Source organism: Methylobacterium nigriterrae (assembly GCF_037106235.1).
Classification (GTDB): Bacteria; Pseudomonadota; Alphaproteobacteria; order Rhizobiales; family Beijerinckiaceae; genus Methylobacterium; species Methylobacterium nigriterrae.
This window is the reverse complement of sequence record NZ_JBAWTG010000019.1, coordinates 1-54,377: the sequence shown is the minus strand read 5'-3', so window position 1 is coordinate 54,377 and position 54,377 is coordinate 1. Positions and strand designations below refer to the sequence as shown.

Sequence of the window (54,377 nt, the reverse complement as noted above, 5' to 3'; positions counted from 1 at the left end):
GCGGCCTCGTCTCCCGCGTCACGCAGTACGCCGAGACCCTGAAGACGCCCTTCTTCGGCGCGCTCGTCGACTATGCCGAGAAGGGCAACCAGCTCTGGACCTGCCCGGGCCACAACGGCGGCATTTTCTACAATCGCTCGCCGATCGGGCGTATTTTCGTCGAGCATCTCGGGGAAGCCATCTTCCGCGATGATCTCGATAATTCCGTCCTCGACCTGGGAGATCTGCTGACCCACGAAGGGCCGGCGCTGAAGGCGCAGAAGGAGGCCGCGCAGATCTTCGGCGCCGAGAAGACCTACTTCGTCCTCAACGGCACCTCGGCCTCGAACAAGATCGTGCTCTCGGCGCTCGTGGCCGAGGGCGACCTCGTCCTGTTCGACCGCAACAACCACAAGGCGGCCCATCACGGCGCCCTCTTCCTCGGCGGCGGCATCCCGATCTTCCTCGAGACCGACCGCAATGCCTATGGGCTGATCGGCCCGATCTACGCGGAAGCCCTCGACGAGGCGGCGATCCGCGAGAAGATCCGGCTGAACCCGCTCGTTCGGGACAGGGAGGCGTGGCGCCGCGAGCGCCCGTTCCGGGTCGCCGTGATCGAGCAATGCACCTACGACGGCACGATCTACGACGCGCAAGGGATCCTGGAGCGGATCGGGCACCTGTGCGACTACATCCTGTTCGACGAGGCCTGGGCGGGCTTCATGAAGTTCCACCCGCTCTTCGCCGGCCGCTTCGCGATGGGGTTCAAGGGCCTCGACGAGACGGCGCCCGGCATCATCGCCACGCAATCGACCCATAAGCAGCTCGCGAGCTTCTCCCAGGCCTCGCAGATCCACACCAAGGACAGCCACATCCGCGGCCAGACCCGGCGCGTCGAGCACAGGCGGCTCAACGAGAGCTTCCTCGTCCACGCCTCGACCTCGCCCTTCTATCCCCTCTTCGCCTCCCTCGACGTCGGCGCCCAGATGATGAAGGGGCGCTCCGGCATGATCCTGTGGGACGACACGATCCGGCTCGGCATCGAGTGGCGCAAGAAGGTGCGGGCGATCCGCCGCGAGTTCGAGGAGAAGGAGGGCGGCGATCCGCGCGAGCGCTGGTTCTTCGACCCCTTCGTGCCGGACGTGGTGCGGGGCGCCGACGGGGCCGAGGTGCCCTGGGAGAGCCTCTCGACGGACGAGCTCGCGAGCGAGCCGCGCCACTGGGAACTGGCGCCGGGCGCCTCCTGGCACGGCTTCACGCATGTCGGCCCGGGCTACGCGATGACCGACCCGAACAAGCTCACGGTGCTGACGCCGGGCTTCGACCGGGCGACGGGCGCCTATGCCGAGCACGGCGTGCCGGCCCCCATCGTGGCGCAATACCTGCGCGAGAACCGGATCGTTCCCGAGAAGAACGACCTCAACTCGCTCCTCTTCCTGCTGACGCCGGGCGTGGAATCGTCGAAGGCCGGCACGCTGATCTCCGGCCTCGTCGCCTTCAAGCGGCTCCACGACGACAACGTGCCGCTCGAGGAGGCCATGCCCGATTTCGTCCGGCGGCGCCCGAGCCGCTATCGCGGCGTGCGGCTGCGCGACCTCTGCGCGGATTTCCACGCCTTCCACCGGGACGCCGGCACCAGCGCGCTCCAGCGCCGCCAGTTCGAGCCGGGGCACCTGCCCGAGATGGTGATGGCGCCGAAGGACGCCGCCCAGATGCTGACCCGCAACCGGGTCGATTACGTGCCGATCGCGGAAGCCGAGGGGCGGGTGGCGACGACCCTGCTTCTCGTCTACCCGCCCGGGATCGGCACGGTGCTGCCCGGCGAGCGTCTCGACGCGCGGGCCAAGCCCATGCTGGACTATTTCAAGATGTTCGAGCGGGCCGCGAATCTGTTCCCGGGCTTCGAGGCCGAGATCCAAGGCGTCTACCGCGAGGTCGATCCGGACGGGCGGATCCGCTTCCACACCTACGTGCTGCGCGAGGGCGCCTGATGGATGGCGGGCTGCCGGGGCGCCACGGCCCCGACATCGTGATCCCGCCCCTCCTCGGATGCCGATGTCCCCGCCATGATGGCGATCTACGCCCACCATATCGGGCGCGGCCTCGGCGATGTCGGCGACTACGAGGAGGATCGCCTCATGCCCGACGACCTGAAGCAGCGGCGCAAGAGCATGCGCAAGAAGCGCCTGCCCCACCTCGTCGCGGACCGTGCCGGGGTCGTGGCCGGCTACGCCTACGCGGTACCGTTCCGCAAGCGCCCGGCCTATCGCTACACCCTCAAGCACTCGATCTACGTGCACCGCGAGCATCTGCAGGCCGGGATCGGCCGCCGCCTGCTGCCGGCCCTGGTCGAGGCCTGCGCGGCCGGGGGCTATCGGCAGATGATCGGCTACATCGACGCCGAGAACGAGGCGTCGCTGCGCCTCCACGAGGCCTGCGGCTTCGCCCGCGTCGGCCGCCTGCCGGCCGTCGCCTACCGGTTCGGGCGCTGGTGCGACAGCGTCATGGTGCAATGCCCCCTCGGAACCGGCGCGGCCGACCAGCCCGCCACCTGGCGCCGCCCGGCCGAGGCGGTGATCGCGGGCCACGATTGGACGGGGGGCTGAGCGGAGCCGTACGGGCGGTCGAGGCTGCCGGATCTCCCCGATCGCATGACGCTCTCGAAAAAACGGATCCCACTGTCCGCAACACGCTCTACCGCACCCATTCCCAGCCGCGGGATCTCGGCGGCAGCGGGTTGAGGGATTGCTTGCCGACCGTCTCGAACGGGATGGCGGCGGCGATCGTCCGCACCTCCGCCTCGGGCGGCCGGGCCTCGGCCATGGCGGGCGCGGCGGCCTGCGGCGACGCGACCGGGGGAACCGGCGCGGGCGGCACGGCCGCCGCCGTCTGCGTCGCGGCGACCGGCGCCTTGACGGACTCGGCCGGTGCCTTGACGGGCCCGGCAGGCGCCTTGGCGGCCTCGGCCGGCGCAGGATGCGGCGCCTCGCGCTCGACGTAGACCGGCACCTTCCGCTCGACGTAGACCACCTTCACCCGCTCGTGCCGGCGGCCCGCATGCCGGGTCGCCCGGTGCCGATGGACACGCCCGACGTCGCGCCGGAACGCCGCCTCCGTGACGCAGATGCCGCGGGAGGGTCGATAGAGCTTGCCCGGCCGGCATTGCGCGGCCTCCGCGCTCGGCATCCCCATGAAACAGCCGAGTGCTGCCGCAGCGACCGCCATTCGCAGTGTCTTCATGGAGCGCTCCAATGCAATCGAGACGCAATGACCCAATCTTCACGGCTCAATGCCATGTTCGGACAGACAATTTTTGGGTGTTGATTTGTGTCAATATCAAGACGATGCAGGAATGTTTGCTCCGTACAGTAGCGTCCCTAACAAATGTTGATCGTCTTTTTTACCTCTCTTTCGTATGACTTCAAACGATCGGTTCGCACCGGCGGCGAGGCGGCCTTCAGCTGGGCTCGCGGCCGGGGCGGGGGGAGACCTGTTCCGCATCCTGCCAGTGGCGGCCGTTCCAGAGCCGCACCGTCACGGTGGCGAGCCCGTCCTCGATGCGGATGCGGTTGTAGGCGTTGGGCTCGTTCCCGCGCAGCCGCGTGGAGGTGGCCGAGCCCGCCTGCACGGCCAGCAGCCGCCCGCGCCCGCCCTGCATGCTGCCGCGATCGACCGCGACGCGCTCCGGCCCCGCGCCGTCGGCCTCGGCGAAGCGCGCGTAGTGCCGGTGCAGGTGGCCGGCGAGCGTGAGTCCGACGCCGGAGCGCCGGAAGGCGGCGAGCGCCTTGTCGGCGCGGCCGACGAGGCGGGCCTCCTCGTCCCAGGGCGGCGGCATGAACGGGTGGTGGCCGACCACGATCTTGAACAGGTGCGCGGGCATCGTCCTGAGCCGGGCCTCCGCGCCGGCGATCTGCCAGCGGTGGATCTTGCCCTGCGACCAGTCGCGCTCCGGCGCCCAGGTCCGCACCGTGTTGAGGCAGACCACGCCGATCTCGTCATCCTGGTAGGTCGGCTGCGTGTCGGCGGCGATGAAGCGGCGGTAGCGCGCGAAGGGCCTCACGAAGCGCTGCATCAGGTGGAAGGGCGAGATGTCGTGGTTGCCCGGCACGGCGATCCACGGCTTCGGCAGGCGGTTCAGGAAATGCTGGGCCTCCCGGTACTCGACGCGCCGCGCCGCCATGGTGAAGTCGCCCGAGGCGATGATCAGGTCCGGCCGATCCTCGTTGAGCTCGCGCACGAGCCCCTCGACGACGGCCGGGTCGGTGCGGCCGAAATGCAGGTCGGAGATCTGGGCGATGCGTCTCATGCGGTCTGGCCTCCTGCACCGGCCCTCGCGCGCCCGGCGGGAGCATAACAGCGCAATCGGCCCGCGGATGCGCGGGCGCGTGCCGGCCTCAGCCGGGAAAGCGGCGCGCGAACCAGTCCCGCAGCAGGGCGCGCTCGTAGTAGAGCGGGCCGGAGGAGAAGCGCGGGTTGGAATTGAGCAGGAAGTTGATGTCGGTGAGCGTCTCCTCGCCCCGGGCCAGGACGCGCCCGCCGCGCCGGAGCACGTAGGCGAGGCGGATGCGGGGCGGCGACGAGTCCCGGACCACGCGCAGCACGGTCGGGATCCGCGGGCCCGGCTCTTCGAACCCGGCGAGGTCGATGTCGAGGACCGTGATCTCCAGGCTCTCTCCCGAGCCGAGGCGGCGACGGCCGAGATCCTCGAGGATGCGGGTCATCTCGGCGAGCGTCGCCCGCAGCGGCTGGCCGGACGCGATCCTGTTCTCGGCATCGGTGAAGCGCTCGGGCGCGACGTACAGGACTCTGACCTGCGCGGCGGCCGGGCCCGCGAGGCCCGGCAGGAGCAGCCCGAGCCCGACGAGCCGGGCCGCCGCCCTCATTGCGTGGTGCGGTTGATCAGGGCGAGGAGCGCCCGCGCGACGGGCTCCGTGACGTTGCGGCGGTACTTGCGATGGACGAGCTGGCCGTTGTGGTAGACGTCGTGCTCCACGTAGAGCCGCTCGCCGTCCCAGCGGACGACGTTGTCCGTCTCGGTCGTTTCCTGAACGCCCAGGTCATCGCGCAGGATCGCGCTGCCGGTTTGGGTGAACATGCTACAATCCTCGGCCTGTGGACGGGTCGATCGTGCGGGCGAGCACCATAGGCATCCGGATCGGGCCGCGCCAGAGCGCCGGTGGCCGGGTCCGGCCGCCCGTCATTGGACCACCACCTGATCCTTGATTCGCTCGTAGGTGGCCCGGCTCAGCACGCGCTTGCTGAGGAGCTGGTCGACCGAGGTGTAGGGGCGGCGCTGGATGATGGCCCGGCCGATATTGCCGCCGCCCTTCAGGCGGTTCAGCTCCGCGAGCGTCCCGGTGTTGAGGTCGACGAGCGCCACCGCCCGCGGCGCGGGCGCGTCCGGCTCGCCGGGAGCGGTCTCGCCGGGCTCGATGCTCGCGGCCGGCGGCGGGGCAGGTGCCGGCGCGGCCGGGATGGGCGGGGCGGGAGCCGGCTCGGCCGGAGGCGGGCTGGCGGGAGGCGGGCTGACGGGAGGCGGGCTGACGGGAGGCGGGGCGGCCTGGGCGGACTTGGCCGGATCCCCCGGCCTCGCTTCCGGCGCCGGCACGGGAGGCGGAGCCGTCGCGGCGGGCGGCGGCTCGACCCGGCGCATCTCGGCCCGCGGCGGCTCGGCCGGCACGGGCCGCGCGGGCGGGGCGCTGCGCGGGGCCGGCGCGGTCTCGACGGCCGAATGCGGCCAGTAGAACTGGACGAGCGCCGCGAGGCAGCCGGCTGCAACGAGCAGCAAAGAGACCCGCAAGACTGCCGAGCCGCTGAGCATCGCGCCTCCCCCGATCACGGAATTTTCTGCGTTCCTTAACATAAGGATAATCGCATCGGCCGCAAACCGGCCTCGGCGATGAACCCCCAGGATGCTGGCGCGGGGCCGCCGCCCTCGCGGCGCCGCTCCGGCTTGAGGCCGCCGGACACCGCTGAACTGGCCCGAACATTGCCCGGTTTCCGGCGCAAACCTATCTCTCGGCACGGTGCCCACGCCGCGCCCCCGCCCCGTGGGGCCATCCAGGAGATTCCATGACGCTGCGCCTCGCCTCCGCCTGCCTCCTCGCGACGAGCCTCGGCGGCGCCGCCCTCGCGGCGCCCTCGGCCGCCCCACCCGCCGCACAGAGCCAGCCGGCCAAGGCCGCGCCCGTGACGCTCGCGAGCCACCGCGCCGTCTACGACCTCGCGCTCTCCTCGAGCGGCGGCGCCCGCGCCGTCGAGAGCGCGCGCGGGCGCATCGTGATCGACTTCAAGGGCGACGCCTGCCGCGGTTACACGATGCAGACCCGGCAGGTCACAATGCTGGAGAGCGGCGAGACCGGCAGCCGCACCTCGGACCTGCGCAACACCACCTTCGAGAGCGGCGACGGCCACGATTTCCGCTTCAAGACCACCACGGTCCTGAACGGCGTCGCGAGCCCCTCGATCGACGGCACCGCCGATGCTGGGGCCGGCGGGCTCAAGGTGAGGCTGAAGGAGCCCAAGCGCGACCAGATCGGCGACGCGGGCGCGGTCCTGTTCCCGAGCCTCCACATGCGTCGCCTGGTCGAGGCCGCGCGCGCGGGCGAGACCACGCTCTCGGCCAAGGTGTTCGACGGGTCCGACGACGGCCGCAAGATCTACGACACGCTGGCGGTCATCGGTCGCCAGGCCGCGACGTCGCAGGGCGCGGCGCCCACGAGCGCGGCGGGCAGCGAGCGCGACAGGCCCCTGCGGGACGGCCCCATGGCCGTCGTGCCGCACTGGCCCGTGACGCTGAGCTACTTCACGCAAGGGGAGGGGGAGCGCACGCCGATCTACACGCTCACCTTCGACCTCTACGAGAACGGCGTCAGCGGCAACCTCAAGCTCGATTACGGCGACTTCGCCATCCTGGGCGACATGACCCGCCTCGATATCGAGAAGGTCGAGGGCGCGCCCTGCACGCCGTGAGAGCGAAGCGCCGGAGATCCTGCGCCGGTCCCGGAGGCGCAGCTGCGCTCCCGGCGCCGCCCTCAGAAATCCTCCGGCTCCGGCGGCCCGAGGCGGCGCCAGGCGGTCGCAATCCTCTCCGGCGGAACGCCGAGCCCATCCGCGCAGGCCGTCAGCACCGCCTCGTCTCCCATCACGTGATCGAGCACGCCCGCGAGGAAACCCGGGTCGCGGGCGCTCGCCCGCAGATTGTCGGGCGTCAGGCCGCTCGCGTTGAGGAACGGGAACAGCCGCTCCTCGTCGGCGACGAGCCAGCCGAGGACCTCGACCGCGAGGGACAGAGCGGATTCATCGTCTTGAACGGATTTGCGTTTCATCAACATGTGTCACTTACAAAGCGATTGGACGGGCGAAGAGTCCGTTAAAGAATGAGCGCCGTGCGCACCGGGAACAATGGGCCATGAAGAAGACGGTGCTCATCGTTGAGGACAACGAGCTCAACATGAAGCTCTTCAACGACCTCCTGGAAGCGCACGGCTACGCCACCCTCAAGACGGCGAACGGCATCGAGGCGATCGAGCTCGCGCGCGCCCACCATCCCGACCTCATCCTGATGGACATCCAGCTTCCCGAGGTGTCCGGCCTTGAAGTCACGAAGTGGCTGAAGGAGGACGACGATCTCAAGGATATTCCCGTCATCGCCATCACGGCCTTCGCCATGAAGGGTGACGAGGAGCGCATTCGCGAGGGGGGCTGCGAGGCCTATCTGTCCAAGCCGATCTCGGTCGCGAAGTTTTTGGCAACCGTTCGTGCGTATCTTGACGAGAGCCGCTGAGTCTCGGCGGATAGTCTGTACTCGCAAAACGGGTCAGATTCGTCGTTACGCAACCTGAGCGCGAGAAACGATGTCGGCCCGCGTCCTGATCGTCGATGATCTGTTTCCCAACGTGAAGCTTCTCGAAACGAAGCTGTCGCTGGAATATTTCGATGTCGTCGCGGCGATGAACGGGCCGGATGCCATCGCGATCTGCGAGAAGGGCCTCTGCGACATCGTCCTGCTCGACGTGATGATGCCCGGCATGGACGGGTTCGAGGTCTGCCGCCAGCTCAAGAACAATCCCGTCACCGCCCACCTGCCGGTGGTGATGGTCACCGCCCTCGACCAGCCCTCCGACCGCCTGCGGGGGCTGGACGCGGGCGCCGACGATTTCCTGACGAAGCCGATCGACGACACCGCCCTGTTCACCCGCGTGCGCAGCCTCGTGCGCCTGAAGGCGGTGACCGACGAGCTGCGCAGCCGCGCCCTGCAGTCGCGCGACTTCGGCATGGGCGACCCGCTGGCGCTGGCCACGGCCGAGACGGGGCTCAACGCCAACCTCCTGCTGGTGGAGGATCGCCGCGGCGCCGCCGAGCGCATGGCGGCCTCGCTCGGTCAGCACCACGTCGTCACGATCGAGCCCGACCCGCACCGTGCTCTCCTCACGGCGACCGAGGGCGCCTTCGACGCGGTGCTGGTCAGCCTCGATCTCGAGGGCTTCGACGGCCTGCGCCTGTGCAGCCAGCTGCGCTCGCTCGACCGCACCCGCAACGTGCCCCTGATCATGATGGCCGAGCCGCATGACCGGGCCCGGATCGTGCGCGGCCTCGATTTCGGCGTGCACGATTACCTGCTGCGCCCCGTCGACCGGAACGAGCTCGTCGCGCGCGTGCGCACGCAGGTGCGCCGCCGGCGGTTCTCCGAGGTGCTGCGCGGCGCCGTCCAGGCCTCGATGGAACTCGCCGTGACGGACGGGCTCACGGGCCTCCACAACCGACGCTACCTGGACAGCCATCTCGGAATCCTGTTCGGCGAGGCGGTGGCTCGCCAGCGCCCCGTGGCGGCGCTGATCCTCGACATCGACCGTTTCAAGTCGATCAACGACACCTACGGGCACGAGGCTGGCGACGAGGTCCTGCGCACCTTCGCGGACCGCGTCCGCCTGCACACGCGGCTCATCGACATCGTCGCGCGCTACGGCGGCGAGGAGATCGTCATCATCCTGCCGGACGTGGCGCTGCCCGAGGCGCAGCTCATCGCCGAGCGCATCCGCGAGCGGGTCGAGGCGCTGCCCTTCTCGGTGCAGCGGGCGACCCGGAGCGTCAACGTCACGGTCTCGATCGGGGTCGCCGTGCGGGATTCCACCGACGCGTCGGCGAGCGACATGCTCAAGCGCGCCGACCTCGCCCTCTACCGGGCCAAGGATACGGGCCGGAACCGGGTGGAGGCCCAGGCCGCCTGAGCGCGGCTCGCGGAGGCATCGGCCGGCAACCGGCCGCCGTCACCGCCGGCGAGGCGGCGGCCCGTCGTCATCCTCGTCATCGTCGTCGAGATCGCGGTCGCGGCGCATCTCCTGCCGGTCGCGCCGGGCATCCTCGCGGTCGAGGTCGCGCTGCCGGCGCGAGCGCAGGTCGACGCCCGGCCCGTCCGGCCCCAGTTCGAGGCGCTGGGCCGATGCCGGGCCCGGCAGGGATATCCCCGTCGCGAGCAGCACGATGACGAGCACGGCTTTCATGGCTGCCTCCTGGTGCGCAGGGTCAACGGCACCGTTCGAGGACCGTTCCGCGCCGTCCGGTCGCTGACCCGAGGCGCCTCAGATTGTCTCGTAGGCGAACAGCAGCGAGATCGCCGAGAGCGTGATCAGCCCGGCCATGAAGCAGAGATCGGCCGCCCGCTCGAGCCGCGCGCCGAAGCGGTCGCCGGTGAAGGCGCGCATGGAGAGGTAGGAGGTCAGCGCGCTCGCGAGAAACAGGAGCGCGGCGAGGCCGAAATACTCGTCGACATGGCTCGGGCCGATATGCACCTCGGCGATCTTCACGAGCCCGATCAGCGTGGTGCAGATGCCGATCATCGTGCCGGCGGTGGGCAGGATGTGGAGGGAGAGTCCTCCGAGGTTGCGTTCGCGCTCGCCCGCTCTGCCCGCCATGCCCGACCTCGTCGGGCGAGGGTAGAATCGGGGGAGGGCCCCGGCAACGCGCGCGCGCGTACCGAGCGACGGGGAGGCCGCGGGCCGGTTCAGGGCAGCAGCGGGTTGAGGAGCGGAGCCGTCGCGAGGCCCATGGCGAAGACGACGAAGACGATCCGGCGGAATTGCAGTTCGGTGACCATGGAAGCCTCCCCGGCGGCTGCTCACAGCCGACCCCGGCGACGTGCTAAAGCTGCGCCGTTGCGCCGGGATTGCGTGCCACGTTGCGAGATGTTTCGTGGTGACACCGCGCACATCGCCGGCACTCATCACCGGAAAAGCGCCTCAATGCGCTTTGGCGGCCGCGCGCGCCGCCTTCTCGCGGGCCCGGGCCTCGGCCTCGTCGGCGGCCTCGCGGGCATCGTCGAGCCGCTCGGCCTCGGCGCGGGTCTCGCAGCGCCGGCGCAGCTCGTCGAGCTCCTCCTCCGTCAGGTGCTCGATCCCGATGTAGCGGTTCTGGGCGGCGCTCGCCCGGATGAGCTCGTCGAGCTTGGCCTGGATCGCGGCCCCGTCCCGGTTCTGCGAATTCTGGATCAGGAACACCATCAGGAAAGTGACGATGGTCGTGCCGGTGTTGATGACGAGTTCCCACGTGTCGGAGAAATGGAAATAGGGGCCGCTCGCCGCCCACGCGACGACAGAGGCCGCCCCGAGCGCGAAGGCGACCGGGTGGCCCGACCACTTGGCGAACTTCGCCGCGAAGGCGGTGAAACCGCGCGAGGTTGACATGGCTGAAATGTCCCGTCGTTCCGTTCCGCTTGCCCCTGCCCGGAGCGCGAGCCCCACGAAAAAGGGCACCCTGGGGTGCCCTTCTCCGGCGATGCGCCGCGCCTAATCGTCGTCGTCCTCGTCCCAATCGTGGTGGCGGTAGACGCGGTGGCGCCGCTCGATGACGCGCACCGCCGGCCGCTCCTCGTCGTAGCGGTAGGAGCGCACGGGCCGGTATTCGCCCTCGTGGATGGCGCGGACGCAGCCGTAGCCGATGCAGGATCCGCCGCCCCACTCGTAGGCTTGCGCAGGGACCGCCATCGCCGTGCCGGCCGCGAGGCTCAGGCCGATCAGAGTTGCGAGTTTCGTCAATGCAGAACCTCCTGGTGGAGAATGGAACACCCAACGACGCAGCCGCGAATCGGGTTCCGGACAGGGCGATCGCGCCCCGGGGCCGCGTCCGGACCGGCGCGCGATCCGCGGCTCGTCGGCCTGCGCCGTCACGGCACGGCACGGCGCCAGCCCGGAACGAGGCCCCGCAGCCACGCCCCGCGCCCCGTCAGCCGTCGCAGGCTCGCGTCGAGGGCCCGGTCGAAGCGGCGGATCCTGCGGTCCTCGACCTCGTTGCGGTCGAGCGCGGCGAAGCGCTCCGCGGAATCGTCGCGCGGGCGCGCCTCGTGCCCGGCGGGCGCGTCGGCATTGCCGTTCGCCATCCGGCGCCGGAACTCCGGATAGGTCTTCGACTGGTAGTGGTTGATCTGGATGCCCGCGTGGGCGACCCGGTCGGCGGCTCCCGCTGAGCTGCCGATCAGCGGCGTGAAGTCGGACAGCACCCGCCGCCCCCCGCGCGTGCGCACGTCGTGTACGAGGACCTCCGTGGCGAGCTCGGTCCGGGCGAGGGTCTTGAAGTGCTTGTGGTTGTCCCAGGACACCTCCGCCCCGCGCGTGAAGGCGCGGGTCACGAGCCCGTACGCGTCGGAAGCCCGGCCGCCGGAGCCGAAGCAGCGCCAGTTCACGTGGACGCTCGCGACGTCCTCAGGCACCGTCTCGAGGAAGCCCTGGATGCTACCGTGCGCGAAGGGGACCATGAACTCGTCGATGTCGAGGAAGGTGACCCAGGGCGTGCCGACGCGCCGGAGGGAGTCGTTGTAGGCGCTGACCTGCGGGGAGATGTCGCCTGTCGGCCAGGCGGTCAGCTTGATGCCGGGATCGCGCCGGGCGATCTCGGTCACGGTCGCGGCGGTGCCGTCGGTGCTGTCGTTGTCGTAGACGAGGATCGGGCCGAACCCGACCGCCCGGTGGAAGGCGAGCCACTCGGCGATGTAGCGGCCCTCGTTCTTGGCGATCCCGACCAGGGTCACCGAGGGCATCGGGGTTCCAGCGCCGGGACGCGGCTCCGGCTCACGCGAACGAGACACGGTTCATCACAACCAGAAAGCCGGGCCCGCATCAACGGCGGGCGGGGGCCGCCTTAAGCCTCCGTCAGGGGCGGCAGCGCGCGGGCGTCAGCGTGGTAGGAGCGGTTCGGCCGCATGTCGACCGCCGAGGCCATGCGGTTCGACATGTTGAAGAAGCTCGCGACCGCCGCGACGTCCCAGATGTCGCGCTCGGCGAAGCCGGCCCGCCGCAGCGCGTCCCGATGCGCCTCCCCGACCGTCCAGGGTGCCTCGCTCAGCGCGACGGCGAAGTCGAGCATCGCGCGGTGGCGCGGCGACAGGTCGGCGGCACGGTAGTTCATCGCCATCAGCTCGCCGAGAACGGGATCGCCCGAGAGGCCGCGCACGGCCGCGCCGTGGGCGGTCAGGCAGTAGTAGCAGCGGTTCACGCTCGACACCGCGACGGCGATCATCTCGCGCTCGAGCTTCGACAGGCCGGAGGGCGCGAGCATCAGGTCGTTGTAGAAGGTCGCGAAGGCTTCGAGCTTGGCGCTGTCGTGCGCGTAGGCCAGCAGCACGTTCGGGACGAAGCCGAGCTTCTCGCGGCACTTGTCGAGATAGGCCGCCATGGCGGGCGAGAGATCGGCGGCGGGCGGCAGGTCGAGGGCGGTGACCGGTCCCCCCGCCTCCTGCGGAACCGGCGTCTCGCCGGGCTCCGGCCGGGCCTGCTCGCGCTCGCTCGCCATGCTGCGTCTCCCTGCTGCCACAGGAGCGCTATAGGCCCTCCGGGCGCGGGCCGCGAGGGCGGATCATGCCGCCCGGCGATCGAGCGCCGATCCCTGCGAGGGCGGCGCGAACAGGTCGGGGCGATGCAGGCGCCCCGACGGGCAGCCGGCGCAGCGGCGCGTCATGCGCTCGTAGAGGCGCTTCACGGATCCGCTCGCCGTTGCCTTGAACAGGAACGGGAACAGCGCGTGCACGAAGGCTGCCAGCGAGGCGCCGAGGAGCGGCACGGCGTAGCCGAGCGAGGCCCGCATGTGCTGCGGATAGGTCTCGCCCAGCGAGGCCGGATGTTCGGTGAAGAGAGCTTTCAGTCCCATCGTGATCCCCGTCCGGGCGGCCAGGCGCGCTGCGATCCGCAAGGCGTGGGTTCCACCGTGGCGCCGTTCGCCCGCGGGTTCCGTGATCCGCATCACGCCGGGTCGCTGCCGGCAAGGATCGGTCCATCATGGTTAACGATGTCTTGCGAGCGGCCTGCTGTGCCCGAGACGCCCGCGCATCCGGCTCCAACGAAAAAGCCGCCCCGGGGGGCGGCTCGTCAGCGTCAGACCGGTCGTCCGGCCGCAATGGACCACTCGATCTTGGGCCCGCTTGATCTTGGGCTTACTTGATCTTGGATTCCTTGAACTCGACGTGCTTGCGCGCGACGGGGTCGTACTTCTTCATCGAGAGCTTCTCGGTCTGGGTACGCGAGTTCTTCTTCGTGACGTAGAAGTAGCCGGTGTCGGCGGTGGAGACGAGCTTGATCTTGACGGTGACGGCCTTGGCCATGGCGCGGCGCTCCTGAACTGTGCGGCATTCCGCATGAGAGCGAAACGCAAAAGGGCCGGGAAGGCCCGGCCGAATACCGGCGGCTCAATGCCCGATCGGGTCCGCTTCGTCAAGGCCGGGGCGGGGCGCGCAGGCGCCAGGCCACCACGGCGCCGTAGGCGAGGAACAGGCCGCACAGCGTCCAGGCGAAGCCCTGCGGGGGCACGAGGTCCATGCCGCCGCCGATCACGGGCGGTCCCAGGATCAGGCCGACATTGTAGAGCACGATGAAGGCGGCGTTGGCGCCGGCGAGGTCCGCGCCGCGCACCACCGAGCCGAGATGGGCGAGCCCCACCGTGTAGAGCGTGCCGGCGATGCCGCCCCACGCGAAGAGAAGCGCGAGGAGCGCGGGGAACGAGGCGGAGGCCGCCGGGATCAGCGCGGCTCCGAGCGCGCCGCCGATCGCCGCGACGAGCAGGACGACGCGCCGGTCCATCCGGTCCGCGAGCCAGCCGAAGGGGATCTGGAACAGGACGTTGCCGAGCGCCAGCGCGCTGACGAGGCCGGCGGCGGTCTCGGCGTCGTAGCCGAGGCGCAGGCCGTAGAGGGGCAGGATCGCGAAGCCACCGGTCTCGACCGCGCCGTAGACGAGGGCCGCCAGCGTGGCGGCGGGCGCGAGACGCAGGTAGCCGGCAAAGCGCCGCCCCGAGCCCCGGGCGATCGCGGGCGAGAGGCCGCGGGCGAGGGCGAGCGGCACCATGCCGGCGAGGAACAGGCCGGAACCCGCGAGATACGGCCGGAAACCTTCGGTGCCGAGCACGGCCAGCAGCGTCGGTCCGACCGCGAAGCCGAGGGCCAGCACGGTGGCGTAGACCCCCATCACGAGGCCGCGCCGGGCCGGGGGCGCCGCCTCGTTGATCCAGAACTCGGAGAGCACGAACAGGGCGCCGAGCGCAGCCGAGAAGACGAAGCGGAGCACGAACCACGCGCCGATCCCGCGCAGCATCGGAAAGGCGGCGAGGCAGATCGCTCCGAGGCCGATCGCCAGGACGAGGAGGCGCACCACGCCGGTCCGGGCGGCGAGGCGGGGCACGAAGGGCACCGTGAGGATGCTGGCGATCCCTGAGACCGCCGTGTTGATCCCGATCATCGTGCTCGACGCGCCCATCCGGGCCATCTCGATCGACAGCAGCGGGATCGACAGGCTCAGGCCGATGCCGACCACGGCCACGCAGGTGATCGCCGCCGCGATTGCCGCGAGCCGCGTGCGGTCGAGGGCGGGAATCGTATCGAGCATGGGGCGTCCTGATGGGGCAGGGGCGCCGGGACCCGGTCGGCGCGGGAACGCGCAGCGGCGGGCGCGCCGTCAGAGGAACGTGCGCTGGCGTTTCCCGTGCCGGACGAAATGGTGGGGAATCGGCCGGTGCGGAGCGAAGTCGACGGCGATCTGCGCCTCCAACTCGTCGAGGATGGCGCGGGTGATGACGGGCAGATCGAGCTTGCGGGCCTTGGCGAGCGGCAGCCAGGCGAGCTCCACGAGCTCGCTCGCCGGCCCGACGCGGCCCGGCTCCTCCGCCGCCACCGCGCGCCGGTCGGCCGCGAAGAAGCGGGTGTCGAAGCGGCGCACCCGCCCCGGCGGCGTGACCGCGCGGGCGACGAGGTGGAGCGCCTCGAGGTCCGGCAGGACGCCGTGCGCGCGGAAGGCCTCCCAGCCCGTCGGCACCGCCTCGGGCGGCCCGTACGCGCGCGTGCCGACGAGCAGGCCCGTCTCCTCGTGGGTCTCGCGGATCGCCGCCAGCGCCAGCGCCCGGCCGAGATGGTGCGGCGGGCGCGTCACCTGCCGGGCGAGCGCGGCCTCCGCGTAGTCGGGCAGGGTGCCGGCAACGCTCATGTGCCGGTCGCCCAGCTCGATGCGCCCGCCCGGGAACACGAACTTGCCCGGCATGAAGACGAGGCCGGGGTTGCGCCGGCCCATCAGGACCTTGGGCGCGCGCCCGCGCCGGTCGACGAGGATCAGGGTCGCGGCGTCGCGCGGCCGCAGGGCCGGGCGGCGGGCGGGCTCAGGCGCGGCCGAGGCCGGGCCGGGGGTCTGTGGCTCGATCGTCCGCTGATCCAAATCCCGGCTCCTCGCCCCGTGACGCCTCGGGCCCGCTCGGTAGCGCGGCGAAGCCGTGCATGCCAAGCGCGTATTGCAGGCCGACGACCGCGCCCTTCACGGGCTGCAGCAGCCCGAGCGCGAGACCGAGGGTCGCGGCGGGCCAGAAGCTGAGCTGGAACCAGAGGGGCACGTCGTAGCCCATCTCCATCTCGAGGATCACGTAGCCGACGATGTGGGCCACGATGAAGATGACGACGTAGGGCGGCAGGTCGTCGGCCCGGTGGCCGTGCATCTCCAGCCCGCAGGCCTCGCATGCGGGCCGCACCTTCAGGAAGCGCGCGAACATGCGGCCCCTCCCGCAATGCGGGCAGCGCCCGACGAAGCCGCGGGCCATGGAGCGGACCCATCCGGTGCGGGCGGGTTCGTCGGTGGGCGCCCTCATGCCGTCATCCTCGTGTGCCGCCCTCACGCGCCGCTCCTGTTGTCCGGCGCCGCTCGCGAGCGGGAAAGGCCGAACCCCCGTCGGCGGACCGGGCGAGAATCAGGTCTGTCCGGAGAGGTTGCATACCCGATCCCGCCCCTCCTCTGCACGGGAGAGGGGCGCGTCGCGATCCCCATGTAGGGCCGGGTGGCCCGGAACGCCAAATCGGTCAGCGCCGCGAGCCCCGGTGGCGGGTGCCGCCGGTGCGGATGCCGGCCGGACGGCCGGGCTGGCCCGGCTTGCGGGCGCGGGGCGCTCCCCTGCCGCCTTTGGGGCCTCTCGCCCCCGAACCGGGCCGCCCCTCCGAGAGCAGCTCGAAGCGCAGCGCTCCGGCGACGGCGGCGGCCTCGACGAGCTTCACCTCGACCCGGTCGCCGAGCCGGTAGGTCTCGCCGCCGCGCTCGCCGACGAGGGCGTGGCGGCCCTCGTCGTGGCGGTAATAGTCGGCCCCGATGGTCGAGACCGGCACGAAGCCGTCGGCGCCGGTCTCGTCGAGCTTGATGAACAGGCCGGCCCGGGTCACGCCCGAGATCTGGCCCTCGAAGCTCGCCCCGACCCGGTCGGCGAGGTGGTGGGCGATCAGGCGGTCGATGGTCTCGCGCTCGGCCGCCATGGCGCGGCGCTCGGCCCCCGAGATCTGCTCGCCGATCTGGTTCAACTCCGCCACCGAGACGTCGGGCGAGATCCCGTCCTTGCCGAGCCGGCAGGCGGTGATCAGGGCGCGGTGCACGATTAGGTCGGCGTAGCGCCGGATCGGCGAGGTGAAGTGGGCGTAGCGGCGCAGGTTGAGGCCGAAATGGCCGAGATTCTCCGCCGCGTAGACGGCCTGGGCCTGGCTGCGCAGCACCACCTCGTTGATGAAGGTGGCGTGCTCGGTCTCGGCGACCGCCCCGAGGATCCGGTTGAACAGGGCCGGGCGCAGCGCCCCGTCCTTGGGCAGCTTGATGCCCACCGAGGCCAGCACCTCGCTCAAGCTCCGCATCTTCTCCAGCGCCGGCTCGTCGTGGACGCGGTAGATCAGCGCCTGGCTCGCGGCCTCGAGCGTCTCGGCGGCCGCGACGTTCGCCTGGATCATGAACTCCTCGATCAGCCGGTGGGCGTCGAGGCGCTCGGGCACGATCACGCGGTCGACGGCCCCGTCCGGCGTCAGCAGCACCTTGCGCTCGGGCAGGTCGAGGGCCAGCGGCCCTCGCCTGTCGCGGGCGGTCTTGAGGGCGTCGTAGGCCGCCCAGAGGGGGCGCAGCACCGGCTCGAGCAGGGGCGCCGTCGCGTCGTCGGGGTAGCCGTCGACGGCGCTCTGGGCCTGCGCGTAGGAGAGCTTGGCGCGCGAGCGCATCATGATCCGGTGGAAGCTGTGGCGGCGCTTTGCCCCGTCGGCGCCGACCACCAGGCGCACCGCGAGCGCCGGCCGGTCCTCGCCCTGGCGCAGCGAGCAGAGGTCGTTCGAGATGCGCTCCGGCAGCATCGGCACGACCCGGTCGGGGAAGTAGACCGAGTTGCCGCGCAGGAGCGCCTCCCGGTCGAGGGCGGAGCCGGCGCGGACATAGGCGGCGACGTCGGCGATCGCCACCGTGACGAGGAAGCCGCCCGGATTGGCGGGATCCGGGTCGGGGGCCGCCATCACGGCGTCGTCGTGGTCCTTGGCGTCCGGCGGGTCGATGGTGAGGAGGGGCTGATCGCGCCAATCCTCGCGCCCCCGCAGGGCCGCGGGCTTCGCCGCGTCGGCCTCCGCCAGGGTCTCGGCCGCGAAGACGTGCGGGATGTTGTGCAGGTGCAGCGCGATCAGGCTGACGGCCTTCTCGGAGCCGAGCGAGCCCAGGCGCTCCCGCACCCGGCCCTTGGGCAGGCCGAAGCGGGTCTCGCGCTCGATCGCGACGCTGACGAGGTCGCCGTCGCGCGCGGGCCCCTCCTCGCCCGGCGGGATCAGGATCTCGCGTCCCTGCTGGCGCTTCTCGACGGGCTCGATCCGGCCGCCCTGCGCGCCCGCCCGGAACACGCCGATCACCTCGGCCCTGTTCTTGCCGATCACCTTGATGACGCGGCCGGTGTAGCGGCCGGGCTCGCCGGGCTCGGGCTCGACCCGGATCAGGGCGCGGTCGCCGATGCCGGCAGCCGGGCGCTTCGGCTTGCGCCCGCCCCGCGGGTTCAGCACGAGGATGCGCGGGGGCTTGCCGTTCGCGGAATCCCACTCGGCGGGCACCGCCAGGAACTCGCCGTCGCGGTCGCGCGCGCGGATGTCGGCCAGCACCACGGGCGGCAGGCGCCCGGGCTTCGACAGGCCTCCGCGGCCGCGCTCGATCGCGCCGTCCTCCTCGATCTCCTTGAGGATCCGCTTGAGGCCGATCTTGGCCGCGCCCCGCAGCCCGAAGGCCTGCGCGATCTCGCGCTTGCCGACCGTGTCGGTGGCCTCGCCGATGAAGGCGAGGATCTGCTCGCGGGTGGGGAGGGGGGTGTCGCCGGCTTGGGGGTTGATGCGTCTGGCCAAAGAGGGGGCTCGCCGCGCCGCTCGTGCTCGGAAGCGGCGTTGAGATGGGAAGGGGCAGGGTTCGAGAGATCCCGCTCGCCCCAAGATGGTGCCGGGCCCCGCGCTGGACAACGCCCGCCGGCAAACCCTCAACAGGCGGCGCGCGTCAGCCCGTCGCAGCGGATGTCCGGATGCGCTCGACGGCGGCGTCGATGTCGAGATCGGGTTCGGCGAGTTCGGAGAGCGCGAAGGGGCAGGCCGCCGGCAGGCCGAAGGCGACCCGGCCCTCCGCGTCGCGCAGATCCGGCGCCTCGGCCTCCTGCACCGCGAGCGACCAGAGCCCGTCGAGCTTGAGCGTCCGGGCCGCCTCCCGGTCGGCGCTGAGCACGGCCTGCGCCTGCGCGGCCTCCGCGCGCCAGAACAGGCTGGCGCGGTCCTCCGACATCAGGGCCGCCTTCACGAGGCTGGCGAGAAGATCCCGCACCGTCCGAGCGATCGCGTCCATGTCACCGCCTTGGCTGCCAGGCCGGGGCAGTGGCAAGGGCGGTGCCAACGGGCCCATGCCCGGAGCATTTTTGCGCCGAAGTGGCCGACGGTTCGGCGCAAAAGATGCGACGCCATAAAGAGTTGGAGCGTCTTTTGGTGATCCGGAGATCATGGAAAACGCCCTGGTCGAACGCTCTAGTACGGCGTGCCTGCGGCCCGCTGCGCCCGCATCGCCTCGGCATACCAGGCCAGCTCGTCGAGGAAGCGCCCGGCCGCCTTCGCGAGCCGCTCCTCGGCGGGCTTGCCGGCCTCGTCGAGGGCCTTGTGGATGCGGGGGATCGGCAGGAGCGAGGGGATCGAGGGCATCCCGAGCTCCGGCAGCATCGCGCGCAGCTGCATCGCCGCCCGCACGCCGCCGAACTGTCCGGCCGAGTAGCAGCAGATGGCGCTGGGCCGCCAGGAATACTCCTCCAGGAAGTGGTCGAGGGTGTTCGAGAGGGCGGGCGGGATCGAGTGGTTGTACTCGGCCGAGACGATCAGGAAGGCGTCCGCGCGCCGGAACAGCGTGGCGAGGTCCTCCAGCACTTTCGGGGCCTGGCCCGCCGGGTATTCCTTGTACATCCGGTCGAGGAGCGGCAGCCGCAGGACCTCGGGGTCGACGAGGGGCGCCTCGTGGCCGCGCCCCTCGAGCTGCCCGGCGAGGAAGCGCGCGGCGCGGATGCCCTGCCGGTCGGATCGGACGGTGCCGAGGATCACGGGGCAGACCAGGGGCATGGGACATCTCGCTCGCGGGACGGCGGAGACCGAAGCCTAGCCGAGGGGAGGCGCCCTGTCTGCCGCCCCGGACGCCACCGTTCAGGCGGCCGTGAGCAGCCCGGCCCCCGGCCCTCCCGCCGGCATCGGCTGACAGGCCCCCGCGATCTCGGCGAGGGGCCGCGGCCGGCCGAACAGGTAGCCCTGCATGTGGCGGCACCCGATCTCCCGCAGGGCGCGGGCCTGCGCCTCCGTCTCGACGCCCTCCACGATGCAGGCGAGGCCGAGGTTCCGGCACAGGTCGAGGATCGACCGGACGATGTTGAGCGAGGCCGGGTCGGTGCCGATGTCGGTGACGAAGCTGCGGTCGACCTTGATCTTCCGGATCGGCAGGCGATGGACGTAGCTGAGGCTCGAGTAGCCCGTGCCGAAATCGTCGAGCGCGATGCGGACGCCGAGGCCTTCGAGGGCGAGGAGGGCGCGGCGCGCGTCGACGAGGTCGCGCATCAGTCCGGTCTCGGTGACCTCGAAGATGATCCGGCCGGGCGCGACGCCGCTCGCCAGGATCGCCGCGGTGATCCGGGCGAGCCCCTCCGGGGAGGCGATGTCCTGGCTCGACAGGTTGAAGGAGAGCCGGACCGCCTCGGGCCAGGTCCGGGCGGCCAGGAGCGCCTTGCGGAGCAGCACCTGGGTCAGGTCCTGGATGAGGCCGCTGCGCTCGGCGACCGCGATGAACTCGGCCGGCGAGACCGGGCCGAGCACCGGGCTCCGCCAGCGCGCCAGCGCCTCGTAGGCCTCGATCCTCGCCTCCTGGACGTCGACGATCGGCTGGAAGGCGAGGTCGAACTCGGCCTCGAGATCGGCGCCGCGCAGGGCCTGCTCGATCGCCGCGTGGCTGCGCAGCCGGGCCTCGTGCTCGTGGGTGAAGCAGATCGCGGTGCCGCGGCAATGGCTCTTGGCGTGGTAGAGGGCGTGGTCGGCGCGCTCCACCAGGGTCTCGACGCTCCGGGCGCTCGCGGGATAGCGCGCGAAGCCGATCGAGGCGCCGATCTGGGCCGTGGCGTCGCGCACCCTGCAGGGCACGGCGAGCGCCGCGCAGAGCGTCCGGCCGAGGGCGTCGAGGTCGGTATCCCCTTCGATGACGAGCCCGAACTCGTCGCCGCCGAGCCGCGCCGCCCAGCCGCGCCCCGCCAGCCCCGAATTCGCCATCACCGTCTCGAGCCGGCGGCCGACCTCGCAGAGCACCGCATCGCCGACCTGGTGGCCGAACGTGTCGTTGACGGGCTTGAACCCGTCGAGGTCGATCATGCCGACGACGAAGCAGCCGGCGTGCCGCTCGCTGTCCGCGATGGTCGCCTGCATCCGCGCGAAGAACGAGCGCCGGTTCGGCAGGCCCGTCAGCGTGTCGGTATGGGCGAGGCTCCGGTTCTCCGCACCGAGGCGCACGAGGCTGCGGAAGTCGCGGTAGCAGGTCGATTGCACGAACACGATCACGCAGACGACGGCCGCGTAGTTCAGGGCGGTCGCCCGGACCACGACGGCCTCGTTGAAGAGGAACAGGGCCGTCACCGGCAGCGCGATCACGCCGATGATCAGCGCCGCCGAGCGCAGGTGCAGCAGGCAGAACACGCAGGCGATCATGGTGATCGTCAGGAAGAACAGCACGTGCATCTGGGTGCCGACGTCGCCGTAGCGCGTCAGCAGGAGGGCCCAGGCCGCGAAGCCGACGGTGAGGATCGCCGTGAGGCGGGTCGTCCCGCGCAGCCGCCGCACGGCCTCGGCGGGGTCGATCACCTGGGCGGCGGCCCGCTTCCAGATGAGCAGCCGCGTCGTGCAGATCGTCAGCAGGACGCCGAGCGGCAGCAGGGTCAGCCAGTCGGGCGTGACGCCGTAATGGGTGTAGGCGACCGCGATGGCGTCGAGCATCAGGACCGAGTGCAGGACCGGGATCTGGCGCGCCAGCGTCTTCACCTGCGCGATGGCGAGTTCAGGCTCGTCCTCCCGGACGGCGAAGATCCCGAAGACAGATTTCAGCGAGGGCATGGGTGCCGTTCGGCAAGCAGATGAACGCCGCGAAGATGCGGGCGGAGTCCCTAAATTTCGGTGATGGCCGGGATGATATTCGCGTGACCGCGCGTGCGGGGCGAATTGCACGCTGGAATTGTAAGAATCGTTCGATTCAATTGGAATCGCTGCACGGGGGCCTTCGACAGCGTCCTCGACAGCACGGATCGCGGGCGCTGCCCGTTCCGCACGGCCGGTCGGCGCGCATGGAATCGAGGATCACCTGACACGGATCACCGGGACCGGGAGCGTCTCGGCAATCTCTCAGCGTGCAGGGCCAGACCGGCGGACCTTTGCCCGGGCGGCTCGGCTCAGGACAGGGTGCGCGGGCCGGCGGGCGTCGCGATCTCCGCGGTGAAGCGCAAGGCCGGCCCGGGCCGGATCTCGGGCGCCTCCGACAGGCCGATGGCGCCGTAGAGCGCCGTGGCCTTTGACGGCTCGGGATGCTCCGCGCGGAAATGCGTCAACCGCGCCCCGAGATCCGGCATGGCGCGGGCCGGGCTGCCGGCCGGCCCCCAGTCCATCGGGCAGGGCAGCAGGCCGTCCCCGGGCAGGCTCCCATCGTCCCGCAGCGCGAAGCGCCAGGCGAGGTCGCCGCGGCTCATCCGCGCCGCCTGCCCGAACAGGTCCGGATGCCGGCCGAGCAGGCCGTCGAGGTCGTGCGTGCGCGCCACGAAGGCCCGCAGCCGCCGCCCGGCCTCCCAGTCAGCCCGGACCGCGGCCGCGTCATCGAGGCCGAACCAGCGCGGCCGGCCGGGGGGCGGCGCCTCCGGATCGACGGCGATGACTTCGAGGAACAGCGCGTCGCCGAGGCGCAGCAGGTGGTTGCGGGTGCCCATCTCGCGATGCCGCCCGCCCTCGGGGATGTCGAGATCCAGGCTCGCGCGCACATGCGCGATGCCCTCCGCGAGGCTGGGGGCGACGACGGCGAGGTGGTCGAGGGTGAGCATGCGCGTCTCGTTGCGGATCGGGAGCCCGCGGACGGCAGGCCGCGCTACAGCCCGTCGCGCAGGTGATCATGCACGAAGCTGAACAAGCGGCGATACCCGCTCGGATCGACATACCAATCGGTGACCGCCAAGCGCAGCCATGGCGTCTTGCAACCGCCGGCCAGCGCCCGCGGCAGGAACGCCTGCAGATCGTCGAACTGGTCGTCCGTGAGAAAGCGAAGCCCGCGCGCGATAAATTCTTCTACAGACGAGGTTTCCTCGTCGAGATATGGATAGAAGCTCGCTGCATAGTGGGAGTAGGCCTCCGGTATCTCCACAGCCGTCTCCTATCGCTTGGTCGGGTCGCGATTGAGGGGAAAAGCGGTCACTACGCCGTAGCCCCGTTCTCGTCTGGGGTCGGGTCGAAGCACGACACGGACATCATAAGTATTTTGCATGTAGGGTCCGCGTCGGCATCCGGCCTAAACGCCTCGCGGCCGGTGATGTAGCCGAACCGGTGCTGGATCGCGAAGTCATCGTCTTTTTTCAATTTTTACCAAATGGCATCGGTATTAGCCTAAATCGTGCGATTCACTAACGTATTCGCATCCGCTTCGGTGGCGAACGACCCGACGCCCATACGGGCAACCGTCACGAACAGATTCCGGTAACGAGCGGCCCTGACCCTATTCACGAGTTCCGCGTCGGATTTCCCGACGTGCTTGCGCAGCGCATGTCCACCGCGCGCCTCCTCTTCGCAGAGGTCGATGGGCTTCTGCCGACTGGTCTCGTTCTCGGCGAGCCGGATACGGCCGCCGTCCCCTTCAGCGCCCGATCCGCCGCCGTCAACGAACGTTCACCGGCCGCCTTCCGGGACGCCGGCCGGGTATACGCGGTTGAGACCGATTGTAGCCCTGCAGGGAGTGCTGCGCCCGGGCCAGAGCCACGCGGACACGAAGGGCGGCGACGAGCCAGCGCGCTCTTTCCAGGGTCATCGCCCCCGACAACATCACCGTTCTCTCCCGATCGTTCACTGTTTGTTCTATTAGAGGATTATAAGCTCTATATCAAGCCTTTTTTCCGACGGTAGCCTGACAGACAGATGCCGGAGCCCTTTCGAGGCCCCGGCATCGCGGATCGTCCCGATCGGGCGGCGGGCCGGCACCCGCCCCCGGTCCTCAGAGCGAGTAGTAGTGCACGAACTCGATCGGGTGCGGGGTCATCTCGTAGCGCAGCACCTCGGTCATCTTCAGCTCGATGAACGAATCGATCTGGTCGTCCGTGAAGACGTTGCCGGCCTTGAGGAAGGCGCGGTCCTTGTCGAGGCTCTGAAGGGCCTCGCGCAAAGATCCGCAGACGGTCGGGATCTTCTTCAATTCGCGCGGGGGCAGGTCGTAGAGGTCCTTGTCCATCGCGGGGCCCGGGTCGATCTTGTTGATGATGCCGTCGAGGCCGGCCATCAGCAGCGCCGAGAAGGCGAGGTAGGGGTTCGCCATCGGGTCGGGGAAGCGGACCTCGACGCGCTTGGCCTTCGGGTTCGTCGTCCACGGGATGCGGCAGGAGGCCGAGCGGTTGCGCGCCGAGTAGGCGAGGAGCACCGGCGCCTCGTAGCCCGGCACCAGGCGCTTGTAGGAGTTCGTCGAGGGGTTGGTGAAGGCGTTGAGCGCCTTGGCGTGCTTGATGATGCCGCCGATGTACCAGAGGCATTCCTGGGAGAGGTCGGCGTACTTGTCGCCGGCAAACAGCGGCTTGCCGTTCTTCCAGATCGACTGGTGGACGTGCATCCCCGAGCCGTTGTCGCCGTAGACGGGCTTCGGCATGAAGGTCGCGGACTTGCCGTAGCTCTGGGCGACGTTGTGGATGCAGTACTTGTAGATCTGCATGTGGTCGGCGAGCAGCGTCAGCGTGTCGAACTTCATGCCGAGCTCGTGCTGGGCCGAGGCCACCTCGTGGTGGTGCTTCTCGACCTTGACGCCCATCGACTGCATGGCGGCCAGCATCTCGCCGCGCATGTCCTGCGCCGAATCCTGCGGCGGCACCGGGAAGTAGCCGCCCTTGGTCTGGATGCGGTGGCCGAGGTTGCCGCCCTCGTACTCGGTGAAGCCGTTCGTCGGCAGCTCGGTCGAGTCGAGCTGGAAGCCGGTATGGTAGGGGTCGGCGCCGAACTTCACGTCGTCGAACACGAAGAACTCGGCCTCGGGGCCGACATAGACCGTGTCGCCGATGCCGGACGATTTCAGGAACGCCTCGGCGAGCTTGGCCGTGCCGCGCGGGTCGCGCGAGTAGGGCTGGCCGGTGGAGGGCTCCAGCACGTCGCAGACGATCGACATGGTGGAGGCGGAGAAGAACGGGTCCATGCAGGCGGTGGCCGGGTCCGGCATCAGCAGCATGTCGGACTCGTTGATGGCCTTCCAGCCGGCGATCGACGAGCCGTCGAACATGGTGCCGTCCTGGAAGATCTCGTCGTCGACGAGGCTGACGTCGAAGGTGACGTGCTGCCACTTGCCGCGCGGATCCGTGAACCGGAAGTCGACGTACTTGACGTCGTTGTCCTTGATTTCCTTCAGGACGTCCGTTGCCGTCTTAGCCATCCCCGGGAGTCTCCTCTGTCTCGGCATTCAGCCGTGGTTCGACCGCGGAGCGCGCGCGCCCGCGGGGTCAAGATGTCAAGGTCGAGCGCAGGAAATCGTCAGCGCTGATGAGGCTCGACGCAGAAGCCGCGCCGTTCATAAGGAATTGCCGCCCCGTTTTCGAGGGGGCGTGGTCACATCATCGCGCGCGCCTCGCGCACGGTCCGGCTAGATCGCGTCCGCGCCCGTCTCGCCCGTGCGGATCCGGATCGCCTCTTCGATGGTCGACACGAAAATCTTGCCGTCGCCGATCCGGCCCGTCTGCGCCGACTTGCGGATCGCCTCGACCGCGCCCTCCACGAGGGAATCCGCCAGAACGATCTCGAGCTTCACCTTGGGCAGGAAGTCGACCACGTATTCCGCGCCCCGATAGAGCTCGGTGTGGCCCTTCTGGCGGCCGAAACCCTTCGCCTCGATCACGGTGATGCCCTGGAGGCCGACCTCCTGGAGGGCCTCCTTCACCTCGTCGAGCTTGAAGGGCTTGATGATCGCTTCGATCTTCTTCATGCCGAACGGGCCTGAGCTGCGCTGCGCTGAGCCCGATTTCTACCATCCCGGTCCGGCCTCCGCCACGCTGTTTTCTCTCGGAACGCGCCGAAATTGCCTGTCGAATGTGCAGATCGTGCATATCATTTGGGCAATATCGGCGGGCCGGCCACGTTTGCGGGCATCGGCTGAGCGGCGCGCGGGCAGGGATACGGGAGTTTCGCGGATGGACGGCGCACGGCTGCTCACGGTTGAGGCGATGGCCCGGGTCGACGCGGCGGCGATCGCGGGCGGCACCCCGGGGATCGAGCTGATGCGCAGGGCCGGCGCCGCGGTGGCCGAGCGGGCGCGGGCGATGGCGCCCCCGGGCGGGCGCATCCTCGTCCTGTGCGGGCCCGGCAACAACGGCGGCGACGGCTTCGTGGCGGCAGGCCGCCTCGCCGAGGCCGGCTACGCGGTCGAGATCCGGCTCCTCGGGATGCGCGCCCGGCTGTCGGGCGATGCGGGCCTCGCCGCCGCCGCGTGGGCCGGACCGTTGGCCGAGGCCGGCGAGCCGGAGGATTTCGGCGGGTTCGACCTCGTCGTCGACGCGCTGTTCGGGGCCGGGCTCTCGCGCGACCTCGACGGGACGGCCAGGACGTGGGTCGACGTCATGAATTGTTCCGATTGCCCGGTGCTCGCCGTCGACGTCCCGAGCGGCATCGACGGGACGACCGGGGCGGTCCGGGGCATCGCGGTCCGGGCGACCGAGACCGTCACCTTCGTGGCCTACAAGCCCGGCCACCTGCTCCAGCCCGGCCGCGCCCATTGCGGAGACCTGCACTGCGCCGATATCGGCGCGGGCGGGGCCGCGCTCGCGGCGGGCCTCGCCGCCTGCGGGCCGCCCCTCTACCGGAACGGCCCGGACCTCTGGGGGAAAGCGTTCCCCCGGCTCGGCGCGGACAGCCACAAGTACACGCGCGGCCACGCCCTCGTCCTGTCGGGGCCGGCCCACCGCACTGGCGCCGCCCGGCTCGCGGCGCGCGGCGCCCTGCGGATCGGGGCGGGCCTCGTCACCGTGGCCTCGCCCGCTGCGGCTCTCCCCGAGAACGCCGCCCACCTCACGGCCATCATGCTGCGCCCCTGCGACGATGCCGACGACCTCGACGACCTCCTCGTCGACGAGCGCCTCAACGCGGTGCTGCTCGGCCCCGGCCTCGGCACGGGCGCGGCGACCCGCGATCTCGCGGCGGTCGCCGCGATGGCCGGCCGCGCCCTCGTCCTCGACGCCGACGCCCTCACGAGCTTCAAGGGGCAGGCCAAGGCCCTCGCGGATCACATCGCCGATGGCGGCGCCCGCGCCGTGCTGACCCCGCATGCGGGCGAGTTCGCGCGGCTGTTCGAGGGCACCGCCGCCGCCGAGGAGGGGCTCGGCAAGCTCGAGCGGGCCCGCCGGGCCGCTTCGCTCGCGGGCGCCGTCGTGGTGCTCAAGGGGGCCGACACCGTCATCGCGGCGCCGGACGCGCGGGCCGCGATCAACGATCACGGCACGCCCTATCTCGGCACGGCGGGCTCGGGCGACGTGCTCGGCGGCCTGATCGCGGGCCTCCTCGCGCAGGGCATGGAGCCCTTCGAGGCGGCCGCGGCGGCGGTCTGGCTCCACGGCGATGCCGGGCGCCGCCACGGCCCCGGCCTGATCGCGGAGGATCTGCCCGAGCTGATGCCGGCCGTCCTCGCCGGCCTGATCGAACGGCTCAGGTGACCTCGAAGGAGGTCCACAGCCCGGTATCGAAGCGCTCCAGCACCGTGGCGCTGATCAGCCAGCGGCCCGGATTGTCGGCCAGGAAGGCGATCCGGGCCGTGCGCCCTTCGAGGAGCTGGAACGTGTCGAGCCAGTAGGGCTCCCAGCCGTCGTCGAGGGGGTGGAGCAGCCGGAAGACGTGCCCGTGCAGGTGCAGGGCCTGCGGGAAGGCCGTCTCGTTCTTGATGGCGAGCACGACCACTTGGCCGCGCTTCACCGAGAACAGGGGCGGGGCGCCCGCCGCCCCGGTCGCGCCGTTCACGGCCCAGATCCGGGTCGGGTCGCCCGCGTAGACGGGCTCCGCCTCGGGCCTGTCCTTGCTGAGCGTGGCGCCGCCCGTGATGACGACGTCGCGCCGAAAGGCGTTCTGCAGCTTCACCTCGGCCGGCAGGAGCTTGTTGTCGCCGATCGGCCCGATCGGAGGGCGCTTCTCGCTCACCAGCTCGCCCTTCGTGGTGAGGCTCGCGAGCGTGAGCCCGTTGCCCACGAGGGCGACGATGCTGGCCTTGGCATCGGGCTCCGCCGGCAGGTCGAGCAGGAGGTCGTAGCGGGTGCCGGGCGGGAAGGGCAGCGTCGCCTTGAGCGGCTCGAACGTGTCGGTCGGCTGACCGTCGACGCCGGCCACGTAGACCTTCACCCCCTCGAAGCGCAGGCGCGTCGCGCGCGCGTTGCAGGCATTGCCGAGGCGCAGCCGCAGGCGGCTTCCGGGCCGGGCCTCGATCGCCTCGGGCACCGGCCGGCCGTTGATCGTCACGAGGTTGCCGAGGCGCCCGCCCGCCGCGGCGAAGTTCGCCTGGCCGAAGGGCAGCAGGCTGCCGTCCTCCTGCAGGCGCCAGTCCTGCATCAGCAGGGATAGGTCGCGGTCGATGGCGGGCGGCGTCGTCTCCTCGACGACCAGGAATCCGGCGAGCCCCCGTCCCGATGGCTCGCTGGAGCCGCCGACCACGAGCGGGCGGATCAGGTAGGTACCGGCATCGGGCGGGGCGAAGGCGTAGGTGAAATCGGCGCCGGGCGCAATCGGCGCCTGGGTGACGCCGCCGACGCCATCCATGGCGTTCTGGTTGCGCACCCCGTGCCAGTGCAGCGAGAGCGGGCGCTCCGTCCGGTTCTCCACCCGCAGCCGGAGGCTCTCGCCGCGCTTGACGCGCAGCGCCGGCGGCACGGTCTTGCCGTCGAAGGCCCAGATCGCGGTCTCGGAGGCGGGCCCCGGCTTCAGACGCAGCCTCGCCGGGGCCGCGGTGAGCGGGCGCGCGTCGGCAACGGACGCGGCCGCGCCCGTTCCGGGACCTGCGGGCTTGGCCGGCCCGCCCGCCTGGGCGCGCGCGCCTCCCGGCATCAGGCCGAGGAGCGCCGCCCCCCCGATGAGCGCGCGGCGCGAGGGCCGGCCCTCCCGTGATTCGGGCGCGGGCACGGAAGGGGCTTGCGGCATGACACCTCGGGCGGGTTCGGCGGGCCGGGTCGGAAAGGTGCGCCGCTTGTAGCGGTCGCGCCCGCCCGGCGCCACCGCCGGCCCGGCGGCGCGGAGCCGCCGGGGCGGGGCGGCGGCCCATGCTGAAGTTTTTTGCTGCGGGCCCGGGCTTGCATGCTATAGAGCCGCCCTCCGGCGGCCGGAAGCGCGCCGGGCGCAGGCGCTCGCGGGCGTGGCGGAACTGGTAGACGCGCTGGATTTAGGTTCCAGTGTCGCAAGACGTGGGGGTTCGAGCCCCTCCGCCCGCACCAGGGCCGCTGTCGGGAACGGAATGGCTTCATCATCAGAAGGCCGGCCCGCCCTGCCGCTTTGAGTCGGCCGGCCTTGAGCGCTTCACCGCAGGCCCCTGGGCTCTCCGTTCATGGCGGGCGCCGGGGCGATCGCAGTTTCGACGACACGGACTTTGAGAGCGGAAAGACGACGATGCAGGTGACCGAGACACTCTCCGAGGGGCTGAAGCGCGAGTTTCAGGTGCTCCTCGCCGCCAACGAGCTCGAGGATCGCCTGACGAACGAGCTGTCCGGCATGAAGGACAAGGTGCAGCTCAAGGGCTTCCGCCCCGGCAAGGTGCCGGTGGCGCACCTGCGCAAGGTCTACGGCCGCTCGGTGATGGCGGACGTGCTGCAGAACGCCGTCAACGAGGCCAACCAGAAGATCGTCACGGACAACAAGCTCCGGCTTGCCCTCGAGCCGCGCATCGAGTTCCCCGAGGACAAGGCCGTGGTCGACAAGGCCCTCGAAGCCAAGGCGGACCTCGCCTTCAAGGTCGCTCTCGAGGTGCTGCCGAGCTTCGAGCTCGCCGACCTCTCGGACGTCAGCCTGACGAAGTACGTCGCCAAGCCGTCCGACGCCGAGATCGACGAGGCGCTGGAGCGCATGGCCGGGCAGAGCCGTCCCTTCGCCGACAAGGGCGAGGATGCGGTGGCCGGGGCGGGCGACCGCGTCACCATCGACTTCGTCGGCCGCATCGACGGCACGGAGTTCGAGGGCGGCAAGGGCGAGGGCATCGATCTCGAGCTCGGATCCAACAGCTTCATCCCGGGCTTCGAGGACCAGCTCGTCGGCGCCAAGCCCGGCGAGAGCCGTCTCGTCAAGGTCACCTTCCCGGAGGCCTACGGGGCCGAGCAGCTCGCCGGCAAGGACGCCGAGTTCGACGTCGCGGTGCAGAAGGTCCAGGCCCCGGGCGAGGTCAAGATCGACGACGCGTTCGCCACGGGCCTCGGCATGGAATCCCTCGAGAAGCTGCGGGAGGCCGTCTCCAAGGCCATCGGCAGCGACTACGAGGCGGCGACCCGCCGCAAGCTCAAGAAGGAGCTCCTCGACGCGCTCGACGGCAAGTACGCCTTCGACCTGCCCCCGAGCCTCGTGCACCAGGAGTTCGCCTCGGTCTGGGCCCAGGTCGAGCAAGACCTGAAGAACCGCGGCAAGTCCTTCGAGGACGAGGACACCACCGAGGAGAAGGCGCAGGGGGAGTACCGCAAGATTGCAGAGCGGCGGGTTCGTCTGGGTCTGGTGCTTGCGCAGGTCGGCGAGAGCGCCGATATCAAGGTCTCCGACGAGGAGGTGAACCAGGCCCTGATCGCCCGCGTCCGGCAGTTCCCCGGGCAGGAGCAGCAGGTCTGGGATTTCTACCGGAAGAATGCACAGGCGCTCGCCGAGCTTCGTGCGCCGCTGTTCGAGGAGAAGGTGGTTGACCACGTCCTCGCGCAGGTCAAACTTGTCGAGGAGCCCGTCTCGAAGGAGGCGCTCTTCGCCGACGAGGACGCGGAAGCCGACGCCGCCGACGAGAAGCCGTCCGCCGACAAGGCGGAATGAGGTCCGCGCCCTCGTTCAAGGGCAGCGGGCCCCGAGTGAGGTGGCGTTAAGCGTCGCCGGTGTTCGCTGAATTCGCCCGGTCCCGCGTGATTCGCGCGGGCCGGGCCCCTTGGAGCCCTGGGGCACGATGATGAGAGATCCGGTCGATTATTATAACAGCGCGCTCGTGCCCATGGTGGTCGAGCAGTCGAGCCGCGGCGAGCGCGCCTTCGACATCTACTCGCGCCTGCTGCGCGAGCGGATCATCTTCCTCACCGGCCCGGTCGAGGATTACGGCGCTTCCCTGATCGTCGCCCAGCTCCTCTTCCTCGAGGCCGAGAACCCCAAGAAGGAAATCTCCTTCTACATCAACTCGCCCGGCGGCGTGGTGACCTCGGGCCTGTCGATCTACGACACGATGCAGTTCATCCGCTGCCCGGTGACGACGCTCTGCGTCGGCCAGGCCGCCTCGATGGGCTCGCTGCTTCTCACCGCCGGCGAGCCCGGCCACCGCTTCGCCCTGCCGAACGCCCGCATCATGGTCCACCAGCCGTCGGGCGGCTTCCAGGGCCAGGCCACCGACATCCTGATCCACGCCCGCGAGATCGAGGCGCTGAAGAAGCGGCTCAACGAGATCTACGTGAAGCACACGGGCCGCGACTACGAGACCATCCACCAGGCGCTGGAGCGCGACAATTTCATGACGGCCGATGCCGCCAAGGAGTTCGGCCTCATCGACGAGGTCATCCAGAAGCGGCCGGAGCCGGCCGCGGCCTGAGTGGTCGAAGCCCGCGCCCATGCGTCCTTTTGGGGTGCGTGGGCGTTGGGTCAGCGGCCTTGATCCCGCCGCGGCAGCGTGTTTGCATCGCGATTCTGGCCCGACCGACCCGTCAGATGCGCGCAGGTGACTGTTTCTTTAAGCGGATGTCCTTACGTTTGAACGATGCGCGTGAGCCCCTGGCCGGCACCGCGCGCACGAATCGGAGACCGATATGAGCAAGACTGGCGGCAACGACTCGAAGAGCACGCTGTACTGCTCGTTTTGCGGCAAGAGCCAGCACGAGGTCCGCAAGCTGATCGCGGGCCCGACGGTGTTCATCTGCGACGAGTGCGTCGAGCTGTGCATGGACATCATTCGCGAGGAATCGAAGTCCTCCCTGGTGAAGTCCCGCGACGGCGTCCCGACCCCGAAGGAGATCCGGCGCGTCCTGGACGACTACGTCATCGGCCAGGACTTCGCCAAGAAGGTTCTCTCGGTGGCGGTGCACAACCACTACAAGCGCCTCGCCCACGCCACCAAGCACAACGACGTGGAGCTGGCGAAGTCCAACATCATGCTGATCGGGCCGACGGGCTCGGGCAAGACGCTGCTCGCGCAGACGCTCGCCCGTATCCTCGACGTGCCCTTCACGATGGCGGACGCGACCACGCTGACGGAGGCCGGCTACGTCGGCGAGGACGTCGAGAACATCATCCTGAAGCTCCTGCAGGCCTCCGACTACAACGTCGAGCGCGCGCAGCGCGGCATCGTCTACATCGACGAGATCGACAAGATCTCCCGCAAGTCGGACAATCCCTCGATCACCCGCGACGTCTCGGGCGAGGGCGTGCAGCAGGCTCTCCTCAAGATCATGGAGGGCACGGTCGCCTCGGTGCCCCCGCAGGGCGGCCGCAAGCACCCGCAGCAGGAATTCCTGCAGGTCGACACGACCAACATCCTGTTCATCTGCGGCGGCGCCTTCGCGGGGCTGGAGCGGATCATCTCCCAGCGCGGCAAGGGCACCTCGATCGGCTTCGGCGCGACCGTGCAAGCTCCCGACGACCGCCGCACCGGCGAGATCTTCCGCTCGGTCGAGCCCGAGGATCTGCTGAAGTTCGGGCTCATCCCGGAATTCGTCGGCCGCCTGCCGGTGCTCGCGACGCTCGAGGACCTCGACGAGGCCGCGCTCAAGCGCATCCTCCAGGAGCCGAAGAACGCGCTGGTCAAGCAGTACCAGCGCCTGTTCGAGATGGAGAACGTGGACCTCACTTTCCAGGAAGAGGCGCTCTCGCTCGTCGCCCGCAAGGCGATCGAGCGCAAGACCGGCGCGCGCGGCCTGCGCTCCATCCTGGAAACGATCCTCCTCGACACGATGTACGACCTGCCGGGCCTCGATTCGGTCGAGCAGGTCGTGATCGGTCCGGAGGTGGTCGAGGGCAAGTCGCGCCCGCTCTTCATCCACGGCGACCGCAACAAGGAAGCGCCGGCGAGCGTGAGTGCGTGAGCGCACTGCGCAAGTGACTGGCCGGCATGCGGATTTCGCATCGCCGGCCATCCACCGGACTCGGGGGCACCGCTTGAAAGGGCGACCTCCGAGAGCCACCTGAGGCAAAGCGCAGTGGCCGCACGCTCCCGTTGAGGTGCGGTGCCGCGCCACCAGCCGCACAGTTTCCGTACACTTCCGACCCTCGCGGCCCGGTCGGCCCCTGGCAGGATGCTTGCTCTCCCCGCAGAGGAGCGAATGCCCGGCGTCCATCATGAGGAAGTCAGCCATGACTCAGTCGAAATCGCGCCAGCCTGTCGTCCCGGGCTCGACGGGCGCCTACGCCGTCCTGCCGCTGCGCGACATCGTCGTCTTCCCGCATATGATCGTGCCCCTCTTCGTCGGGCGCGAGAAGTCGATCCGCGCGCTTGAGGAGGCGGTCCGTACCGACCGTCACATCCTGCTCGCCACGCAGATCAACGCCGGCGATGACGATCCGGCGACGGACGCGATCTACACGATCGGCACGCTCGCGAGCGTCCTGCAGCTCCTGAAGCTGCCCGACGGGACCGTGAAGGTCCTGGTCGAGGGCGCGGGCCGTGCCAAGATCACGGATTTCAGCCGCTCGGACGAGTTCTACGAGGCGCAGGCCCAGACGCTCGCCGACGATCTCGGCGACCGCGTCGAGGCCGAGGCCCTCGCGCGCTCGGTCGTGTCCGAGTTCGAGAACTACGTGAAGCTCAACAAGAAGATCTCCCCCGAGGTGGTCTCCGCCGTCACCCAGATCGACGAGCCCTCCAAGCTCGCCGACACGGTCGGCTCGCACCTCGCGGTCAAGATCGCCGACAAGCAGGCGATCCTCGAGATCCCCACGGTGGCCCAGCGCCTCGAGCGGGTGCTGTCGCTGATGGAGAGCGAGATCTCCGTGCTCCAGGTGGAGAAGCGCATCCGGACCCGCGTCAAGCGGCAGATGGAGAAGACGCAGCGCGAGTACTATCTGAACGAGCAGATGAAGGCGATCCAGAAGGAGCTCGGCGACGAGGACGGCCGCGACGAGCTCGCCGAACTGGAAGACAAGATCGAGAAGACGAAGTTCACGAAGGAGGCCCGCGAGAAGGCGCAGGCCGAGCTCAAGAAGCTGCGTCAGATGTCGCCCATGTCGGCCGAGGCCACGGTCGTGCGCAACTACCTCGACTGGATGCTGGGCATCCCGTGGGGCAAGCGCTCGAAGATCAAGAAGGATCTGCTCGGAGCGCAGGTGATGCTCGACGAGGACCATTTCGGCCTCGAGAAGGTCAAGGAGCGCATCGTCGAGTACCTGGCCGTGCAGCAGCGGGCCAACAAGCTCACGGGCCCGATCCTGTGCCTCGTCGGCCCTCCGGGCGTCGGCAAGACCTCGCTCGGCAAGTCGATCGCCAAGGCGACCGGCCGTGAGTTCGTGCGGATGTCGCTCGGCGGCGTGCGTGACGAGGCCGAGATCCGTGGCCATCGCCGGACCTATATCGGCTCGATGCCCGGCAAGATCGTCCAGTCGATGCGCAAGGCCAAGACCTCGAACCCGCTCATCCTGCTCGACGAGATCGACAAGATGGGCATGGATTTCCGGGGCGACCCGTCCGCGGCCCTGCTGGAGGTCCTCGACCCGGAGCAGAACGCGACCTTCAACGACCATTACCTCGAGGTCGATTACGACCTGTCGAACGTGATGTTCGTGACGACGGCGAACACCCTGAACATCCCGGCCCCCCTCATGGACCGCATGGAGGTGATCCGCATCGCCGGCTACACCGAGGACGAGAAGCTGGAGATCGCCCGTCGCCACCTGATCCCGGGTGCGATGAAGAAGCACGGCCTCGACGCCAAGGAATGGTCGGTCACCGACGACGGGCTGCTCATGCTCATCCGCCGCTACACGCGGGAAGCGGGCGTGCGCAACCTGGAGCGCGAGATCTCCAACCTGATCCGGAAGGCCGTGAAGGAGATCCTGATCACCAAGGTGAAGGCGGTCACGGTGAGCGCCGACAACCTGCCGGAATTCCTCGGGCCGCCGAAGTTCCGCTACGGCGAGATCGACGCGGACGATCAGGTGGGCGTGGTCACGGGCCTTGCCTGGACCGAGGTCGGCGGCGAGTTGCTGACGATCGAGGGCGTCATGATGCCCGGCAAGGGCAAGATGACGGTCACGGGCAACCTGCGCGACGTGATGAAGGAATCGATCTCCGCCGCGGCGAGCTACGTCCGCTCGCGGGCCATCGACTTCGGCATCGAGCCGCCGCTGTTCGAGCGCCGGGACATCCACGTCCACGTGCCGGAGGGGGCGACCCCGAAGGACGGGCCGTCGGCCGGCATCGCGATGGCGACCGCCATCATCTCGACGCTCACCGGCATCCCGGTGCGCCGCGACGTGGCGATGACGGGCGAGGTCACCCTCCGGGGCCGCGTGCTCCCGATCGGCGGCCTCAAGGAGAAGCTGCTCGCGGCGCTCCGCGGCGGCATCAAGACGGTGTTGATCCCCGAGGAGAATGCCAAGGACATCGCCGAGGTGCCCGACAGCGTGAAGAGCGGCCTCGAGATCATCCCGGTCTCCCGGATGGATCAGGTCCTGACGCGGGCGCTCGTGCGCCAGCCCGAGGCGATCGAGTGGGACGAGCCGCTGCCGGCGGCGAAGCCCGCCCGGCCCGACGATGATGGCGCGGCCCTCGTGGCCCACTGACGAGGCCGGCACGGGCGACCCGCCGGACTGGTCGAGGCCCTCGGAGCAAGCAGCTCCGGGGGCCTTTCCCGTTCCCGGCACGCAACGGTCGATGGCTCGCTCCGGGGCTTGCGCCGTCTGCCGCGCTTGCCTACCAAGCCCTTCGCGCGCATCGCAGGGCTGGGATCCTGATCGATCGCGCAGGCCGGGCCGGCACAACGCCGGCCCTCGGGCGGTTAGCTCAGCTGGTAGAGCGTCTCCTTTACACGGAGAGGGTCGGGGGTTCGAGTCCCTCACCGCCCACCAATGATTTCAGCGACATAGGCAGAGATCTGCACCCCATAGATCCCGTTTGGGGTGCGCTCGGGGTGCAAAGCCATCGGAGTGCATTTCTGATTTCTCCCCAGGCATACCAACCGAATCGCGGAATTCGGCCCATAGGCGCCTGCAAGATCATTGGTCCTGAGACACGTTCGTACCGATCACGGCCGCTGGCGGCCTGACTGTGTCGTCGCCCGCCGTCCGACCATGGCTTCCGAGCGCGACCTGTGTCGAACCCGCGTACGACCGGTTCGGCGCCGGCTCATCATGTGACCGGCATGGACAGCGTTCCGGAGACCGCCTCCCCCGATATTTCGCCTGAGCTTCGGCGGAAGCCGCAACATTTCGCGACGATCAGAGCCTGCGTCCGGTCGCCCCGGTGGCGCGTACGGCAGGTGCAATCTAAGCTTTAGAAAAGGCGAAGAGCGGGCCAGCAAGCGATCCATGGCGAAGGCGGATTACCACCGGAACGCGCTGCGCATCCTGTTCATCCTGACGCGAGGCAGCCGGCTGGCCCCCGATGCCGGGGTGGAGGAGTTCGACCGCGTGTTCACCGGCGAGAGCCGGGTTCATGCCCTCGACTTCTGGATGCGCTACCCGGACTATCTCGCCGACGAACTCCTGACCCTGTTCGAGGCGACGGGCGATCCGTCCTACCTCGACGAGGCGCGTCGGATCTTCGACCAGGAAGAGCCGGACCTGCGCCGGGTGCCGATGCTGCGGTTCTATTTCGGCGCCTACGAGCCCCTGGACACGGTGCTGGGTATCCTCAAGTCGCGGGGCCTGGTCCTGCCGCGCTCGCGCGTCACCGCCATGGGCCGCAAGGGTCACGAGTTCCTCGTCTCGCCGAGAGCGGTGGAGCTGCTGGACCGCATGGTCGCCGAGTTGCCTCCGCTTGGCTGGTACGAGGACCGCGTCGCGCTGGTCCTGAAGGTCGCGGGAAGCCGGGGCGGCTTCATGCTCAAGACCCGCCAGCATGAGCGGCGGGAGTACCATGACACGAAGGTCGACGACCTGATCCCGACGACCGCCGGGCGGGTCCGCCGTCGCCTCGAAACGATTCTGGAGAAGGCATGATGTCGGGCGACGGCGCGCAGGACGGTCCGGACGCTTTGCTGGCCGCCATCGCGGAGAAATGCGGCCGCTCCGTCGAGGAAACGCGCTCGGTGCTGACGCGCCACGGCGTGGGCATCACGCGAAGCCTCGCCGTTCCCAAGCGTCTCTGCCTGCGCTCGCTTCGGTTCGCCGGAGAGAAGAAGGGGGGGAAGGCCGCGGGCCCGATCGCGTTCGACTGGCCCGACATCGGCCCCGGGATCTGGGGCATCACCAGCGGGCGCAACCTTCGCGGCAAGTCCACAGTGCTCGGGATCATCCGCTGGTGCCTGACCGGCAAGCGGAGCGGGATCCCGGCGGAGATGGCCGAGTGGTTCGCGGCCGTGCGCCTGACCTTCACCTTGGATGACCAGCCCTACGAGGTCGAGATCGCGGACGCCGTCGCGGTGAGAGGCACCCTGTGGCGGGGCGTGGACGATGCCCGCCGGGCCCAGGCGACCTTCGGTTCCGAGGACGGCTTCAAGGCCGCGATGTCGGACCTGTTTATGATGCAGCTCGGGCTCTCGCCGCTCGTCACGCACACGGTCCGGCCGACCGGTGAGAGCCTGGACCAGCCCCATGACTGGGCGTTCTTCGCCGGGGCAATGTCGATCGAGCCCAATCCGGAATACCTCTTCGGCACCGTCGCGATGTCGGCCCTGCCGACGCGGATGATGCAGATGTTCCTGGGTATCCCCTGGACGAGCACGAATGCCGACCTCGTCGCCGCCAAGGGGCGGCTCCGGAACCAGGCGACGCAGAACCGCGCCGTCGCCAAGGGCCTCGCGGACCGGCGCAAGGGCCGATCGAGGCCCTGAGGAAAGCCGTCGCGGCTGCCGAGGCGGAGCTTCGAGCGCTTCATACGCCGGCCGAGGACCGGGCTGCGCTTGCCGTGGCCACCCGCACGTATTCCGAGCTTGAGGCGCGACGTCGGGCGGCCGAGGCGAAGATCGCCGCGGTGCAGGCTGATGTCCCTGCGGCCTCCGAGGCGGCGGCGCATGCGGGTCGGCTCCTGCAGGACTTCACTGACGACCGCGCCGCCGGCATGGTCTTCCGTGCGCTCGAACCGGTGTGTTGCCCGCGCTGCGACGAGGTGTTCGCCGAGGACCGGCGCGCGGCCACGCGGGATGAGCACACCTGCGTCGTGTGCCGCACCGCGGAGGCGCCCGAACAGGATCCGTCCGAGGCCGAGGAAAGATTGCAGGCCGCCGCTGATCTCGCCGCGGCCGAACTGTCCTACCAGCGCACACGGCTGCGGCTGGCAACGGAGGCGTTGAAGAGCGCCGAGACGGCGAGCGGGGACGCCGAGAAGGTTTGCGCCGGGATCGAGGCCCGGCTTGCCGCACCCTCGCGCCGCACCGAGCTGGAAGCGGAGCTCATCGGGAACAGGGCGCGCCTGGAGGAGCTGGACGCGGAGGGCGAGGACTCCTCCGACCAGGACGACGAAGGCTCGGTCATCGAGGCCGCGCTAGCCGTCGTCGAGGACGCCTTCAAGCCTCTCCAGGAGAGCGTGCTGAAGGAGGTCTCCGACCTGATCCTCGAATACGCCGTGCTTTTCGGCGTCGAGAACCTGGAGGAGACGAAGCTGTCGGGGAACACCACCCTCCGGCTCGTCAAGGCCGGGGTGCGTACGTCCTTCGGGAGCCAGACGGCTGGCGAGAGGGCGCGATTGAAGATTGCGGCCACGCTTGCGATCATCACCGTGGCGGAGCGTCGTGGGGTCGGGCGCCATCCAGGCCTCCTGCTGATCGACTCCCCAGGGGCGAACGAGATGGTGGCTCAGGACTACGACAAGCTGGTCGCCGGCCTCGCCGACCTCCCGGCCGAGTTCCGGCACCTCCAGGTGTTCGTCGCCGCGGTCGAGAGCCCGACCATCCGGGAGCACATCCCGGAGAGGCATCGGAAGTGCGCGGTCGGCGACGCCTATCTCTGGTAGCGGCCGTGCATGCCCTCGAACGAGGCATGGCCGACCTCCTCTCGGCCGGCCGTCGGCCGCGGCTCGCCGATTTCGGGGGCCTGGACGGGGTCGTCGCCGAGGCCGCGACGCTGTCCGGGTCGCCCTTCGCCCCCGACTTCCTTGCCGTCGTGCTCGATGGCGCCGACCGCGAGGATGCCGCGGCCCGGACGTTCGTGTCCGCCCTGGCTGCCCGACCGCGCGACGACTTGGCCCTGAACGGCATGGTCGACGCGATCGCGGAGCGTGCCCCGCTCGCGGACGACGCGGAGCGCACCTGCTTCGCGTCCTGGCTCGACATCGCCCGTGACCGCGAGCGCCCGGCGAGCCTTCGGACGGCCGCCCTGCGCGGCGCGCTCCTGATGAAGGGGACGGACCCCCGCAGGGGGGCGAGGTTGGCCGGCGAGATTGCGGCGATCGAGCCGGATGACGAGGCCTCGTACATCGCCCACGCGGCGCGGATTGGCGGCCTATTGCACGCCGAGGCTCCCAGTCCCGGCGTGACCGCCTTCCTCGAAGACGCGGCGAGGGTGGACGGCGCCGCGGACGAGTCCTCGTTCGAGCTCGGCATGATCGAGGTGCGGGAGGTCTTCGCGGCCGCCGACCCGGAATCGGCGAGGGAGCGGATCCAGGCCGCCCGCGCCCGGTTCGAGTGTGCGATCTCCGAGAGGGGGGCCCGATCCGACGCCCGCGTTCTCTCGCTGTCGCTCGGCCTCCTCGCCGACTTCGAGGAATGGCATCCAGCCGGCCTGAGGGAGCGCCTGCGCGAGGTCGAGCGGGAGGCGTTCGCCCATGCGGAGTACGCGGCCTACGACGACAGCTTCCTGTCGGGGGCCCGGAAGACGGCGGTCGCGGCCTGGGCCTCCCTGGCGCTTCGGCTCGGGGCACTCACGGAGAGCCTGGAGGAGCCCTCGTGGAACGAGGCCCGCAGGGTGATCGAAGAGGAGCTCCTGGCGGTCTACTCGGCGAGCCGCTCCATCTTCAGGATGGGCGCGGACGGGGGCCTCGAATGGCTGGTCAGGCCCCGGATCGAACGCTCCGTCCGCACCACGGCCGGGCAACTTCACCATCTTCGGCGATGGCTTGCCGGAGCCGGAGAGGCCCAACTCGGCGACGCGGCACGGAGGTTGATCGCGCTGATCGACGAGGCCCTGACGGGGGTCCCGGCGCCGGACCCTCATGACGCGGCAGCCGCGAGCCCCTCGGTTGCCGCGCTACTGGAGGGCGCGCGGATACCGCACGAGGTCAGCAGGCGCATCGCCGCGCAATTCGTGAGCGACACGAACAGCGTCGAGCTGAATGAGATGTCCCCGCAGATCGAGGAAGCCCTTACCCGGACGGAGTTCACCTTCGCGCAGATACCGGATTACGCGGGAGACCGACGGGTCCAGTGCATCCTGAGGGCGGTCATCTGGCAGACCTTCCTGTTCTTGGAGAGCCGGCTCAATGCCACCGTCGGGCAGGATCCGACGGTGGAGTACCTGTTCGCCATCCCGGGGCGGGACGATCCGGCCGAGAAGGACCTGCAACAGGATTACCTGCGGCACCTGCAGACGAGGAAGCTGGGGTCGCTCGACGAGGTCAGGGGCGTGGGCGGCGGCCGATCCGACGTCTGGCACGGGTTGCAGGGTGTCCGCTTCATCACAGAGATCAAGAAGGAGACCGAGGACGCGTCGTTCGAGGCGTTGCAAGCCGCCTACGGCGACCAGGCGAGCATGTACGGGACGACGAACGTTCCTATCGCCATCCTCCTGGTCCTGGACCTGACGACGCGGGAGGGGCGCGCGGATCACCTGTCAAAGCTCTATCGACCCGTCACGGGCGACCTCTTCGGCGACGGCACGCAGCGGGGCCTATTGATCATCCGTGTCCCGGCCCGTCGTATCGCCCCGAGCGCCCGAACCGTTGCGGCCAAGCGCGCGACCCCCGTGCGGCGAAAGGCGTCGAAGACGACGGGGATCAGGCCCCGTCGTACGAGGAAGGCCGGATCACCGTAGAATGCGATGCAGCGGCAAGGGCGCCAACCAGGGATCCGAACCGGTCAGGGAGCCGGCGCACCCCGTCGCTGCGAACGCCGAGCGCCGGGCTTTGATCAGTGGTGGGTGACAACCACGGTCAGGCCGTCAAGCGGGGTCGCGAGCGTAGGCAGAAGGCTGCTGATTGGCCGAGATGGGCGCAAAGCCGAACATCCGGTCCTGCACGAGATGGCGATCCGGCGTGACGTAAGCTGGCCGTCAGCGGTCCGTCCGCTTCGCGGGTTGGGTAGCGCACAAGCGGACGCACCAAGGGGCTCAGGCGCTGGTCTCGGAGGGACTCGCAGCGGACCCTGAGTAGCAGTACGTCTGAGGTCTGCTTCGTGGTTCGAAGTAGGCGCAGACATGTCCCGTAGTATCACCACGGCGCCGGACGATCAGGCGCCGGCCGTGACGGCCTTTTTTACCCCCGATCGACTGGCGCGCCCGCCTTCTCCAACGCGGAGAAGCCACCGGCGACATGGGCGACGGACCTGAGCCCCATGTCCTTGAGCGTCTTGGCGGCCAAGGCCGAGCGGTTGCCAGAGCCGCAGTAGAGAACCAGCCTCCTGCCATCCCCGAGTTCGGCCTTGTCGTTCGGGCTCCCCGGATCGGCCTGAAACTCTAGCAAGCCGCGCGGCACATGGACCGCGCCGGCGATCATGCCGATCTTGGCCAATTCCTCGCCTTCCCGAACGTCGACGAGCATCGTGTCGGGCTGGCCGAGGCGTGCGAGCGCCTCCTCGGCCGATAGGGTTTCCACCTCGCGGTTGGCTTCCGCCACCAAGTCCTTCGCACTCCTCGTGGTCATGGTCATCTCCGTCACGCGCCCCAGGCCGCGCCGTCGAGGGCGTCCAGCGGGATCTTCAGGTAACGCCTGCCGTTCGCGTCGGGCTCGGGCAGGCGGCCGCCACGGACGTTCACCTGCAGGGAATGCAGGATGAGCTTGGGCATTGGCAGCTCGCGGTCGCGGGCCTCGCGCATGCGGACGAACGCCTCCTCGCTCGCGGTCTCGACAAGGTGCGGGTTCTCGGCCCGCTGCCGGGCGACCGTGCTCTCCCAGGCCGCCTCGCGCCCATCCGGGCGGTAATCGTGCCCGGTGAACAGCCGCGTCCCGTCCGGCAGCGCCATGATGCGCTGGATGCTGCGCCAGAGCGCGTGCGCGTCGCCGCCCGGGAAGTCGGCCCGCGCCGACCCGCTGTCGGGCATGAACAGGGTGTCGTGGATGAAGGCGGCGTCGCCGGCCCGGTAGGCGATGGAGGCCAGGGTGTGGCCCGGCGTGAACATCACCTCGACGTCGAGATTGCCGATCCGGAAACGCTCGCCGTCGGCGAAGAGCCGGCCCCACTGCGAGCCGTCCGTCTGGAACGTGTCGGGCAGGTTATAGAGCCCCTTCCAGAGCCGCTGCACCTCGACGACCTTCTCGCCGATAGCGGTCGGGACGCCGGTCTTGTCGTGCAGGTAGCCGGCCGCCGAGAAGTGGTCGGCGTGCGGGTGGGTGTCGAGGATCCACTCCAACTCGTAGCCCTCGCGCTCGATATGGGCGAGCAGGGCGTCGGCGGAGCGGGTGGCGGTCGCCCCGGACTTCGGGTCGAAGTCGAGCACCGGGTCGATGATGGCGCAGCGCTTCGTCTCGGGATCAGCGACGACGTACTGGATGCTGCCGGTCGGCTCGTCGTGGAAGCCGGTCACGATGGGCCGCCCGCGGAACGACCGGATGGTCTGGTCGGACATGGATTTCCTCCTTCCGAGTTCAGGTTGTGGCGCCGAGGAGCGGCAGGGCTCCGCGGACGACGACGTAGAGGCCGACCAGGATGACGAGGCCGGCGAAGGTGAGGGTCAGGGCGCGCTTGTACTGGCTGAGCCGTCGGCCGAGGCCTGCACCGACGAGGCCGCCGAGCACGCCGCCCAGGATGAACAGGCCAGCCACAGGCCAGTCGATCAGGCCCGAGACGGCGTAGCTTGCCGCGGTGGCGGCCCCGAAGGCGCTGACCGCGATCAGCGAGGTGCCGATGGCCATCGGCAGCGGCATCGAGGTCGCCAGCATCAGGCCCGGCACGATCAGGAATCCCCCGCCGATGCCGAAGAAGCCGGAGAACAGACCCACCGCGAAGCCGATGCCGAGCAGCCAGGGCAGGAGCACCGGGGCGCTGTCCCGGGTTAGGCGCACCTCCGGGTCGCCCTCGCCGCGCCGCTTGCGCAGCATCAGCCCGCCGACCACGAGCATGACAACCCCGAACAGCGCCAGCAGGCTCTGCCCATCGACCGCCTTGGCCGCCGCCGAGCCGGCGAGCGCGCCGAGGATGCCTGCGAGCGAGAACGCCACCGCACACCGCCACTTCACGTTCCCGGCCCGCCATTGCGGGACGAGATTGCCGGCCGCGCTGACCGAGACCGCCAGGGCACTGGTGCCGATCGCCACATGGGGAGAGCTCACCCCGACCACGTAGGTCAGCAGCGGGACCGCCAGGATCGAGCCGCCCCCGCCGACGAGGCCAAGGATCACTCCGACGACCCCGCCCGAGCCGGTCGCGAGACCGGATGTAAGCAAGCCGGGCATCACGCGTCGGCTCCCTGGACTGCCTTCGGGTTCGGGGTCGCCGAGGGCACGAGGCGGAACATCAGCATGCCGACGACCATGGCGGCCACGAAGGTCGCGGCGGGGGCAGGCACCACCGTGAGGATGGTCAAGGTGGGTCCGGGGCACAGGCCGACCAGACCCCAGCCGACGCCGAAGAGCGCGGCGCCGACCAGCAGGCGCGGGTCGAGGTCGCGCCGGGTCGGGATCTCCAACCGGGGCGCGAGCACCGGCCGGCCGCGCCGTCGCGCCACGAGGTAGCCGGTGGCCGAGACCGCAACGGCGCCCGCCATGACAAAGGCAAGGCTCGGATCCCAGCGTCCGGTCACGTCAAGGAAGGCGAGGACTTTCGCCGGGTTGGCCATGCCGGAAACGAGCAGCCCGATCCCGAACAGCAGGCCAACGGCGAATGCGGAGACGGTCTTGGCCATGGCTCAGGCTCCGAGCAGGTGACGGGTGACCAGGACGGTCAGGATGGCGACGGCCATGAAGGTGCCGGTCGCGATTAGCGAGCGGGGCGAGCCGCGACCGATGCCACAGACGCTGTGACCGCTGGCACAGCCAGCCCCGAGGCGTGCACCGAACCCGACGAGCAGACCCGCGACTACGAGGAGCGGGAACGAGGCGTCGACCTCTACCGCCGACAGGCTCCCTCCCAAGCCGGCGTAGACCAGGGGTGCCAGAACCAGGCCGGCCAGGAAGGCGGCTCGCCACCCGGTCTCGCGCGAAGGCAAGGCGAGCAGGCCGCCGAGGATGCCGCTGATGCCGGCGATGCGTCCGTTGAGGAGCAGGAGCAGGGCCGCGGAAGCGCCGATCAGGCCGCCGCCGAGGATGGCGCTCAATGGCGTGAAGCTATCCATGGTCATCACTCCGGACCCGCGGCAGGGGCACATCCGTGGGCGCTGCATGATCCTCACGCCGCCTCCGGGGTTGTCATGCACGGGGTCCCACCCCGAAGAGCACTAAATTTAGATGATGCTTAATTAGTGAAATCTAATGTAAGGTCAAGAGGGAGGCGGTCGATGATCCCTGGAACGGCGGAGCGGGTTTCGCTTCACACAGGCGCGCGCGACAACCGGCGCATCACTGCAGACCTCAATGCGAGCGTCCGCTGGCATGCCGAGCACCCGCAAGACATCGATCACCGGCTGCACGAGCTCGATGCGGAATGGGACATCGAGCGGACGCTGGAGGCCAACGCCGCGACGCTGGCGCTCACCGGAACGGTGTTGGGCCTGACCGCAGACCGACGGTGGCTCGCCCTGCCGCTGGTGGTGACCGCGTTCCTTCTCCAGCACGCCGTGCAGGGCTGGTGCCCACCCTTGCCGGTCCTTCGGCGCCTCGGCTTCCGTACGGCCCGCGAAATCGAGGTCGAGCGCAACGCCCTGAAGGCGCTCAGAGGTGATTTCGGCCCGATCGGACCGGGTCCGGGCGACCACGACACCCGGGCGAGCCACGCCCTCATGGCGGCTAGGCTCTGACGAGAGGGCGCCGGAACGATTCCCGTTCCCCGCGCTACGGGTGGATGTAGGCGAACCCCATACTTTGCAGGCGCGCCAACTCGGCGACGCCGCTCGGCACGACGTCGTCCTCGTCCACCGCGTAGAGAGCACCGCGGTCGATTTTCCGCTCCCTCAGGGTATTGGCGCAGACCAGGAACCTGACGCCTGCAGCCTTGAGGGCGTCGATGCGTCCGGCGAGTTCCTTGTCCTCCGCGGCGGCCTGGAACAGAGCCAACCCGTCGCCGAGGCTCACCACGCGGATCTCGACTTGATCCTTGCCCACGGCGTCGACGTGGTTCCGCAGGTTGCCGAGCAGGCGCTTGAAGTAGGCGGCTCCATCGGGGCCGCCGCCGTTATGATAGACCACCTTCTGGTTGGCGTAGTACCCGGCCGGGGCTTCCGAGCCGGCGTGGGCGGCCCCCATGCCGAGGGTTGCGAGAAGGACCGCGAGCGCCAGGCTCCTAAAGACCGTCGTCATCCGGCTCTCCGTGGTCGGTGAAAGGCTCCGGCGCCTCCGAGGCGCGGGCGGACAGGCTATCGAGCCGCGCATGGTCCAGGCCGTCGTCCGGCTCCGGTCCGGCCGACGCGCCGCTCCCGAGGCTGCCGGTCGTCTCCGGCGCGCCTTGCCGCGCGGCGTGGCTGGTGCCCCGTGACCCGAGCACCACGACCTTGGTGCCGGTGGGCACGCGCCGGTGCAGGTCGATCACGTCCTGGTTCAGCATGCGGATGCACCCCGAGGAGACCGCCTCGCCGATGCTCCAGGGCTCCGTGGTACCGTGGATCCGGTAAAGCGTGTCCTTGCCGTCCTTGAACAGGTAGAGCGCACGCGCCCCGAGCGGGTTCCTGTCGCCGCCCGGCATGCCGCCGGCCCAGCGCCCGTTGCGGGCCGGGTCACGCCGGATCATGTCGGGCGTCGGCGTCCAGCTCGGCCAGGACGCCTTGCGGGCGACCGTCGCCTCACCGGTGAACTCGAAGCCTGCCTTGCCGACCCCGACCCCGTAGCGCATCGCCTTGCTGCCCTCCATGACGAGGTAGAGGAAGCGCCTGTAGGGGTCGACGACGAGGGTGCCGGGTGGCTCCTTCGTGGGGTAATCGACGACCTGGCGGACATTGCGGGCCTTGAGCTCACGCGGATCGACCGCCTCGACGGGGAAGGGCTCGTCCGTGATGGCCGCGTATCGGCGCAGGGCATCCGGCGCGATCTGCGGTCGGGCCTCCGCAACCGGGGCCGGCGCCCCCACCGAGGCCGTGCAGGCGCCAAGCGCCGAGGCGAGCGCCATCAGCGCCGATAGGCGTGAGGCCCGCCGCATCACGAGCGACCCTTGGCGCGCGCCTGGGCCACCGCCTGCTTGAAGCCGTCGTAGTCGAGGGCCACGGCGACCTTCAGCGGGCCGATCAGGAAGACCGGGGTGCCCTGAAGGCCGAGAGCGTCGGCTTGGTCGAGGTTGCGCTGGAGCAGCGCCGCGATCTCGCCCTGGCGCGCCTTCCGGTCCTCCTCCAAGCGGGCCATGTCGACGCCCGAGGCGGATACGGCTGCAAGCATCCGTTCCTTCGGGATCTTGCGGCCGGGAATGCCCATGAGCACCCGGTTCGCCTCGTCGTAGCGGCCTTGGTATTTCGCCGCGAGGGCAAGCTGGGCGCCGTAGACGGAAGCGTCGCCGAGGATCGGCCAGTCTTTGTGGACGAGGCGGATGCGCCCGTCCGTCTTCACCAGGCGGGTGAGGTCGGGCTCGGCCTTCTTGCAGAAGGGGCAGTTGTAATCGAGGAAGGCGACGATGGTCAGGTCGCCCTTCGGGTTACCGGAGACCGGCGCTTCCGGGTCGTTGAGGATAGCGTTCGCATCGATGCCTTGAGCGAAGGCCTCCTCCGTATGCGGCGCCAGCGAGAGCAGGGCGGGCGCGAGCGCGGCAGCGGGCAGAAGGGCGAGCAGGGTCCTGCGGTCCATGACGGTCTCCGTGGGGTTATCGAAGGGGGTGGCTCAGGCGCCGACCAGAGCGAGGCGGCGCGTTAGGCCCTCGACCGTGAGTTCTCCCTCGGTGCGGGCCTCCCGGACCTCGTCGCCGTCGGGGCGCATCAGGATGAGGGTCGGCGGGCCGACGACCGCGAACCGTCGCATCAGGGCGCGCGTGTCGGCGTCATCGTGGGTGACGTCGGCCCGGATGACCGAGACAGCCTTCAGCCGCTCGCGGATGCCGGCGTCCGCCAGGATCGTCCGCTCGTTCGTCTTGCAGACGGTGCACCAGTCGGCGGCGAACTCGACGAGCACCGGCTTGCCCGCGGCGCGGGCGGCCTGAAGGGCGATCTCGAAAGCAGGCAGGGAGGCCACGACGCGAGTGTCAGCGGCGTGCACGGCTTGGGCCTGATCGAAGCCGGCGAGCGGCCGGAGCGGGTCGGTCCCGCCCGCCGAGGCGCCGACGACGAGGGCGCAGCCATAGGTCACCGCGACGATGCCGGCGCTCTTGCCCAGCCGGCCCACGGCACCGGCGCCGGCCGCGAGGGCGTCGAAGGCGCCGACGAACACGCCGACGCCGATCGCCAACAGGCCCCAGAGCGCAACGGTGACCTCGGGTGGCACGAGGCGGGACACCATCACGATGGCCAACCCGAGAAAGACGACGCCGAAGGCCTGCTTGGCGGAGACGAGCCAAGGGCCGGACTTCGGCAGGATCCCGGCCCCGAACGTCCCGAACGCGACCAGCGGCAGGCCCATGCCGAGTCCGAGCGCGAACAGGGCGGAGGCGCCGCGCGCCACGTCCCCGGTCTGGGCGACGTAGAGCAGGGCCGCGGCGAGCGGCGGCGTCACGCAAGGGCCGACGATCAAGGCGGAGGTGAAGCCCATGACGGCGGCCCCGCCGAGGGCACCGAGCCTGCGCCCGCTCAGGCGGGACAGGCGGGCGGCGGCACCGGCCGGCAGCGCGAGGTCGAAGGCACCCAACATCGACAGCGCCAGGGCGGCGAAGGTCGCGGCGAGCAGTCCCAGCGCGACGGGAGTCTGGAGCGCGACCTGGAGGTTGCGTCCGGACCAGGCCGCCGCCACCCCGAGCGTGCCGTAGGCCAGCGCCATCGCGAGCGCGTAGGTGCCGGACAGGACGAAACCGCGTCCGGCCGAGAGCCGCTCTCCGGAGCGGGTCAGCATGCCGCCTAGCACCGGGACCATCGGGAGCACGCACGGGGTGAAGGCCAAGAGCAGGCCGAGCCCGAGGAAGGTCGCCAGGACGCCCGCGAGATGGCCGGAGAGCAGACCGCCCCCAGTCTCGGGCGTCGCGTCGACGGGGGGCGCACTCGCGGACACCGCTGGGTTCGCCGGCATGGTCGCCGCTTGCGGACCGGGCGCAGGCACCTCGACGACCCGGGTGACCAGTGGGTAGCAGATGCCCTTCTCGGCACAGCCCTGGTAGGTGACGCGCACGTCGCGCACCCCCGCGAGCGCCGCGCCCGGCACGACGGCCTCGGCCGCGCCGTGGTAGACCTCGGTCGGCCCGAAATTCGGGTCGTCCTTGGTTTCGCCCGCAGCGGTCGTCACGGGGAGCTCCCGACCGCTACTGTCGGACGTGCCGATCTTGTCTCGGTAGAGGTAGCTGCCGGGGTCGATGGTCCATCTCAGCCGAAGCGAGAGGTCTTCGTCGCGGGTCACGTCAAGAGTGAACGGCGCCTGCCGTGCGACGGGCTCGCCGCAATGACCCGGCGACCACAGCGATGAGCCCGCCCAGACCAGGACGGCGAGGATGACGTTGGCGAGAACGTTCGGCATGAGCGGGCGGGGTCCGGGCTCGGATCGGTCCGCCGCCGGTCGGAAACGTAGCTTAAGCCAGCCTTAAGCCAGGCCCAGAGGATGCCAGGCAGCCAAGGGAGACACGCATGCGCATCCTCGTCGTCGAGGACGACCCCATCCTCTCGGACGGCCTCAGGGCCGGGCTCGGGCTGTCCGGCGCGACCGTCGAGTGCGTCGCGACCTGCGCGGACGCCGATGCCGCCCTCGCCGCGAACGGCTTCGGCGCCGTGGTGCTCGACCTGATGCTGCCCGACGGCTCCGGGCTCGACGTGCTGCGTGGGCTACGCGAACGGGGCGACCGCACGCCGGTGGTCCTCCTCACGGCGCGGGATGCGGTGGCAGACCGGATCGCAGGCCTCGACGGCGGGGCCGACGACTACCTCGGCAAACCGTTCGACCTCGACGAGCTCTCGGCCCGCATCCGCGCCGTCGTTCGGCGGGCGTCGGGGCGGGCCGCGGCCTGCCTGGAACATGCCGGCATCCGCCTCGACCCGGCCGAGCTCGCCGTCACGCTCCACGGACAACCGGTCCCGGTGTCGCGGCGCGAGTTCATGGTGCTGGCGGCGCTGATGGAACGCCCGAACGTGCTGCGCTCGAAGGCGGAGCTGGAGGAGCGCCTCTACGGCTGGCAGGAGGAAGTCGAGAGCAACGCGGTCGAGGTGCACGTGCACAACCTGCGCGCCAAGATCGGCCGGCACGCCATCGAGACGGTGCGCGGCCTCGGCTACCGCATGAGGGCAGCCGCATGAGGTCTCTACGCGTCAGGCTCTTCGCCATCCTGCTCCTCGCGACCGGCCTGATCTGGCTCAGCGCGGTCGCCTGGATCTACCTGGGGTCGAAGCGCGAGGTGGAGCAGGTCCTCGACAATCGCCTCCAGGAAGCCGCGCGCATGGTCAGCTCCCTGGTGGGCGCGGTCGGCGGCGCGGCCCCGGACGGGACGCCGCGCACGTTTCCGGCGCCGACGGCCTACGAGCGGCAGCTCTCCTGCCAGATCTGGTCGCTCGACGGGCGCATGGTCGCGCGGTCGAGCGGAGCCCCGGAGCGGCGCCTGACCGACGCGCCGGCGGGCTTCTCCGAGCGCGAGGTCGACGGCGAGACCTGGCGGGTTTTCACAGTGGAGGATGCCGAGAAGGGGGTGCGTGTCCTGGTCGGCGACCGCCTCAGCCTGCGCGAGCGCCTCGTCACCGACCTCATCATGGGCCTGCTCACCCCCGCTCTCCTCGTCGTGCCGCTACTCGGGATGCTGATCTGGGTGAGCCTCGGGCGCGGCCTGCGACCCTTACGGCTGATGGCCCGGAACCTCGCGGCACGCGACGCCGACGACATGGGCGCCATCGACGCCGGCCAGGCGCCGACGGAGGTCCGCCCCTTGGCGGATGCCCTCAACGGGCTGTTCCTCAAGGTCGAGGCGGCGCGGCGGCACGAACGGGAGGTGACGGCGTTCGCCGCGCACGAGCTGCGCACCCCGCTCGCCGGCCTGAAGACGCAGGCCCAGGTCGCCATGGCCGCGACCGACCCTGACATCACGAAAGCCGCACTTCGCCAGATTCTCGCGGCGGTGGATCGTACGACGCGCCTCGTCCGCCAGCTCCTCGACGCTGCCCGGCTCGACGCCGCCGAGGAGACCCGGTCTCTGACGGAAGTCGACGTGGGCGCGCTGGTGGCCGAGACCGTGGAGGGCATGCGGGTGCCAGCGGAAATCCGGACCGTCGTCGATCCCGAGCTGCATGGCTACACGATGTGGGCCGACCCCGAGAGCCTGCGTCTCGCCGTTCGAAACCTGCACGAGAACGCCGTGCAGCACATGCAGGCTGGGCTCGTGGAATGGGCCGCGCGGCCGAGCGGTAGGGGCATCGTTGTGCGCGACGAGGGGCCCGGCATCCCCGAGGAGGAGTTGCCGCACGTCACGAAGCGCCTCTTCCGGGGACGCCACAAGAGCGCGACGGGAAGCGGGCTCGGTCTGGCCATCGCGGAGATGGCGTCCCGTCGGAGCGGGTTGAGCCTGCGCCTCCGCAATCGGTCGGACCGGCGGGGGCTGGAGGCGGAGATCCTGCGAGGCTGACGCTCACCCAGGTATCCGGCCGACACAAGGCTATTGCAGGTTCGGGCGGACCACCGCGTCGGTCACGTCCTGCCCCGTTTCCACCTCACGGATGCTGACCCGTATGCCCTGCCGAATGAGGCGCTCCAGGTCGTCCGCGGACAGGTAGACCCGGCTCTCGGGTCGAATAGCCGGCAGCCGGCATAGCGCTTCAGGTGGCGGATCGGTGAGGACTTCTTGCCGGACATCGTCACGACGGATGATGGGAGGCCGGCCGAGGAGCCGGAATCCATATTAGGTTTGGAATAATTAAAAGCCGAGGTGGGTAGCACTCAACCCCCGGGGCAGCGACCGGCCCATTCATACACCCAAGGGAGCTAAGAACTGTGGGCGCAAGGGCTCCGTGCGCTCAGCCCATGTCCGGGCAGAAAATGTCCTTCAAGGTCGCCAGCAGCCGTGCGGCCCTGGGGTCCTCCAGCCGGTAATACAGGGTCTGGCTCTCGCGTCGGAACGCGACGAGCCCATCCTCACGGAGCTTGGCGAGGTGCTGCGACAGGGCCGACTGGCTGAGCTCGACCGCCTCGGCGAGGCTCGTCACGTCCATCTCTCCGCGGGCGACCAGCAGGCACAGAATGAGCAGGCGCTTCTCGTTGGCGAGGAGCCTCAACAGGCGCGCGGCGTCAGCCGCCTTGTCCTGGAGGCGCAGCAGGTCGGTTGGCGTTACGGCATCCATGGGTCCACATCCCGGAACGTTAGGAGTAGCTTATTTAGGTGCTTCTAATGTATTTTCAGCGAGCCGTCCTGCTGGGCCCCGGTCTCGATGTGAAATTTGGTTTGGGCGAACCAGCTCGGCATCCTCCGCCGGCCCAGGCGCTTCCGAGCCACGCTTCCAGATGCGGGTCCCCTCAAGCATCGACAGCGGGCCTGCCGCCGCACGACCATGAAGGTCTGCAAGTGGCGCAACTGAGACCCACAAGCTGAGCTGCTTAAGCGTCCGCTTCGGAGAAAATGCGAGGATCGGCTGAGTGGCCAAGATGGGCGCAAAGCCGAACGTCCGGTCCTGCGCGCGATTGCGATCCGTCGTGACGTAAGCTGGCCGATAACGGCCTGTCCGCTTCGGGGCTTGAGCGGCGGGTAAGCGGAAGTTCTGCGCGGCTCAGGTGAATACCTCAAAGTGACCCCTTCCCAGGACGCTCTCGGCGATGCCGGGGCGTTGCAGGTCCTGATGGAAGCGGCTCTAGGACCGCGACCGCGCACAAGTCCCGTTAGGCAGGGTCCACGTCCCGCACTGGATTGGCTGACCATCCGCCGCGCCACGCTCCAGGCGTCGACCCGACAGTTGAAGCGGATCTCCAGGTCGGTCGTCTCGAACTTGGTGGCCTCGCCGACGCCGACCGCCTACGCGGCGAACGACGAGTCGCGTGGTTGATTGCGTTCGAGAAGATCGCGTCGACACGGCACGTGGGAAAGTCGTTCGCGGCCAGCACCATCCGCGCCGGGTTCTCGGGGCTCGTGAAGGCGAACAGGTCGGTCAGGTCGGCAGAGGGATCGCCGATCTGCTCTGCCTCGGCCCGTCGATATGGTCGGACGTCTCTAGGCTCCGTCGCTGGTCGGCTCGGTGGGAGCGTGAACCGTCGAGCGGGTCACGCCTGGAAGGCGGTTTCGGCTAATCCTGGGCGGCGCGTTTCTCCGGCGGACGCCCGAACGGCGTGACCCGCGCGGGCACCTCGGGAATGGATTTCAGGTACTCGACGAGGGCCCAACGCTGCTCCTCGGTCAGCAAGGGGCCGACCGCAGACGAAGGTCGCGCTGGTCTCCAAGCAGCCGCTACCATCCGCCGCCTTGCAGACGGCAGTAGCCGCCGTTGTTCCGGTAGCCGGCCGGACAACGGCGCACGCAGGCGCCGGCCGCGAATTTGAGGGGCGGACGACACGCGTTCTTGAACAGGGGCTGCCGGTACTCGAAGGATTGGGCGGGGCTCTGGGCCGTAGCCGGTCCGGCAGTGCCGACCGAAGCTATGATTGCGACGAGGAGGATGGGGGCAAGGCGCGTATGCATCGGGCCCTCCGCTCGGCAAGCGGTTGTTGGATGCGCATGATCATCAGCGGGCGGTCCGCCTCTGGACCAGCACGTCTAAGTGTAGTCTCCTCGAGCCTCGTTTGTCGATGCTAGGGACTTTTCAATCCATCGGGGGTCCCCAAGTCGAACGGCACGAGGCGTCATCGTAACAGCGAAGAATAGTAGGGGCACACATCACTACCGCCCGCCGAGATCCCGGATCCTGGCATTTTACCGTACATCCGATCCGTTGATCTGGCGCCGCAGGCTCTCGACGAGGAGGCTCGGCCTGGGATCGCCCGGCGCGAGCTCGGCCAGCCGCTCGGCATATGCGAGGGCGCCCGCAAGATCCCCGGCATCGCGGCTGAAGCCGATCAGCGCCGACAGGGTGGCGCCATCGGCCGGATGCCGGGTCAGGCTGTCCTTCAGGACCGCCAGCGCCTCGCCGGCCTGCCCGGAGGAATGCAGCCCGACGGCATAGACATAGGCGTAGCGGGCCTGGTCGGGCGAGAGTTCGGCCGCAACCCGCAATTCTCCCAGGGCCTCGTCCCGCCGCGCCCGGCGGATCAGCGTCAGGCCGAGCGCATGGTGCAGCCCCGCCTCGCGCGACGACACGGCGAGCGCCCGGCGCAGCACGCCCTCCCCCTCCTCGTCCCGGCCCAGGCTCCGGTAGAGATCCGCGAGGTTGATCGCCGCCGGCGCGTGTTGCGGGCTCAGCCGGAGCGCCGCCCTGTACGCGGCCTCGGCCTCGGCGGTGCGTCCCCGTCGGGCCTGGAAGGTGCCGAGCCCGGAGAGCGCCTCGGGACGATCGGCATTGAGCGTCTGGGCGGCGATGAACTCGGCCTCGGCACGATCGAACCGTTCACGCTCGGCCGGAGGTTGGCTCGTGCTCGGCACCGCGGCCAGCAGCGCGACGGCCCTCAGGCGGACACCCCGGTTCTCGTCGGACAGAAGCGGCGACACCCGCTGCCAGATTCGCGCCGCCGGCGCGCCTTCGAGCATGTCGAGGGCACCGATCCGCATCATCGGATCGGGATCGGCGAGGCCCTTGCGGGCGAGATCGAGGTTCGCCGCCGAGAGACGCGAGGCGAGCTCGCTCAGCGCGCTGCCGCGTGCGAAGGCGGGCGTGAGCG

Annotated in this window: 54 protein-coding genes and 2 tRNA genes (1 of these 56 running past the window's edge); 19 read left to right on the top strand and 37 right to left on the bottom strand. The window is 70.0% G+C overall.

Going from position 1 to position 54,377, the window contains the following annotated elements:
• Positions 1-1,970: the 3' portion of an Orn/Lys/Arg family decarboxylase gene (locus WDW90_RS12750; RefSeq protein WP_336487758.1), read on the top strand. It extends 379 nt beyond the left edge of the window; the window shows 1,970 of its 2,349 coding nt (coding positions 380-2,349); its start codon lies beyond the left edge, outside the window; it ends in the stop codon at positions 1,968-1,970.
• 75 nt (positions 1,971-2,045) lie between these two features.
• The gene (locus tag WDW90_RS12745) at positions 2,046-2,585 is read left to right on the top strand and encodes a GNAT family N-acetyltransferase (protein ID WP_336487757.1); all 540 of its coding nucleotides are present in this window, start codon (positions 2,046-2,048) and stop codon (positions 2,583-2,585) included.
• A gap of 88 nt (positions 2,586-2,673) precedes the next feature.
• On the opposite strand, the gene WDW90_RS12740 is transcribed toward WDW90_RS12745, so the two are convergent.
• The 5 genes from WDW90_RS12740 to WDW90_RS12720 all read right to left on the bottom strand — a co-directional run bounded on the left by WDW90_RS12740 (position 2,674) and on the right by WDW90_RS12720 (position 5,800).
• Complete coding sequence (locus tag WDW90_RS12740) at positions 2,674-3,219, bottom strand: hypothetical protein (protein WP_336487756.1); 546 nt, start codon at positions 3,217-3,219, stop codon at positions 2,674-2,676.
• 217 nt (positions 3,220-3,436) lie between these two features.
• On the bottom strand, positions 3,437-4,285 hold the full coding sequence (locus WDW90_RS12735; protein ID WP_336487755.1) for a metallophosphoesterase family protein: 849 nt from the start codon (positions 4,283-4,285) through the stop codon (positions 3,437-3,439).
• Between the two features lie 88 nt (positions 4,286-4,373).
• Complete coding sequence (locus tag WDW90_RS12730; RefSeq protein ID WP_336487754.1) at positions 4,374-4,862, bottom strand: DUF3016 domain-containing protein; 489 nt, start codon at positions 4,860-4,862, stop codon at positions 4,374-4,376.
• Entirely contained in the window at positions 4,859-5,074 is a 216-nt protein-coding gene (locus WDW90_RS12725) for a hypothetical protein (protein WP_336487753.1), read from the bottom strand. Before WDW90_RS12725 ends, WDW90_RS12730 begins: the two co-directional genes overlap by 4 nt.
• A gap of 102 nt (positions 5,075-5,176) precedes the next feature.
• A complete protein-coding gene (locus tag WDW90_RS12720) occupies positions 5,177-5,800 on the bottom strand; it encodes a ComEA family DNA-binding protein (RefSeq protein ID WP_336487752.1) in 624 nt (207 codons plus the stop codon).
• A 251-nt stretch (positions 5,801-6,051) separates the two neighbouring features.
• Here WDW90_RS12720 and WDW90_RS12715 point away from each other — a divergent pair, with 251 nt between their 5' ends.
• Complete coding sequence (locus tag WDW90_RS12715) at positions 6,052-6,951, top strand: cell envelope integrity EipB family protein (protein ID WP_336487751.1); 900 nt, start codon at positions 6,052-6,054, stop codon at positions 6,949-6,951.
• A 62-nt stretch (positions 6,952-7,013) separates the two neighbouring features.
• Here WDW90_RS12715 and WDW90_RS12710 read toward each other — a convergent pair whose 3' ends face one another.
• Complete coding sequence (locus WDW90_RS12710; protein ID WP_336487750.1) at positions 7,014-7,307, bottom strand: DUF3572 domain-containing protein; 294 nt, start codon at positions 7,305-7,307, stop codon at positions 7,014-7,016.
• An 83-nt stretch (positions 7,308-7,390) separates the two neighbouring features.
• On the opposite strand from WDW90_RS12710, the gene WDW90_RS12705 reads away from it, so the two are divergent.
• Together WDW90_RS12705 and WDW90_RS12700 are read left to right on the top strand one after the other, a co-directional pair.
• Positions 7,391-7,765, top strand: a complete 375-nt coding sequence (locus WDW90_RS12705) for a response regulator (RefSeq protein ID WP_336487749.1) — start codon at positions 7,391-7,393, stop codon at positions 7,763-7,765.
• A 70-nt stretch (positions 7,766-7,835) separates the two neighbouring features.
• Complete coding sequence (locus tag WDW90_RS12700; RefSeq protein ID WP_336487748.1) at positions 7,836-9,209, top strand: PleD family two-component system response regulator; 1,374 nt, start codon at positions 7,836-7,838, stop codon at positions 9,207-9,209.
• A gap of 39 nt (positions 9,210-9,248) precedes the next feature.
• Here WDW90_RS12700 and WDW90_RS12695 read toward each other — a convergent pair whose 3' ends face one another.
• The 19 genes from WDW90_RS12695 to WDW90_RS12605 all read right to left on the bottom strand — a co-directional run bounded on the left by WDW90_RS12695 (position 9,249) and on the right by WDW90_RS12605 (position 25,958).
• Positions 9,249-9,482, bottom strand: a complete 234-nt coding sequence (locus tag WDW90_RS12695; RefSeq protein ID WP_336487747.1) for a hypothetical protein — start codon at positions 9,480-9,482, stop codon at positions 9,249-9,251.
• Positions 9,483-9,560: 78 nt separating this feature from the next.
• Positions 9,561-9,893 carry a hypothetical protein gene (locus WDW90_RS12690; protein ID WP_336487746.1) on the bottom strand — a complete coding sequence of 111 codons (333 nt, stop codon included), beginning with the start codon at positions 9,891-9,893 and terminating at the stop codon, positions 9,561-9,563.
• Positions 9,894-10,217: 324 nt separating this feature from the next.
• Entirely contained in the window at positions 10,218-10,661 is a 444-nt protein-coding gene (locus WDW90_RS12685; RefSeq protein WP_336487745.1) for a low affinity iron permease family protein, read from the bottom strand.
• Positions 10,662-10,763: 102 nt separating this feature from the next.
• Positions 10,764-11,012 (bottom strand): hypothetical protein, encoded by a 249-nt coding sequence (locus tag WDW90_RS12680; protein ID WP_336487744.1) that lies wholly within the window; start codon positions 11,010-11,012, stop codon positions 10,764-10,766.
• A 128-nt stretch (positions 11,013-11,140) separates the two neighbouring features.
• Positions 11,141-12,010: a glycosyltransferase family 2 protein gene (locus WDW90_RS12675; protein WP_336487743.1), complete on the bottom strand. Its 870-nt coding sequence runs from the start codon at positions 12,008-12,010 to the stop codon at positions 11,141-11,143.
• Positions 12,011-12,111: 101 nt separating this feature from the next.
• On the bottom strand, positions 12,112-12,762 hold the full coding sequence (locus WDW90_RS12670) for a peroxidase-related enzyme (RefSeq protein WP_336487742.1): 651 nt from the start codon (positions 12,760-12,762) through the stop codon (positions 12,112-12,114).
• A 63-nt stretch (positions 12,763-12,825) separates the two neighbouring features.
• Positions 12,826-13,209 carry a DUF6356 family protein gene (locus WDW90_RS12665; RefSeq protein ID WP_431311030.1) on the bottom strand — a complete coding sequence of 128 codons (384 nt, stop codon included), beginning with the start codon at positions 13,207-13,209 and terminating at the stop codon, positions 12,826-12,828.
• A gap of 190 nt (positions 13,210-13,399) precedes the next feature.
• On the bottom strand, positions 13,400-13,567 hold the full coding sequence (gene rpmG / locus WDW90_RS12660; protein ID WP_336487741.1) for a 50S ribosomal protein L33: 168 nt from the start codon (positions 13,565-13,567) through the stop codon (positions 13,400-13,402).
• 109 nt (positions 13,568-13,676) lie between these two features.
• Positions 13,677-14,843 carry an MFS transporter gene (locus WDW90_RS12655; RefSeq protein ID WP_336487740.1) on the bottom strand — a complete coding sequence of 389 codons (1,167 nt, stop codon included), beginning with the start codon at positions 14,841-14,843 and terminating at the stop codon, positions 13,677-13,679.
• A 69-nt stretch (positions 14,844-14,912) separates the two neighbouring features.
• Positions 14,913-15,662, bottom strand: a complete 750-nt coding sequence (locus WDW90_RS12650) for an NUDIX hydrolase (RefSeq protein ID WP_431311029.1) — start codon at positions 15,660-15,662, stop codon at positions 14,913-14,915.
• A complete protein-coding gene (locus tag WDW90_RS12645; protein ID WP_336487739.1) occupies positions 15,607-16,086 on the bottom strand; it encodes a DUF983 domain-containing protein in 480 nt (159 codons plus the stop codon). The genes WDW90_RS12650 and WDW90_RS12645 overlap by 56 nt, the downstream gene beginning before the upstream one ends.
• Before the next feature lie 208 nt (positions 16,087-16,294).
• A complete protein-coding gene (gene rnr, locus WDW90_RS12640) occupies positions 16,295-18,610 on the bottom strand; it encodes a ribonuclease R (RefSeq protein ID WP_336487738.1) in 2,316 nt (771 codons plus the stop codon).
• A 145-nt stretch (positions 18,611-18,755) separates the two neighbouring features.
• A complete protein-coding gene (locus WDW90_RS12635) occupies positions 18,756-19,094 on the bottom strand; it encodes a hypothetical protein (protein ID WP_336487737.1) in 339 nt (112 codons plus the stop codon).
• Positions 19,095-19,270: 176 nt separating this feature from the next.
• Entirely contained in the window at positions 19,271-19,849 is a 579-nt protein-coding gene (locus tag WDW90_RS12630) for an NADPH-dependent FMN reductase (protein WP_336487736.1), read from the bottom strand.
• Positions 19,850-19,930: 81 nt separating this feature from the next.
• A complete protein-coding gene (locus WDW90_RS12625; protein WP_336487735.1) occupies positions 19,931-21,871 on the bottom strand; it encodes a putative bifunctional diguanylate cyclase/phosphodiesterase in 1,941 nt (646 codons plus the stop codon).
• A gap of 332 nt (positions 21,872-22,203) precedes the next feature.
• Positions 22,204-22,842 (bottom strand): VOC family protein, encoded by a 639-nt coding sequence (locus WDW90_RS12620; protein WP_336487734.1) that lies wholly within the window; start codon positions 22,840-22,842, stop codon positions 22,204-22,206.
• Between the two features lie 44 nt (positions 22,843-22,886).
• On the bottom strand, positions 22,887-23,159 hold the full coding sequence (locus WDW90_RS12615; RefSeq protein WP_336487733.1) for a hypothetical protein: 273 nt from the start codon (positions 23,157-23,159) through the stop codon (positions 22,887-22,889).
• A gap of 840 nt (positions 23,160-23,999) precedes the next feature.
• Positions 24,000-25,412 (bottom strand): type I glutamate--ammonia ligase, encoded by a 1,413-nt coding sequence (gene glnA / locus WDW90_RS12610; RefSeq protein ID WP_336487732.1) that lies wholly within the window; start codon positions 25,410-25,412, stop codon positions 24,000-24,002.
• A 207-nt stretch (positions 25,413-25,619) separates the two neighbouring features.
• Complete coding sequence (locus tag WDW90_RS12605) at positions 25,620-25,958, bottom strand: P-II family nitrogen regulator (protein ID WP_336487731.1); 339 nt, start codon at positions 25,956-25,958, stop codon at positions 25,620-25,622.
• Between the two features lie 205 nt (positions 25,959-26,163).
• Here WDW90_RS12605 and WDW90_RS12600 point away from each other — a divergent pair, with 205 nt between their 5' ends.
• Complete coding sequence (locus tag WDW90_RS12600; RefSeq protein ID WP_336487730.1) at positions 26,164-27,678, top strand: NAD(P)H-hydrate dehydratase; 1,515 nt, start codon at positions 26,164-26,166, stop codon at positions 27,676-27,678.
• Here the strand turns inward: WDW90_RS12600 and WDW90_RS12595 are convergent.
• A complete protein-coding gene (locus WDW90_RS12595; RefSeq protein ID WP_336487729.1) occupies positions 27,671-29,146 on the bottom strand; it encodes a multicopper oxidase family protein in 1,476 nt (491 codons plus the stop codon). The two genes, WDW90_RS12600 and WDW90_RS12595, sit on opposite strands and share 8 nt — an antisense overlap.
• 205 nt (positions 29,147-29,351) lie before the next feature.
• Here WDW90_RS12595 and WDW90_RS12590 point away from each other — a divergent pair.
• The 10 genes from WDW90_RS12590 to WDW90_RS12545 all read left to right on the top strand — a co-directional run bounded on the left by WDW90_RS12590 (position 29,352) and on the right by WDW90_RS12545 (position 41,278).
• A tRNA-Leu gene (locus WDW90_RS12590) sits at positions 29,352-29,436 on the top strand.
• Between the two features lie 172 nt (positions 29,437-29,608).
• A complete protein-coding gene (gene tig / locus WDW90_RS12585; RefSeq protein WP_336487728.1) occupies positions 29,609-31,000 on the top strand; it encodes a trigger factor in 1,392 nt (463 codons plus the stop codon).
• 130 nt (positions 31,001-31,130) lie between these two features.
• Positions 31,131-31,757, top strand: a complete 627-nt coding sequence (locus WDW90_RS12580; protein ID WP_336487800.1) for an ATP-dependent Clp protease proteolytic subunit — start codon at positions 31,131-31,133, stop codon at positions 31,755-31,757.
• A 214-nt stretch (positions 31,758-31,971) separates the two neighbouring features.
• The gene (gene clpX / locus WDW90_RS12575; RefSeq protein ID WP_336487727.1) at positions 31,972-33,243 is read left to right on the top strand and encodes an ATP-dependent Clp protease ATP-binding subunit ClpX; all 1,272 of its coding nucleotides are present in this window, start codon (positions 31,972-31,974) and stop codon (positions 33,241-33,243) included.
• Positions 33,244-33,511: 268 nt separating this feature from the next.
• A complete protein-coding gene (lon, locus tag WDW90_RS12570) occupies positions 33,512-35,935 on the top strand; it encodes an endopeptidase La (protein ID WP_336487726.1) in 2,424 nt (807 codons plus the stop codon).
• Positions 35,936-36,144: 209 nt separating this feature from the next.
• Positions 36,145-36,220: transfer RNA gene (locus tag WDW90_RS12565), tRNA-Val, on the top strand.
• 459 nt (positions 36,221-36,679) lie between these two features.
• Entirely contained in the window at positions 36,680-37,312 is a 633-nt protein-coding gene (locus WDW90_RS12560) for a hypothetical protein (protein ID WP_336487725.1), read from the top strand.
• Entirely contained in the window at positions 37,309-38,145 is an 837-nt protein-coding gene (locus WDW90_RS12555; protein WP_336487724.1) for a hypothetical protein, read from the top strand. The genes WDW90_RS12560 and WDW90_RS12555 overlap by 4 nt, the downstream gene beginning before the upstream one ends.
• 74 nt (positions 38,146-38,219) lie before the next feature.
• A complete protein-coding gene (locus tag WDW90_RS12550) occupies positions 38,220-39,263 on the top strand; it encodes a hypothetical protein (RefSeq protein WP_336487723.1) in 1,044 nt (347 codons plus the stop codon).
• Between the two features lie 26 nt (positions 39,264-39,289).
• Positions 39,290-41,278 (top strand): hypothetical protein, encoded by a 1,989-nt coding sequence (locus tag WDW90_RS12545; RefSeq protein ID WP_336487722.1) that lies wholly within the window; start codon positions 39,290-39,292, stop codon positions 41,276-41,278.
• Positions 41,279-41,717: 439 nt separating this feature from the next.
• Here the strand turns inward: WDW90_RS12545 and WDW90_RS12540 are convergent, their stop codons facing one another.
• Genes WDW90_RS12540 through WDW90_RS12520 form a run of 5 tightly spaced genes read right to left on the bottom strand, consistent with a single transcriptional unit; the run spans position 41,718 to position 44,731 of the window.
• A complete protein-coding gene (locus WDW90_RS12540; protein WP_336487721.1) occupies positions 41,718-42,104 on the bottom strand; it encodes a rhodanese-like domain-containing protein in 387 nt (128 codons plus the stop codon).
• An 11-nt stretch (positions 42,105-42,115) separates the two neighbouring features.
• Positions 42,116-43,027, bottom strand: coding sequence for an MBL fold metallo-hydrolase (locus tag WDW90_RS12535; RefSeq protein WP_336487720.1), 912 nt, complete (start codon positions 43,025-43,027; stop codon positions 42,116-42,118).
• 19 nt (positions 43,028-43,046) lie between these two features.
• Positions 43,047-43,853, bottom strand: coding sequence for a sulfite exporter TauE/SafE family protein (locus WDW90_RS12530; RefSeq protein WP_336487719.1), 807 nt, complete (start codon positions 43,851-43,853; stop codon positions 43,047-43,049).
• The gene (locus tag WDW90_RS12525) at positions 43,853-44,302 is read right to left on the bottom strand and encodes a DUF6691 family protein (RefSeq protein WP_336487718.1); all 450 of its coding nucleotides are present in this window, start codon (positions 44,300-44,302) and stop codon (positions 43,853-43,855) included. Before WDW90_RS12525 ends, WDW90_RS12530 begins: the two co-directional genes overlap by 1 nt.
• A 3-nt stretch (positions 44,303-44,305) precedes the next feature.
• Positions 44,306-44,731, bottom strand: coding sequence for a YeeE/YedE family protein (locus WDW90_RS12520; protein WP_336487717.1), 426 nt, complete (start codon positions 44,729-44,731; stop codon positions 44,306-44,308).
• Positions 44,732-44,893: 162 nt separating this feature from the next.
• Here WDW90_RS12520 and WDW90_RS12515 point away from each other — a divergent pair, with 162 nt between their 5' ends.
• The gene (locus WDW90_RS12515; protein ID WP_336487716.1) at positions 44,894-45,352 is read left to right on the top strand and encodes a hypothetical protein; all 459 of its coding nucleotides are present in this window, start codon (positions 44,894-44,896) and stop codon (positions 45,350-45,352) included.
• Positions 45,353-45,386: 34 nt separating this feature from the next.
• On the opposite strand, the gene WDW90_RS12510 is transcribed toward WDW90_RS12515, so the two are convergent.
• From WDW90_RS12510 to dsbD, 4 genes are read right to left on the bottom strand one after another with little or no spacing between them, the layout of a single operon-like run.
• On the bottom strand, positions 45,387-45,851 hold the full coding sequence (locus WDW90_RS12510; RefSeq protein ID WP_336487715.1) for a DsrE family protein: 465 nt from the start codon (positions 45,849-45,851) through the stop codon (positions 45,387-45,389).
• A complete protein-coding gene (locus WDW90_RS12505) occupies positions 45,835-46,683 on the bottom strand; it encodes a L,D-transpeptidase (protein WP_336487714.1) in 849 nt (282 codons plus the stop codon). Before WDW90_RS12505 ends, WDW90_RS12510 begins: the two co-directional genes overlap by 17 nt.
• Positions 46,683-47,318, bottom strand: a complete 636-nt coding sequence (locus WDW90_RS12500; protein ID WP_336487713.1) for a DsbA family protein — start codon at positions 47,316-47,318, stop codon at positions 46,683-46,685. The genes WDW90_RS12505 and WDW90_RS12500 overlap by 1 nt, the downstream gene beginning before the upstream one ends.
• A gap of 33 nt (positions 47,319-47,351) precedes the next feature.
• Positions 47,352-49,124 carry a protein-disulfide reductase DsbD gene (gene dsbD, locus WDW90_RS12495; protein ID WP_336487712.1) on the bottom strand — a complete coding sequence of 591 codons (1,773 nt, stop codon included), beginning with the start codon at positions 49,122-49,124 and terminating at the stop codon, positions 47,352-47,354.
• A 107-nt stretch (positions 49,125-49,231) separates the two neighbouring features.
• Between dsbD and WDW90_RS12490 the strand changes: the two genes are divergently transcribed.
• Together WDW90_RS12490 and WDW90_RS12485 are read left to right on the top strand one after the other, a co-directional pair.
• Positions 49,232-49,894, top strand: a complete 663-nt coding sequence (locus WDW90_RS12490; RefSeq protein WP_336487711.1) for a response regulator — start codon at positions 49,232-49,234, stop codon at positions 49,892-49,894.
• A complete protein-coding gene (locus tag WDW90_RS12485) occupies positions 49,891-51,207 on the top strand; it encodes an ATP-binding protein (protein ID WP_336487710.1) in 1,317 nt (438 codons plus the stop codon). Before WDW90_RS12490 ends, WDW90_RS12485 begins: the two co-directional genes overlap by 4 nt.
• A gap of 388 nt (positions 51,208-51,595) precedes the next feature.
• On the opposite strand, the gene WDW90_RS12480 is transcribed toward WDW90_RS12485, so the two are convergent.
• Both WDW90_RS12480 and WDW90_RS12470 read right to left on the bottom strand, forming a co-directional pair.
• On the bottom strand, positions 51,596-51,919 hold the full coding sequence (locus WDW90_RS12480) for an ArsR/SmtB family transcription factor (protein ID WP_336487709.1): 324 nt from the start codon (positions 51,917-51,919) through the stop codon (positions 51,596-51,598).
• A gap of 1,556 nt (positions 51,920-53,475) precedes the next feature.
• The coding region (locus WDW90_RS12470; RefSeq protein WP_336487707.1) for a tetratricopeptide repeat protein at positions 53,476-54,377 on the bottom strand (902 nt) is incomplete at its 5' end.

What these genes read in the sequence shown, in the direction of transcription:
- WDW90_RS12510 (WP_336487715.1), bottom strand. Translation starts at nt 45,851, where the DNA reads ATGACGACGGTCTTTAGGAGCCTGGCGCTCGCGGTCCTTCTCGCAACC.
- WDW90_RS12620 (WP_336487734.1), bottom strand. Translation starts at nt 22,842, where the DNA reads ATGCTCACCCTCGACCACCTCGCCGTCGTCGCCCCCAGCCTCGCGGAG.
- WDW90_RS12490 (WP_336487711.1), top strand. Translation starts at nt 49,232, where the DNA reads ATGCGCATCCTCGTCGTCGAGGACGACCCCATCCTCTCGGACGGCCTC.
- WDW90_RS12695 (WP_336487747.1), bottom strand. Translation starts at nt 9,482, where the DNA reads ATGAAAGCCGTGCTCGTCATCGTGCTGCTCGCGACGGGGATATCCCTG.
- WDW90_RS12525 (WP_336487718.1), bottom strand. Translation starts at nt 44,302, where the DNA reads ATGGCCAAGACCGTCTCCGCATTCGCCGTTGGCCTGCTGTTCGGGATC.
- WDW90_RS12690 (WP_336487746.1), bottom strand. Translation starts at nt 9,893, where the DNA reads ATGGCGGGCAGAGCGGGCGAGCGCGAACGCAACCTCGGAGGACTCTCC.
- WDW90_RS12505 (WP_336487714.1), bottom strand. Translation starts at nt 46,683, where the DNA reads ATGCGGCGGGCCTCACGCCTATCGGCGCTGATGGCGCTCGCCTCGGCG.
- WDW90_RS12735 (WP_336487755.1), bottom strand. Translation starts at nt 4,285, where the DNA reads ATGAGACGCATCGCCCAGATCTCCGACCTGCATTTCGGCCGCACCGAC.
- glnA (WP_336487732.1), bottom strand. Translation starts at nt 25,412, where the DNA reads ATGGCTAAGACGGCAACGGACGTCCTGAAGGAAATCAAGGACAACGAC.
- WDW90_RS12720 (WP_336487752.1), bottom strand. Translation starts at nt 5,800, where the DNA reads ATGCTCAGCGGCTCGGCAGTCTTGCGGGTCTCTTTGCTGCTCGTTGCA.
- WDW90_RS12605 (WP_336487731.1), bottom strand. Translation starts at nt 25,958, where the DNA reads ATGAAGAAGATCGAAGCGATCATCAAGCCCTTCAAGCTCGACGAGGTG.
- WDW90_RS12725 (WP_336487753.1), bottom strand. Translation starts at nt 5,074, where the DNA reads ATGTTCACCCAAACCGGCAGCGCGATCCTGCGCGATGACCTGGGCGTT.
- clpX (WP_336487727.1), top strand. Translation starts at nt 31,972, where the DNA reads ATGAGCAAGACTGGCGGCAACGACTCGAAGAGCACGCTGTACTGCTCG.
- WDW90_RS12520 (WP_336487717.1), bottom strand. Translation starts at nt 44,731, where the DNA reads ATGGATAGCTTCACGCCATTGAGCGCCATCCTCGGCGGCGGCCTGATC.
- WDW90_RS12595 (WP_336487729.1), bottom strand. Translation starts at nt 29,146, where the DNA reads ATGCCGCAAGCCCCTTCCGTGCCCGCGCCCGAATCACGGGAGGGCCGG.
- WDW90_RS12705 (WP_336487749.1), top strand. Translation starts at nt 7,391, where the DNA reads ATGAAGAAGACGGTGCTCATCGTTGAGGACAACGAGCTCAACATGAAG.
- WDW90_RS12685 (WP_336487745.1), bottom strand. Translation starts at nt 10,661, where the DNA reads ATGTCAACCTCGCGCGGTTTCACCGCCTTCGCGGCGAAGTTCGCCAAG.
- tig (WP_336487728.1), top strand. Translation starts at nt 29,609, where the DNA reads ATGCAGGTGACCGAGACACTCTCCGAGGGGCTGAAGCGCGAGTTTCAG.
- WDW90_RS12545 (WP_336487722.1), top strand. Translation starts at nt 39,290, where the DNA reads ATGGCCGACCTCCTCTCGGCCGGCCGTCGGCCGCGGCTCGCCGATTTC.
- lon (WP_336487726.1), top strand. Translation starts at nt 33,512, where the DNA reads ATGACTCAGTCGAAATCGCGCCAGCCTGTCGTCCCGGGCTCGACGGGC.
- WDW90_RS12745 (WP_336487757.1), top strand. Translation starts at nt 2,046, where the DNA reads ATGATGGCGATCTACGCCCACCATATCGGGCGCGGCCTCGGCGATGTC.
- WDW90_RS12635 (WP_336487737.1), bottom strand. Translation starts at nt 19,094, where the DNA reads ATGGACGCGATCGCTCGGACGGTGCGGGATCTTCTCGCCAGCCTCGTG.
- WDW90_RS12645 (WP_336487739.1), bottom strand. Translation starts at nt 16,086, where the DNA reads ATGAGGGCGCCCACCGACGAACCCGCCCGCACCGGATGGGTCCGCTCC.
- WDW90_RS12715 (WP_336487751.1), top strand. Translation starts at nt 6,052, where the DNA reads ATGACGCTGCGCCTCGCCTCCGCCTGCCTCCTCGCGACGAGCCTCGGC.
- WDW90_RS12710 (WP_336487750.1), bottom strand. Translation starts at nt 7,307, where the DNA reads ATGAAACGCAAATCCGTTCAAGACGATGAATCCGCTCTGTCCCTCGCG.
- rpmG (WP_336487741.1), bottom strand. Translation starts at nt 13,567, where the DNA reads ATGGCCAAGGCCGTCACCGTCAAGATCAAGCTCGTCTCCACCGCCGAC.
- WDW90_RS12730 (WP_336487754.1), bottom strand. Translation starts at nt 4,862, where the DNA reads ATGAGGGCGGCGGCCCGGCTCGTCGGGCTCGGGCTGCTCCTGCCGGGC.
- WDW90_RS12670 (WP_336487742.1), bottom strand. Translation starts at nt 12,762, where the DNA reads ATGGCGAGCGAGCGCGAGCAGGCCCGGCCGGAGCCCGGCGAGACGCCG.
- WDW90_RS12740 (WP_336487756.1), bottom strand. Translation starts at nt 3,219, where the DNA reads ATGAAGACACTGCGAATGGCGGTCGCTGCGGCAGCACTCGGCTGTTTC.
- WDW90_RS12530 (WP_336487719.1), bottom strand. Translation starts at nt 43,853, where the DNA reads ATGCCCGGCTTGCTTACATCCGGTCTCGCGACCGGCTCGGGCGGGGTC.
- WDW90_RS12675 (WP_336487743.1), bottom strand. Translation starts at nt 12,010, where the DNA reads ATGCCCTCGGTGACCCTGGTCGGGATCGCCAAGAACGAGGGCCGCTAC.
- WDW90_RS12515 (WP_336487716.1), top strand. Translation starts at nt 44,894, where the DNA reads ATGATCCCTGGAACGGCGGAGCGGGTTTCGCTTCACACAGGCGCGCGC.
- WDW90_RS12540 (WP_336487721.1), bottom strand. Translation starts at nt 42,104, where the DNA reads ATGACCACGAGGAGTGCGAAGGACTTGGTGGCGGAAGCCAACCGCGAG.
- WDW90_RS12485 (WP_336487710.1), top strand. Translation starts at nt 49,891, where the DNA reads ATGAGGTCTCTACGCGTCAGGCTCTTCGCCATCCTGCTCCTCGCGACC.
- WDW90_RS12700 (WP_336487748.1), top strand. Translation starts at nt 7,836, where the DNA reads ATGTCGGCCCGCGTCCTGATCGTCGATGATCTGTTTCCCAACGTGAAG.
- WDW90_RS12560 (WP_336487725.1), top strand. Translation starts at nt 36,680, where the DNA reads ATGGCGAAGGCGGATTACCACCGGAACGCGCTGCGCATCCTGTTCATC.
- WDW90_RS12555 (WP_336487724.1), top strand. Translation starts at nt 37,309, where the DNA reads ATGATGTCGGGCGACGGCGCGCAGGACGGTCCGGACGCTTTGCTGGCC.
- WDW90_RS12535 (WP_336487720.1), bottom strand. Translation starts at nt 43,027, where the DNA reads ATGTCCGACCAGACCATCCGGTCGTTCCGCGGGCGGCCCATCGTGACC.
- WDW90_RS12600 (WP_336487730.1), top strand. Translation starts at nt 26,164, where the DNA reads ATGGACGGCGCACGGCTGCTCACGGTTGAGGCGATGGCCCGGGTCGAC.
- WDW90_RS12480 (WP_336487709.1), bottom strand. Translation starts at nt 51,919, where the DNA reads ATGGATGCCGTAACGCCAACCGACCTGCTGCGCCTCCAGGACAAGGCG.
- WDW90_RS12655 (WP_336487740.1), bottom strand. Translation starts at nt 14,843, where the DNA reads ATGCTCGATACGATTCCCGCCCTCGACCGCACGCGGCTCGCGGCAATC.
- dsbD (WP_336487712.1), bottom strand. Translation starts at nt 49,124, where the DNA reads ATGCCGAACGTTCTCGCCAACGTCATCCTCGCCGTCCTGGTCTGGGCG.
- WDW90_RS12625 (WP_336487735.1), bottom strand. Translation starts at nt 21,871, where the DNA reads ATGCCCTCGCTGAAATCTGTCTTCGGGATCTTCGCCGTCCGGGAGGAC.
- WDW90_RS12630 (WP_336487736.1), bottom strand. Translation starts at nt 19,849, where the DNA reads ATGCCCCTGGTCTGCCCCGTGATCCTCGGCACCGTCCGATCCGACCGG.
- WDW90_RS12580 (WP_336487800.1), top strand. Translation starts at nt 31,131, where the DNA reads ATGAGAGATCCGGTCGATTATTATAACAGCGCGCTCGTGCCCATGGTG.
- WDW90_RS12500 (WP_336487713.1), bottom strand. Translation starts at nt 47,318, where the DNA reads ATGGACCGCAGGACCCTGCTCGCCCTTCTGCCCGCTGCCGCGCTCGCG.
- WDW90_RS12665 (WP_431311030.1), bottom strand. Translation starts at nt 13,209, where the DNA reads ATGCGGATCACGGAACCCGCGGGCGAACGGCGCCACGGTGGAACCCAC.